General features: G+C 42.7%; 53 protein-coding genes, 2 tRNA genes, 3 rRNA genes and 5 riboswitches (2 of these 63 only partly in view). Of the genes, 6 read left to right on the forward strand and 52 right to left on the reverse strand.

The annotated features are described in order from the left end of the window. Positions 1-1,622, reverse strand: the 5' portion of a protein-coding gene (locus SJY16_RS19240; RefSeq protein ID WP_377891722.1) for an adenine deaminase C-terminal domain-containing protein. Its footprint begins 118 nt before the window's first position; 1,622 of the gene's 1,740 nt are visible here — the first part of the coding sequence; it begins with the start codon at positions 1,620-1,622; its stop codon lies beyond the left edge, outside the window. A 92-nt stretch (positions 1,623-1,714) separates the two neighbouring features. Here SJY16_RS19240 and SJY16_RS19245 point away from each other — a divergent pair, with 92 nt between their 5' ends. Beyond that, on the forward strand, positions 1,715-1,963 hold the full coding sequence (locus SJY16_RS19245) for a YgaP-like transmembrane domain (protein WP_377891725.1): 249 nt from the start codon (positions 1,715-1,717) through the stop codon (positions 1,961-1,963). Positions 1,964-2,434: 471 nt separating this feature from the next. After that, positions 2,435-2,536, forward strand: coding sequence for an EYxxD motif small membrane protein (locus SJY16_RS19250; protein WP_333489753.1), 102 nt, complete (start codon positions 2,435-2,437; stop codon positions 2,534-2,536). On the opposite strand, the gene purD is transcribed toward SJY16_RS19250, so the two are convergent. The 14 genes from purD to SJY16_RS19320 all read right to left on the reverse strand — a co-directional run bounded on the left by purD (position 2,514) and on the right by SJY16_RS19320 (position 16,207). After that, on the reverse strand, positions 2,514-3,782 hold the full coding sequence (purD, locus tag SJY16_RS19255; RefSeq protein ID WP_377891727.1) for a phosphoribosylamine--glycine ligase: 1,269 nt from the start codon (positions 3,780-3,782) through the stop codon (positions 2,514-2,516). The genes SJY16_RS19250 and purD overlap by 23 nt on opposite strands. 15 nt (positions 3,783-3,797) lie before the next feature. Continuing rightward, a complete protein-coding gene (gene purH, locus SJY16_RS19260) occupies positions 3,798-5,336 on the reverse strand; it encodes a bifunctional phosphoribosylaminoimidazolecarboxamide formyltransferase/IMP cyclohydrolase (RefSeq protein WP_377891730.1) in 1,539 nt (512 codons plus the stop codon). Between the two features lie 4 nt (positions 5,337-5,340). After that, complete coding sequence (purN, locus tag SJY16_RS19265) at positions 5,341-5,928, reverse strand: phosphoribosylglycinamide formyltransferase (protein ID WP_377891733.1); 588 nt, start codon at positions 5,926-5,928, stop codon at positions 5,341-5,343. Further along, entirely contained in the window at positions 5,925-6,962 is a 1,038-nt protein-coding gene (purM, locus tag SJY16_RS19270) for a phosphoribosylformylglycinamidine cyclo-ligase (protein ID WP_377891735.1), read from the reverse strand. Before purM ends, purN begins: the two co-directional genes overlap by 4 nt. 13 nt (positions 6,963-6,975) lie before the next feature. Continuing rightward, positions 6,976-8,388 (reverse strand): amidophosphoribosyltransferase, encoded by a 1,413-nt coding sequence (gene purF, locus SJY16_RS19275; RefSeq protein ID WP_377891737.1) that lies wholly within the window; start codon positions 8,386-8,388, stop codon positions 6,976-6,978. Beyond that, positions 8,364-10,589, reverse strand: a complete 2,226-nt coding sequence (gene purL / locus SJY16_RS19280; protein ID WP_377891739.1) for a phosphoribosylformylglycinamidine synthase subunit PurL — start codon at positions 10,587-10,589, stop codon at positions 8,364-8,366. Before purL ends, purF begins: the two co-directional genes overlap by 25 nt. Further along, positions 10,573-11,256, reverse strand: a complete 684-nt coding sequence (purQ, locus tag SJY16_RS19285; protein ID WP_377891742.1) for a phosphoribosylformylglycinamidine synthase subunit PurQ — start codon at positions 11,254-11,256, stop codon at positions 10,573-10,575. The genes purL and purQ overlap by 17 nt, the downstream gene beginning before the upstream one ends. Continuing rightward, entirely contained in the window at positions 11,253-11,504 is a 252-nt protein-coding gene (gene purS / locus SJY16_RS19290) for a phosphoribosylformylglycinamidine synthase subunit PurS (RefSeq protein WP_377891745.1), read from the reverse strand. Before purS ends, purQ begins: the two co-directional genes overlap by 4 nt. Then, positions 11,492-12,217, reverse strand: a complete 726-nt coding sequence (gene purC, locus SJY16_RS19295; protein WP_377891747.1) for a phosphoribosylaminoimidazolesuccinocarboxamide synthase — start codon at positions 12,215-12,217, stop codon at positions 11,492-11,494. The genes purS and purC overlap by 13 nt, the downstream gene beginning before the upstream one ends. A gap of 24 nt (positions 12,218-12,241) precedes the next feature. Next, positions 12,242-13,534 (reverse strand): adenylosuccinate lyase, encoded by a 1,293-nt coding sequence (gene purB / locus SJY16_RS19300; RefSeq protein WP_377891750.1) that lies wholly within the window; start codon positions 13,532-13,534, stop codon positions 12,242-12,244. Positions 13,535-13,558: 24 nt separating this feature from the next. Beyond that, positions 13,559-14,671: a 5-(carboxyamino)imidazole ribonucleotide synthase gene (purK, locus tag SJY16_RS19305; protein WP_377891751.1), complete on the reverse strand. Its 1,113-nt coding sequence runs from the start codon at positions 14,669-14,671 to the stop codon at positions 13,559-13,561. Beyond that, on the reverse strand, positions 14,668-15,153 hold the full coding sequence (gene purE / locus SJY16_RS19310) for a 5-(carboxyamino)imidazole ribonucleotide mutase (protein ID WP_377891753.1): 486 nt from the start codon (positions 15,151-15,153) through the stop codon (positions 14,668-14,670). The genes purK and purE overlap by 4 nt, the downstream gene beginning before the upstream one ends. 145 nt (positions 15,154-15,298) lie before the next feature. Continuing rightward, positions 15,299-15,400: riboswitch (purine riboswitch) on the reverse strand. Positions 15,401-15,481: 81 nt separating this feature from the next. Then, positions 15,482-15,676 carry an NETI motif-containing protein gene (locus SJY16_RS19315; RefSeq protein ID WP_377891756.1) on the reverse strand — a complete coding sequence of 65 codons (195 nt, stop codon included), beginning with the start codon at positions 15,674-15,676 and terminating at the stop codon, positions 15,482-15,484. Positions 15,677-15,679: 3 nt separating this feature from the next. After that, positions 15,680-16,207 (reverse strand): DUF2179 domain-containing protein, encoded by a 528-nt coding sequence (locus SJY16_RS19320; protein ID WP_377891758.1) that lies wholly within the window; start codon positions 16,205-16,207, stop codon positions 15,680-15,682. Between the two features lie 235 nt (positions 16,208-16,442). Between SJY16_RS19320 and SJY16_RS19325 the strand changes: the two genes are divergently transcribed. After that, entirely contained in the window at positions 16,443-16,886 is a 444-nt protein-coding gene (locus SJY16_RS19325) for an Hsp20/alpha crystallin family protein (RefSeq protein ID WP_377891760.1), read from the forward strand. Positions 16,887-17,920: 1,034 nt separating this feature from the next. On the opposite strand, the gene rrf is transcribed toward SJY16_RS19325, so the two are convergent. The 28 genes from rrf to SJY16_RS19465 all read right to left on the reverse strand — a co-directional run bounded on the left by rrf (position 17,921) and on the right by SJY16_RS19465 (position 45,312). Continuing rightward, positions 17,921-18,037, reverse strand: a 5S ribosomal RNA gene (gene rrf / locus SJY16_RS19330). A gap of 56 nt (positions 18,038-18,093) precedes the next feature. After that, a 23S ribosomal RNA gene (locus tag SJY16_RS19335) occupies positions 18,094-21,022 on the reverse strand. Positions 21,023-21,183: 161 nt separating this feature from the next. Then, a tRNA-Ala gene (locus SJY16_RS19340) sits at positions 21,184-21,259 on the reverse strand. A 13-nt stretch (positions 21,260-21,272) separates the two neighbouring features. Then, positions 21,273-21,349: transfer RNA gene (locus tag SJY16_RS19345), tRNA-Ile, on the reverse strand. A 170-nt stretch (positions 21,350-21,519) separates the two neighbouring features. Next, positions 21,520-23,070: ribosomal RNA gene (locus SJY16_RS19350) — 16S ribosomal RNA — on the reverse strand. Together the 16S, 23S and 5S rRNA genes with 2 tRNA genes alongside form the textbook arrangement of a ribosomal RNA operon. A gap of 418 nt (positions 23,071-23,488) precedes the next feature. After that, positions 23,489-24,793, reverse strand: coding sequence for a VWA domain-containing protein (locus tag SJY16_RS19355; protein ID WP_377891762.1), 1,305 nt, complete (start codon positions 24,791-24,793; stop codon positions 23,489-23,491). A gap of 113 nt (positions 24,794-24,906) precedes the next feature. Next, a complete protein-coding gene (locus SJY16_RS19360) occupies positions 24,907-25,188 on the reverse strand; it encodes a hypothetical protein (protein WP_377891763.1) in 282 nt (93 codons plus the stop codon). A gap of 85 nt (positions 25,189-25,273) precedes the next feature. Continuing rightward, positions 25,274-25,552 carry a hypothetical protein gene (locus tag SJY16_RS19365; RefSeq protein ID WP_377891765.1) on the reverse strand — a complete coding sequence of 93 codons (279 nt, stop codon included), beginning with the start codon at positions 25,550-25,552 and terminating at the stop codon, positions 25,274-25,276. A 1,035-nt stretch (positions 25,553-26,587) separates the two neighbouring features. Continuing rightward, entirely contained in the window at positions 26,588-26,884 is a 297-nt protein-coding gene (locus tag SJY16_RS19370; RefSeq protein WP_377891767.1) for a hypothetical protein, read from the reverse strand. A gap of 30 nt (positions 26,885-26,914) precedes the next feature. Further along, positions 26,915-27,196: a hypothetical protein gene (locus SJY16_RS19375; RefSeq protein WP_377891769.1), complete on the reverse strand. Its 282-nt coding sequence runs from the start codon at positions 27,194-27,196 to the stop codon at positions 26,915-26,917. Between the two features lie 156 nt (positions 27,197-27,352). Further along, complete coding sequence (locus SJY16_RS19380; protein ID WP_377891770.1) at positions 27,353-27,649, reverse strand: hypothetical protein; 297 nt, start codon at positions 27,647-27,649, stop codon at positions 27,353-27,355. An 80-nt stretch (positions 27,650-27,729) separates the two neighbouring features. Next, positions 27,730-28,026, reverse strand: coding sequence for a hypothetical protein (locus SJY16_RS19385; protein ID WP_377891773.1), 297 nt, complete (start codon positions 28,024-28,026; stop codon positions 27,730-27,732). A gap of 285 nt (positions 28,027-28,311) precedes the next feature. Next, positions 28,312-28,590: a hypothetical protein gene (locus tag SJY16_RS19390; protein ID WP_377891776.1), complete on the reverse strand. Its 279-nt coding sequence runs from the start codon at positions 28,588-28,590 to the stop codon at positions 28,312-28,314. A 24-nt stretch (positions 28,591-28,614) separates the two neighbouring features. Further along, positions 28,615-30,027 (reverse strand): hypothetical protein, encoded by a 1,413-nt coding sequence (locus SJY16_RS19395; RefSeq protein WP_377891778.1) that lies wholly within the window; start codon positions 30,025-30,027, stop codon positions 28,615-28,617. Positions 30,028-30,047: 20 nt separating this feature from the next. Then, positions 30,048-30,722, reverse strand: coding sequence for a pilus assembly protein TadG-related protein (locus SJY16_RS19400; protein WP_377891780.1), 675 nt, complete (start codon positions 30,720-30,722; stop codon positions 30,048-30,050). Beyond that, the gene (locus tag SJY16_RS19405; RefSeq protein WP_377891783.1) at positions 30,719-31,108 is read right to left on the reverse strand and encodes a TadE/TadG family type IV pilus assembly protein; all 390 of its coding nucleotides are present in this window, start codon (positions 31,106-31,108) and stop codon (positions 30,719-30,721) included. Before SJY16_RS19405 ends, SJY16_RS19400 begins: the two co-directional genes overlap by 4 nt. 6 nt (positions 31,109-31,114) lie before the next feature. Beyond that, on the reverse strand, positions 31,115-31,321 hold the full coding sequence (locus SJY16_RS19410; RefSeq protein WP_377891786.1) for a hypothetical protein: 207 nt from the start codon (positions 31,319-31,321) through the stop codon (positions 31,115-31,117). A gap of 43 nt (positions 31,322-31,364) precedes the next feature. Further along, the gene (locus SJY16_RS19415) at positions 31,365-32,306 is read right to left on the reverse strand and encodes a type II secretion system F family protein (protein WP_377891788.1); all 942 of its coding nucleotides are present in this window, start codon (positions 32,304-32,306) and stop codon (positions 31,365-31,367) included. A 3-nt stretch (positions 32,307-32,309) separates the two neighbouring features. Then, on the reverse strand, positions 32,310-33,239 hold the full coding sequence (locus SJY16_RS19420; protein ID WP_377891791.1) for a type II secretion system F family protein: 930 nt from the start codon (positions 33,237-33,239) through the stop codon (positions 32,310-32,312). After that, a complete protein-coding gene (locus SJY16_RS19425) occupies positions 33,236-34,567 on the reverse strand; it encodes a TadA family conjugal transfer-associated ATPase (RefSeq protein ID WP_377891794.1) in 1,332 nt (443 codons plus the stop codon). The genes SJY16_RS19420 and SJY16_RS19425 overlap by 4 nt, the downstream gene beginning before the upstream one ends. Before the next feature lie 13 nt (positions 34,568-34,580). Continuing rightward, complete coding sequence (locus tag SJY16_RS19430) at positions 34,581-35,699, reverse strand: CpaE/TadZ family protein (protein WP_377891797.1); 1,119 nt, start codon at positions 35,697-35,699, stop codon at positions 34,581-34,583. A gap of 18 nt (positions 35,700-35,717) precedes the next feature. Next, complete coding sequence (locus SJY16_RS19435) at positions 35,718-36,500, reverse strand: CpaB family protein (protein WP_377891799.1); 783 nt, start codon at positions 36,498-36,500, stop codon at positions 35,718-35,720. Beyond that, a complete protein-coding gene (locus tag SJY16_RS19440; RefSeq protein WP_377891801.1) occupies positions 36,493-37,248 on the reverse strand; it encodes a hypothetical protein in 756 nt (251 codons plus the stop codon). Before SJY16_RS19440 ends, SJY16_RS19435 begins: the two co-directional genes overlap by 8 nt. Positions 37,249-37,492: 244 nt before the next feature. After that, positions 37,493-38,788, reverse strand: coding sequence for an NCS2 family permease (locus SJY16_RS19445; protein WP_377891803.1), 1,296 nt, complete (start codon positions 38,786-38,788; stop codon positions 37,493-37,495). Positions 38,789-38,934: 146 nt separating this feature from the next. Further along, a riboswitch (purine riboswitch) is annotated at positions 38,935-39,036 on the reverse strand. A gap of 84 nt (positions 39,037-39,120) precedes the next feature. Continuing rightward, positions 39,121-40,659 (reverse strand): glutamine-hydrolyzing GMP synthase, encoded by a 1,539-nt coding sequence (gene guaA / locus SJY16_RS19450; RefSeq protein WP_377891805.1) that lies wholly within the window; start codon positions 40,657-40,659, stop codon positions 39,121-39,123. A gap of 132 nt (positions 40,660-40,791) precedes the next feature. After that, positions 40,792-40,893: riboswitch (purine riboswitch) on the reverse strand. A gap of 39 nt (positions 40,894-40,932) precedes the next feature. Continuing rightward, complete coding sequence (locus SJY16_RS19455; protein WP_377891808.1) at positions 40,933-43,104, reverse strand: transglutaminase TgpA family protein; 2,172 nt, start codon at positions 43,102-43,104, stop codon at positions 40,933-40,935. Continuing rightward, the gene (locus tag SJY16_RS19460) at positions 43,091-44,341 is read right to left on the reverse strand and encodes a DUF58 domain-containing protein (RefSeq protein ID WP_377891811.1); all 1,251 of its coding nucleotides are present in this window, start codon (positions 44,339-44,341) and stop codon (positions 43,091-43,093) included. Before SJY16_RS19460 ends, SJY16_RS19455 begins: the two co-directional genes overlap by 14 nt. Beyond that, positions 44,338-45,312 carry an AAA family ATPase gene (locus SJY16_RS19465; protein ID WP_377891813.1) on the reverse strand — a complete coding sequence of 325 codons (975 nt, stop codon included), beginning with the start codon at positions 45,310-45,312 and terminating at the stop codon, positions 44,338-44,340. Before SJY16_RS19465 ends, SJY16_RS19460 begins: the two co-directional genes overlap by 4 nt. Positions 45,313-45,585: 273 nt before the next feature. Between SJY16_RS19465 and SJY16_RS19470 the strand changes: the two genes are divergently transcribed. Continuing rightward, complete coding sequence (locus tag SJY16_RS19470) at positions 45,586-45,939, forward strand: DUF488 domain-containing protein (RefSeq protein ID WP_377891816.1); 354 nt, start codon at positions 45,586-45,588, stop codon at positions 45,937-45,939. Positions 45,940-46,027: 88 nt separating this feature from the next. Here SJY16_RS19470 and SJY16_RS19475 read toward each other — a convergent pair whose 3' ends face one another. The 4 genes from SJY16_RS19475 to SJY16_RS19490 are packed head-to-tail and all read right to left on the reverse strand — an operon-like array spanning position 46,028 to position 49,917. Further along, complete coding sequence (locus SJY16_RS19475) at positions 46,028-46,855, reverse strand: MetQ/NlpA family ABC transporter substrate-binding protein (RefSeq protein ID WP_377891818.1); 828 nt, start codon at positions 46,853-46,855, stop codon at positions 46,028-46,030. A 17-nt stretch (positions 46,856-46,872) separates the two neighbouring features. Next, on the reverse strand, positions 46,873-47,535 hold the full coding sequence (locus SJY16_RS19480) for a methionine ABC transporter permease (protein ID WP_377891821.1): 663 nt from the start codon (positions 47,533-47,535) through the stop codon (positions 46,873-46,875). Further along, positions 47,504-48,532 (reverse strand): methionine ABC transporter ATP-binding protein, encoded by a 1,029-nt coding sequence (locus tag SJY16_RS19485; RefSeq protein WP_377891824.1) that lies wholly within the window; start codon positions 48,530-48,532, stop codon positions 47,504-47,506. Before SJY16_RS19485 ends, SJY16_RS19480 begins: the two co-directional genes overlap by 32 nt. Continuing rightward, positions 48,529-49,917 (reverse strand): LLM class flavin-dependent oxidoreductase, encoded by a 1,389-nt coding sequence (locus SJY16_RS19490; RefSeq protein WP_377891826.1) that lies wholly within the window; start codon positions 49,915-49,917, stop codon positions 48,529-48,531. Before SJY16_RS19490 ends, SJY16_RS19485 begins: the two co-directional genes overlap by 4 nt. 83 nt (positions 49,918-50,000) lie before the next feature. Next, positions 50,001-50,102, reverse strand: a riboswitch (SAM riboswitch). A 141-nt stretch (positions 50,103-50,243) separates the two neighbouring features. Beyond that, a riboswitch (SAM riboswitch) is annotated at positions 50,244-50,349 on the forward strand. 84 nt (positions 50,350-50,433) lie between these two features. Here SJY16_RS19490 and SJY16_RS19495 point away from each other — a divergent pair. Continuing rightward, positions 50,434-51,576 carry an acyl-CoA dehydrogenase family protein gene (locus SJY16_RS19495; protein WP_377891828.1) on the forward strand — a complete coding sequence of 381 codons (1,143 nt, stop codon included), beginning with the start codon at positions 50,434-50,436 and terminating at the stop codon, positions 51,574-51,576. A 38-nt stretch (positions 51,577-51,614) separates the two neighbouring features. Continuing rightward, on the forward strand, positions 51,615-52,145 hold the full coding sequence (gene ssuE, locus SJY16_RS19500) for an NADPH-dependent FMN reductase (RefSeq protein ID WP_377891831.1): 531 nt from the start codon (positions 51,615-51,617) through the stop codon (positions 52,143-52,145). Between the two features lie 45 nt (positions 52,146-52,190). Here the strand turns inward: ssuE and SJY16_RS19505 are convergent, their stop codons facing one another. From SJY16_RS19505 to SJY16_RS19525, 5 genes are all read right to left on the reverse strand, one after another. After that, positions 52,191-53,621: a polysaccharide deacetylase family protein gene (locus SJY16_RS19505; protein ID WP_377891833.1), complete on the reverse strand. Its 1,431-nt coding sequence runs from the start codon at positions 53,619-53,621 to the stop codon at positions 52,191-52,193. A gap of 447 nt (positions 53,622-54,068) precedes the next feature. After that, positions 54,069-54,896: an ABC transporter permease gene (locus tag SJY16_RS19510; protein ID WP_377891835.1), complete on the reverse strand. Its 828-nt coding sequence runs from the start codon at positions 54,894-54,896 to the stop codon at positions 54,069-54,071. Further along, on the reverse strand, positions 54,893-55,894 hold the full coding sequence (locus SJY16_RS19515) for an ATP-binding cassette domain-containing protein (RefSeq protein ID WP_377891838.1): 1,002 nt from the start codon (positions 55,892-55,894) through the stop codon (positions 54,893-54,895). Before SJY16_RS19515 ends, SJY16_RS19510 begins: the two co-directional genes overlap by 4 nt. A 448-nt stretch (positions 55,895-56,342) precedes the next feature. Then, positions 56,343-57,254: a DUF4030 domain-containing protein gene (locus tag SJY16_RS19520; protein ID WP_377891839.1), complete on the reverse strand. Its 912-nt coding sequence runs from the start codon at positions 57,252-57,254 to the stop codon at positions 56,343-56,345. Positions 57,255-57,467: 213 nt separating this feature from the next. After that, positions 57,468-57,671: the 3' portion of a DUF3221 domain-containing protein gene (locus SJY16_RS19525; protein WP_377892350.1), read on the reverse strand. Its footprint extends 3 nt past the window's final position; only the last 204 of its 207 coding nucleotides appear in the window; its start codon lies off the right edge, out of view; its stop codon occupies positions 57,468-57,470.

The following is a 57,671-nucleotide window of genomic DNA, read 5'->3' on the forward strand; positions in this document are numbered from 1 at the left end:
TCTCCAAATGGATACCCCCGCTCTTTCAATTCCGTCACCATTTTCTTCTCTTGTTCGATCACTTCCTCGAGCGGTAATGGCGACATCTTGCCCATCAAAGGTAGGGGGATTTCAACAACGACCGCACCCTCTTCTACAAGGACAATACCCCCGCCGATCGACCGAACTCTTTCTAAAGCAGCGATCATATCCGCTTTTTTCTTACCTATCAAGATATAATCACCTGAATTTGAATAGCTACTTGCGAAGCCTTTGACCTTATTTGCAAAACCTTTCACGATGGTATTCACTCTCCACTTGCCTTCCTTACTAAGAAGCATCATGAAACTTTCATCATGATCTGAAGGTAGTTCGTCAATTGCCGTTTCATATGAAAGGTTATATGGCTTTGTGATCACAGCGTTTACCATTTCGATCCCAGCTGGTCCAGAGAACGTTAAATCATCCTTCTCTAATTCCCAATTCTCTTGATCTTGAACGAGACCTTGCTCCTCCCAATCAAACGACCAATCATTATATACTTCAACACCATCACGCTTAATCCATTCTCCACGTGCTAGAACGGAGACTGGTGTTGGATGATGCTTTGATTCCAAAAAGTTGATATGAGCAAGTCTTCCAGGTGCTATCATACCATGTGTATCCGTAATACCGTAGTGGTTTGCAACATTATATGACACCATCGCATACGCATCTTCCACAGGTACACCTTTATCCAAAGCGATCGATACAAGCTTATCTGTCAGCCCCTGTTCGAGAAATGAAGGTGTTGATCCATCTGTGTTCATCATCATTCGATCAAAACAGTCGACCCCTTTTTCAATTAACGACTCAAGAATAACGGGCAGATCTGGACGTATGGAGGAATAACGTAAAGACGTCATCATTCCCATCTCAACTCTGCGAAGAGCTTCTTCACCCGTCATCGCCTCATGATCACAAGAAACGCCGTAGAGTCCCATCTTCGTTAAAGTCTTTAAGGATGCTCCCGGTAAGTGTCCTTCAACCGGTTTCCCTAACCTATGCGTCTCCTGCATCCATTCAAGAATTTCATCATCTCCTGCTATAACATCAGGCCACGCAGTTAATTCTCCTCCCTGTATAACCAGCGGATGTGCTAGCCACTCTTTCATCTTCTTATTCGTGATGGTTTCTTCATTCAACAGCTGTGTTTGGGAATCATACCGTGCCCACCAGAACATCGAAACAGGGAATTGATCGAGCTCATCCAATATTGTAAGCGCTTTCTTTTGTGGTAATCCTAACAGGAAAAACAAGTTGTCATTAATCATCGTCGTCGTTCCCCTGTTCGATGCATAGCGTGCTAATGATAGGGGATTATAAAGTTGAAACGGATGGGCATGAGGTTCAATGTATCCAGGTACGAGATGTTTCCCCTCACAATCGATCCATTCTGTTGCAGGATTTTCTTTAGGCAATTCATCTCCAACGTATACAATCCGATCCTCATAGATCCATATATTTGAAGTGATCCATTTTTTTAAGGCGTTGTTTAAATACGTTGCATGATATAAGACGATTGATGGAGGCAGTTCGCCGGACACAACCTGTACATGCTGTCTCAATTGCTGCTTCGTCCATAAATACTTTCGCTTAGGCATGTCCATCCCTCGTTTCATTAAGTTTTCTCTATTTTAACATAATTTAGAAAAGTTGTTAGTGTTGATTTAAATCGTTGAAGGGAGTTTTCATTATGAAACCAAACATCAGTATGATGAATGCATTTATTCGTTTAACCGCAGGGTTTACGCTCCTTTCCTGGTCGACCGCAAAATTATGCAGAAACGAAAATATCTCTTCGTCCCTTTTACTAGCCGCTGCTGGTGCTCTGAAAATCGCTGAGGGGCATACTCGATATTGCCCAATCGTCGATTTCATGAACCAGGAAGAAAATCGAGACCCTGATGAAACAGCTCTCGAAAAAGTCATCAACCCCTCTTAAATACACGAAGTACGATCAAAAGAAAAAACTTCCCTGATTTCAGGGAAGTCAAATTGTCGAGAAAGTTTTAAGGACCATCTGCACGGATATGGAGGTGATTTCCGCTCCAATCAACATTATTATGTATGATATGAAAACAAGACAAAAGCAAAGCGAATTAAATAAGGCTAGATAAATAAACCAGATGATTACCTAATAATAAGCGGTTGGAAAGTTCGCTATGATTCACCTGAATCTAGTAGGTATGAATATCCCTTAACTCCCGTGATAAACGGGCTTTCATCTACAGAAAAGCAACTGTATTCAAACTTCAACGATATATGGATTACAATTATCAGGGCTTCTCTACAAAATGAAAAGAAGCGCCCTCATTGGGGCGCTTCAGCTTGTAGAGGAACCCCAGGTTCTTCTACAAGCTTACTTCCCTGATTTCAGGGAAGTTTTCGCAACATAACAAAAGGAGGTATCACCGTGCTTGAATATATTACAGACACGTGGGTAATTTATACATTATTAATCGGTAGTATTATTGCTATATCATTTGCTTACATCAAAAAGAAACGCGTGAAATAGCACGATGGCCAATGTCAGTTCTATAAAAGCCATCCTCGACATTTACGTGCTGAAGTTCCGAATAGACAGCTTCCTTTGCTTCTTGCAGGTTTCCCCCAGCTGCTGAAATGAGCAAAACTCGTCCACCGTTCGTTACGAATTGCTCACCTTTCATCTCAGTACCCGCATGGAACACAAGTGCTTCAGATGTCACATCAGTTAAACCTGTAATCGACTTTCCTTTTTCGTAATGCCCAGGATATCCTCCGGAGGCCACTACAATACCCATAACGGATTTCTCACTCCATGTGAGTTTCACTTCTTTATCGTCTAACACGTTTTGGATACCTTCTATAAAGTCAGAAGTGAGACGAGGGAGCACGACCTGCGTTTCAGGATCGCCAAACCTTGCATTAAATTCAATTACTTTAGGTCCATTCTTCGTCAGAATCAAACCAGCATAAAGAACGCCAGTAAATGATCTACCCGCTTTCTTCATTCCTTTTGCAGCAGGTAGTAAGACTGAGTGTATAGCCTCTTCAACAACACGTGGGGAGATTTGTGGAACCGGTGAATAAGCACCCATACCACCTGTGTTCGGTCCTTTATCTTCATTAAAGGCCCTCTTGTGATCCTGTGAAATAACGAGGGGATGGACGTTCTCACCATTCACCAACGCCATCAAAGAAAATTCTTCTCCCTCTAGAAATTCCTCGACTACAACCTGTTCACTCGCTTCTCCAAACTGATTGTTGACCATCATGTTATGAAGGCTTTCCAAAGCTTCATCCAACGTCATCGCAACGACGACACCTTTTCCTGCCGCAAGACCGTCTGCTTTCAGAACGATCGGAGCGCCGATCTTTTCAACATATTTTCTAGCTTCCTGGTAATTCGTGAAGGATTGCGAATCAGCGGTAGGTATACCGTTAGCGGCCATTAATTCTTTTGCAAACGTTTTGCTTCCTTCTATTAAGGCAGCTTCTTTCGTAGGCCCAAATACGCGAAGCCCCGCTTCTTCAAAACGATTGACGATTCCTTCTAACAACGGTTGTTCTGGCCCCACTAGCGTAAGAGAGATTCCCTCTTTCTTTGCAAAATCGATAAGACTTTCATGATCTCCTTCATCAATAGGGACGAGCTGACTAACGCTCGCCATGCCTGCATTTCCTGGTGCTACATATACCTGATCGACAAGAGCGCTCTCGGCAGCTTTCCACGCCATCGCATGCTCTCGCCCGCCGCGTCCAATTATCAATACCTTCATCGAATAACCTCCCTCTTAATGTTTGAAATGTCTGATGCCGGTAAAGACCATCGTGATCCCATATTCATTCGCTTTTTTGATAGAATCTTCATCACGAATTGACCCTCCCGGCTGTATAATCGCTGTTACACCGGCTTTTCCGGCAGCTTCAACCGTATCATCCATAGGGAAAAAGGCATCTGAACCCATAACGGAACCTTTGATTTTCTCACCTGCTTGCTCAATCGCGATCTTAGCAGCACCTACCCGATTCATCTGGCCTGCTCCTACTCCCACCGTTTGGTCTTTGTTAGTGAGTACAATCGCATTAGATTTCACATGTTTGACTACCTTCCAGGCAAGCTTCAAAGCTTCCCACTCTTCATCAGTTGGCTTTCGATCGGTTGGTACAGTTAATTCTGCTTCATCGAATCCATATTGATCTTGTTCCTGTAGCAACAATCCACCATTAACAGAAGTGAGCTGATGTTCGATACCACCAGATGCATGAACGTCTAGCGTCAATAATCTGAGGTTCTTCTTCTTAGTCAGAACAGCAAGGGCTTCTTCAGAAAAAGAAGGAGCGATGATGATTTCTAAGAAGATTTCTTTTAATTTCAAAGCCGTTTCCTCATCGACTTCTCGATTCAATGCGACGATGCCACCGAAGATTGATGTGGAATCTGCTTCATATGCTTTTTGATAGGCATCTACAATCGTTTCCCCAGTACCTACTCCACAAGGGTTCATATGTTTAACCGCAACGACCGCAGGCTTTTCAAATTCTTTTACGATGTTAAGGGCCGCATTTGCGTCATTAATATTGTTATAAGAAAGCTCCTTCCCGTTCAACTGCTTTGCGGATGCAATCGATGCATTTTTGGAAAGTGGCTTTTTATAAAATACAGCTTTCTGGTGTGGATTTTCTCCATACCTGAGCGTTTGGTTCCGTTCAAACGTTACGGTATAGGACTCTGGCTCTTCTTCACCAGATTTTTCTGTTAAGTACTCTGAAATAATCGCATCATATGAAGCTGTATGACGAAATACTTTCGCAGCAAGTTCCTGACGCAAGATCCCTGTGGTATCTCCATTCTCCTGTACTTGAAGAAGCACACGCTCATAGTCAGAAGGATGCACAACAACAGTTACGTCTTTATGATTTTTTGCAGCCGAACGTAACATCGTTGGTCCGCCGATATCGATATTCTCAATTGCTTCACTGTACGTCACGTCAGGTTTTGCGATCGTTTCTTGGAATGGATAAAGGTTCACAACGACGAGATCAATCGGTGTAATACGATGCTCATCCAGCTGCTTTTGGTGATCCTCATTGCCTCTAACAGCGAGAAGGCCACTGTGTACATTAGGGTGAAGGGTTTTAACACGGCCATCTAAAATTTCTGGAAACCCTGTTACATCAGAGATCCCAACTACGTTGATCCCAGCATCCTCAAGGGCACGCTTTGTACCACCAGTTGAAATAATCTCAATGCCTTTGTCTGCAAGTCCTTTAGCAAACTCGGTAATGTTTGTTTTATCTGATACGCTGATTAATGCACGTTTGATTGTCATCGTATTACCTCCTGGTACCAATTGATTTATCTTGAAGAAGAGAATGAATCACGGCTGGATATAGCCTGTGTTCGACAGCTTGTATCTTTCCCTCTACCTCTTCTCTCGTATCTTTTGTACTGATTCTAATCGTTTCTTGATCGATGATCGGGCCTGTATCCATCCCCTCATCAACATAATGTACCGTTACCCCGCTAATTTTCACTTTCGCCTTCATAGCCTGACCGATTGCATCTTTTCCAGGAAAAGACGGAAGAAGAGATGGGTGAATGTTAATGATTCTACCTTCAAACGCACGAAGGAGCGTTGGTCCGATCAACCTCATGTATCCAGCAAGAATAATTAACTCTACACCTGCATCGTTAAGTTGCTGAAGAATGAAATTTTCAAACTCTGCTTTTGAATCATACGATTTAGGATAAAAGGAAAGGACAGGAATGCCGAAGCGCTCTGCCCTTTTTTCTACTTTGGCACCAGGTCGATCACAGACCACTAATGCGATCTCGGCATCGAGTGATCCTTTCTCGATCGCGGATGCAATCGCTTCGAAATTCGAACCACTCCCTGACGCAAATACTGCTAGCTTGCTCACGTTAAATCACCACCGCCGAATATGAGTTGATCGCCTTTTGTAACGCGACCGATTACAAATGCCTGCTCGCCGTCTTTTTCGAGCTGTTTAATCACTTCCACAGCATCTGACCCAGGTACACTAAGCACCATACCAACGCCCATGTTGAACGTGGTGAACATCTCTCTTCGAGTAAGCTCCCCACTCTTCTCAATAAGCTCAAAGATTGGAGGGATTGGCCATGAACCGTAATCGATTTGAGCCGTAAGACCTTCTGGAAGCATACGAGGAATATTCTCTTCGAACCCGCCACCAGTAATATGCGCGATTCCATGGATCGTATGAGACTCTAATACGTTTAAGATCGGTTTCACATAAACACGAGTCGGTGCTAGCAACGCTTCTCCTAGTGTCGTTCCAAGTTGATCAAACGTTTGATTAAGATCCATGCTGCTCTGTTTAACGACCTTCCTGACAAGAGAAAAACCATTGCTGTGAATACCGTTTGAAGCAAGACCTACTAACACGTCTCCTTCCTTCACATCGGTAGGTTGAATAAGCTTAGACTTTTCAACCGCACCAACGGTAAATCCAGCAAGGTCATAGTCGTTTTCTTGGTACATATCAGGCATTTCTGCCGTTTCACCGCCGATTAAGGCACAGCCAGCAAGTGAACAGCCTTCCGCGACGCCCTTCACAATTTCTTCAACTCGTTCCGGTCTAAGTTTGCCAGTAGCAATATAATCTAGAAAATAAAGAGGTTCAGCTCCTTGCGCTACGACGTCGTTCACACACATTGCAACACAATCGATTCCAATCGTATCGTGCTTATCCATTTCAATCGCGAGCATGAGCTTCGTTCCAACACCGTCTGTTCCTGAGATAAGGACAGGCTTCTCGTAGGGAAGTTCAGATAGATCAAACATCCCACCGAATCCACCTAATCCTCCCATAACGCCAGGACGAATCGTTTTATTCACGTGTGTTTTCATTCGATTAACTGCTTCATAACCAGCTTCAATATCGACTCCAGCATTCCTATAAGCATCCGCCATAATAAACCCCCAGTTAGACTTTTTCGTATGGATGAACGGTATCAGGATAGATCTCTGTAGGATACGATCCAGTAAAACAGCCAAGGCACTGCCCACACGAGCTGCTTTCATCGTCTCTACCGATTGCATCTGTCATTCCATCTATCGATAAAAAGCTTAGCGTGTCAGCGCCAATTTCATCACACATCTCATCAACACTCATCTTCGCTGCAATTAGTTCACCCGAATTAGACGTATCGATCCCATAGTAGCAAGGGCTTATGATCGGTGGTGCACTAATTCGAACATGAACTTCTTTCGCACCCGCTTCTCTTAACATCTTCACGATTCTTCTACTAGTCGTACCGCGAACAATCGAATCATCTACAATGACCACTCGCTTTCCTTCAACGACTCCTCGAACAGGTGCAAGCTTCATTTTCACACCTTGTTCTCTTAGCTCCTGAGAAGGTTGGATAAACGTTCTTCCTACATACCTGTTTTTAATCAAGCCCATTTCATAAGGTATTCCTGATTCCTCTGCATACCCAATGGCTGCAGATATGCTTGAGTCCGGAACACCCGTCACGATATCAGCTTCGATCGGAGCTTCTTTTCCTAGCTTTTTACCAAGGTTTTTCCTTGATGTATGCACGTTAATATTCTCAATATTGCTATCTGGTCTGGAGAAGTAAATGTATTCCATACTACAGATTGCACGAGGCATAGGGGATGAGAAACGATCGGACTCAATTCCCTCATCATTGATTGTAAGAAGTTCACCAGGTTGAACGTCACGAATATACTCCGCCCCAATAAGGTCAAACGCACACGTTTCAGAGGCAACAACATATCCTTCACCAAGACGACCTAAAGAAAGAGGTCGTAATCCATTGGGATCGAGTGCAACCATCATCTCGTTTTCTGTCATCAAAAGAAACGCATAAGCGCCTTTTACCATCGTAAGTGCATTCTTCACCTTTTCTCTAAGGTTCAAATACCCGCTTCGTTTGATCAAATGAGCGACTACTTCCGTGTCAGAAGTAGTTTGGAAAATGCTCCCCTGACCTTCAAGCTGATGTTTCAACGCATTCGCGTTCACGAGATTCCCATTATGTGCGAGAGCTAATCCACCATTCTGTGAGCGAAATAAAAGAGGCTGAACGTTTTCGTAGCCTCCTCCTCCTGCTGTTGCGTACCGAACATGGCCAATAGCCGCATTTCCATCAAGTGCCTTTAAATCGTCTGCTCCATACACATCGTTCACAAGCCCAAGTCCTTTATGAAGGTTGAGTCGTTCACGATCTGTTGTCACGATTCCGGTGCCTTCCTGTCCGCGATGTTGAAGACTATGAAGCCCGTAATACGTGAGTGTAGCGGCATCTGCGTGACCCCAGATACCAAACACACCACATTCTTCGTTTAAGCCTTTGATTTCACCAAACATGGAATAGCTCCTTTCCAGGCTGCTTCGAGCTCACTAACTGGTGCATCGAATAGATGATTGTGTTCTTCGTGCATCATCGTTAAGATGCCAGTACCCGTTACTTCACCGATGAGCTTCGCTCCGGTTCTCTGCTCAAATACCTGCTGGTGTTCACCCTTGATTGTAATCAGAAAGCGAGACTGAGATTCACTAAACAACGCTGTCGTGATATCGTCCTCGATCCGAACGATCGCTCCGAGATCCGTTCCGATGAGAGATTCACTTAGAGCAACACTCAAGCCACCTTCAGAAACATCATGAGCGGATTGGACTAGTCCATCTTGAATCGCTGAAAGAACCTGTTGTTGAAGCTCTCTTTCAACTTCAAGATTCAGTGGTGGAGCTTGACCAGAAATCTTGCCGTCTACATATTTCTGTAGCTCGCTTCCACCGAAATCTTCTCCTGTATCACCAAGTAAGTAAATCAAGTTCCCTTCTTCTTTAAACTGCTGAGTCGTTACATGATCAAGATCATGTACAAGACCCACCATGCCAACAACTGGCGTAGGATAAACCGCCACACCATTCGTTTCATTGTAAAGTGACACGTTACCACCGATAACAGGAGCATGTAACATGCGACATGCTTCACTCATGCCATCTGTTGCTTTCTCGATCTGCCAGAAGATCTCTGGCTTTTCGGGATTACCGAAGTTTAAGCAATCCGTTATCGCAAGCGGCTCTCCACCTGAACATACGATGTTACGTGCAGCTTCTGCGACAGCGATCTTCCCTCCAATTTCAGGATCAAGGTAGATGTAACGGGAATTACAGTCTGTCGTCATTGCCAACGCTTTACGTGTTCCACGGACTCGAACAACTGCTGCATCCGAACCTGGAGAAACGACTGTATTCGTTCGAACCATATAATCGTACTGATCAAACACCCACTCTTTGCTTGAGATCGTCGGCTGACCTAGCAGTGTATAAAGCATTTCCTTCGGGTCTTCCACTTTTGGAATCGGCTTATGAAGCTGTTGGTTTTCAATGAAATACTCAGGAATACGCGATGGTTTATGGTAAACAGGCGCTTCTTCAGCAAGCGCATCAACAGGTACTTCAGCAACCATTTCACCTTTATGCAAAAGGCGAAATTTCTTATCGTCGGTTACGACACCGACTTCTTTCGATAAAAGACCCCAGCGATCTATTATTTCTTTAATTTCTGCTTCTCTACCTTTCTTCACAACAACAAGCATGCGTTCTTGTGATTCAGATAGCATCATTTCATACGGCGTCATGCCTTTTTCACGCTGTGGAACTTCATCAAGGTTCATTTCGATGCCCATACCTGCTTTACTCGCCATTTCTGAAGCGGAAGAAGTGAGGCCAGCTGCTCCCATATCTTGAATACCAACGAGTGCATCACTTTTGACGAGTTCAAGACACGCTTCAAGGAGAAGTTTTTCCATGAAAGGATCTCCTACCTGTACAGCAGGTCGCTTTTCGTCAGAAGCATCTGTCAATTCTTCAGATGCGAAGGTCGCACCGTGAATGCCATCTCGTCCTGTGCTCGCACCAACGTACATCACAGTATTTCCTGCGCCAGACGCAACTCCCTTCTGGATGTCTTTATGATCGATCAAACCAACACACATCGCATTCACAAGAGGGTTGCCGTCGTAAGAAGAGTCAAACTGAACTTCTCCTCCAACAGTAGGAATTCCGATACAGTTTCCATAACCAGCTATCCCTGCAACCACTTCTTCAAAAAGATATTTCACCTTCGGATTGCTAAGCTCTCCGAAGCGAAGAGAATTCAATAACGCGATCGGACGTGCGCCCATCGAGAACACGTCTCTAATGATTCCGCCCACTCCTGTTGCTGCTCCTTGATAAGGCTCGATTGCCGATGGGTGGTTGTGACTTTCAATCTTAAACACAACGGCCTGATCGTCTCCGATATCAACGATGCCTGCTCCCTCTCCAGGTCCTTGAAGAACACGATCACCCGTGACAGGGAATTTCTTCAGGACGGGCTTTGAATTCTTGTAGCTACAATGCTCAGACCACATTACTGAAAATAATCCAGTTTCAGTATAGTTAGGCGTACGACCGAGAATCGCTTCTACCATGCCGAACTCTTCATCTGTTAAACCCATCTGGCTATAAAGCTTCTGGTCTTTAATCATCTCAGGTGTTGGTTCATGCATGTGTGACATGGGATTCCCTCCAATTACGTAAAAGTGATTTGAACATCTTCAAGCCGTCTGCACTTCCTAGTAAGTGATCAACCGCCCGTTCTGGGTGAGGCATCATGCCGAGAACATTGCCTTGTTCGTTCACGATTCCTGCAATGTCTTCGATTGAGCCATTCGGATTCTCATTATATTTAAAAACAATTCTTCCTGACGATTTCAGTTCTTCTAAAGTAGCTTCGTCACAATAATAGTTTCCTTCTCCATGGGCGATTGGAATCTTAATATGCTCACCACTCTCATAGGAAGAAGTAAACATCGTTGTATTGTTTTCTACAACAAGCGTTAACGGTCGGCACATGAACTTTAAATTCTTATTCCGCTTCATCGCTCCAGGAAGAAGTCCTGCTTCTAATAAAATCTGAAATCCATTACACACTCCAAGCACTGGCTTGCCTTCTTCAGCAGCTTTTACAACCTCGGTCATAATTGGAGCAAAACGAGCAATCGAACCGCCTCTTAAATAGTCACCATATGAAAAACCGCCTGGTAATAGGATCGCATCATAGTTTGCTAGGCTCTGTTCGTCGTATCGGACATAGGTAGCTTCTTCGCCAAGTTCATCTTGAATCGCATGGTACATGTCCACATCACAATTCGAACCCGGAAACACGATTACCGCAAATTTCACTGCCCGACGACCTCCTCAACTTCATATGTGTAGTCCTCGATCACCGTATTCGCAAGGAGCTTCTCACACATTTCTTTAATGCGCTCATCGACATTTGCCGTATCTTTTACCGTAAGCTCCATATATTTTCCGATACGAACATCTTCCACTTCATCGTAAGAAAGACTATGAAGCGAATTTTTAACAGCACTACCTTGCGGGTCTAGCACACTCTCTTTTAACGTTACATATACTTTTACTTTGTACATGATGCGGATCCCCCTAAACGAGTTAAGATTTTTTCATAAGCTTCGGTCAAATTCCCTATATCTCTTCGAAACACATCTTTATCTAACTTTTCATTCGTTTTCCGGTCCCATAGTCTGCAAGTATCTGGTGATATTTCATCTGCAAGCATTAACTCGCCAGACGGTGTAACGCCAAACTCTAACTTGAAATCCACAAGCGTAACGTCCCGCTCAAGGAAATAGCTTTGGAGGCGGTCATTCACATGTAATGCACGTTCTTTCAAATCCTGTATCGTATCTTCATCTGCCAATTCAAGTTCTAACACGTGATCAATCGTAAGGAGAGGATCACCAAGGTCGTCGTTTTTGTAATAGAATTCAACGAGTGGCTGCTTTAACAGCTTACCTTCGTCTACTCCAGTTCTTCTAGAAAAGCTCCCTGCTGCGACATTTCGGACGACCACTTCAAGTGGAACGATGGTCACACGCTTTACAAGTTGTTCCGTTTCAGAAACCTTCTCGATGAAATGACTCTCGATTCCAGCTTCCTTCAAATGATCAAACAAGAGACTTGTGATTTCATTGTTCAGTCGCCCTTTTCCTGTAATGGTCGCTTTCTTCTCCCCGTTAAAAGCCGTTGCGGAATCTTTGTATTCCACATGAACGACCTCCGGATCTTCAGTCGCATAAATTTTCTTCGCTTTTCCTTCGTACAACATCTCTTGTTTCCCCATGGTGATCTCCTCCGATACGTTGATTTATAATCCTAGACGTTCGAAAATCATATCGACTGGCTTCAGGTGGTAATTGTAATCAAAACAATCCTCGATCTCTGAAGCAGACAGTTGGTTTGTAATGTTTGAATCAGCTTCAACCAGTTCCCTAAACTGGATGCCGCGTTCCCACGCGTCCATCGCTTTCGGTTGAACAAGATCATATGCTTCCTCACGAGTCATACCTTTATCGATAAGAGATAGTAAGACGCGCTGACTGTAAATCAATCCATATGTTCTCGTCATATTGCGTTTCATGTTCTCAGGGAATACCGTTAACTTCGATACGATTCCAGAGAAGCGATTGAGCATATAATTCAAGGCAATCGTTGCATCAGGAAGAATGACGCGCTCAGCTGAGGAGTGTGAAATATCTCGCTCATGCCAGAGAGGTACGTTTTCGTATGCAGTTGTCATGTAACCACGAATCACTCTCGCCATCCCAGTCATGTTCTCAGAGCCAATCGGGTTTCGCTTATGCGGCATAGCTGATGAACCTTTTTGACCTTTCGCAAAGAACTCTTCGACTTCACGCGTTTCGCTCTTTTGAAGCCCTCTTATTTCTACTGAGAACTTCTCGATAGAAGTTGCGATCAATGCAAGTGATGACATGTAGTGTGCGTGACGATCACGCTGAAGCGTTTGAGTTGAGATTGGTGCAGGTTGTAGACCCAACTTTTCACAAACATATTGTTCAATGAATGGATCGATATTCGCATATGTCCCAACAGCGCCAGAAAGCTTACCGAAACGAACACCGTCAGCAGCTTGTTTGAATCGTTCTAGGTTACGTTTCATCTCTTCATACCATAGAGCCATCTTCAAACCGAATGTTGTTGGCTCAGCGTGAACACCGTGCGTTCTACCCATCATGACCGTATATTTATGTTCTTGCGCTTTCTCCTTTAATACATCGATAAACTTCTCGATATCGTTCATCAAAAGATCGTTCGCCTGGTTCAACTGATATGAAAGAGCCGTATCGACAACGTCAGTTGACGTTAATCCGTAATGAACCCACTTACGCTCTTCACCTAGCGTTTCCGATACCGCTCTTGTGAACGCGACAACGTCATGACGAGTCTCTGCTTCGATCGCATGGATGCGCTCAACGTCGAATTCAGCATTCTCTCTAATTTTCTGTACATCTTCTTTAGGAATGATCCCAAGCTCTGCCCACGCTTCACATGCTAAGATTTCAACTTCAAGCCACGCTTTATATCTGTTTTCCTCTGTCCAAATCGCACCCATCTCAGGGCGAGTATAACGTTCAATCATGTTATGTCCTCCTAGTCAATTGTCCTACTGCCAAAGTTTCCATCGAGCCATTCTTTCTTCTGCTTCCTCAGTCGAAGAAGCTAGAAAATTAATATGACCCATTTTCCGATTATGTTTTGCTTCATCCTTGCCGTACAAATGAAGTTTAGCACTTCCTAGCTCACTTATGCTCTCCATGAGGGGGCCGACATGTTGGCCGAGTATGTTCCCCATCACGACAGGCTTCAATAACTCCGTCGCCCCTAGTGGTAGACCACAGATTGCTCGGATATGTTGCTCGAACTGTGATGTTTCACAGGCTTCCATTGTATAATGACCAGAGTTGTGAGGTCTCGGCGCAAGCTCATTCACAAACAATTCGTTTCCTTCAAGAAAAAGTTCGACCGCAAGTGTGCCAACGAGATCGATATCTTGAGCTAACTTCTTGCCAAGATCGCTCGCTTTTTCTTGAATCGATTCGTCTACACGAGCTGGGACGATTGTTTGATGAAGAATATTGTTCACATGAATATTCTCTCCAACCGGGAATGTGGTCATTTCACCCGTAACACTACGCGTTACGACAACGGATAGCTCCTTTTGAAATGGAACCCAACTTTCTACTATACAGGCTACGTCAGGAAACTCAATCCCTTTGATATCGCTGCGTTCCTTTATAACCCACTGACCTTTTCCATCATAGCCGCCAGTACGAGTTTTCAGTACAGCAGGAAAACCGATCTCCTCACATGCCCGTAAAAGCTCTTCCTTCGAATTCACCTTTTGAAAAGGAGCAACCTTAAGTCCAGCCTCTTGAATCGACGTCTTTTCTACAAAACGATCCTGCGTCGTTCGAAGCAACTCGCCACCTTGTGGCATATAAGCGTTCTCTTCAAGCCAACTAGCCGTTTCATGTGCAATGTTTTCAAACTCATACGTTATCACATCACTCACTTCCGCTAGCTTCTTCGCACCATCACGATCATCATATCCTGAGACGACTTCCACATCAGAAACCTGACCACATGGTGAGTCACTCTTCGGTTCAAGAACCGCAATACGATAGCCCATCTCTCTCGCTTTCAGTGCCATCATTCTTCCAAGCTGACCTCCACCAAGAATGCCAATCGTACTTCCAGGTAAAATCATTTTACTCATAGTGTTTCACTACTTTCGAGTACCGATTCTTTCATGTTCATTCGATAATCCTCCAAGCGTGAAGTGATGTCATCATCAAACGTACTCAGAATTTGAGCAGCTAGTAGACCCGCATTCTTTGCACCAGCTTTTCCAATTGCAACTGTCGCGACTGGTACACCACCTGGCATCTGTACGATTGAGAGAAGCGAATCTAATCCATTTAACGTTCTAGACTGAACTGGAACCCCAATGACTGGAAGCGTTGTTTTTGCTGCTACCATTCCTGGTAGATGAGCGGCGCCTCCTGCTCCAGCGATTATCACTCTTAGTCCTCTACTCCTCGCTCCTTCTGCATACTCGAACATTAACTCTGGCGTTCGATGAGCTGAAACCACTTTTTTCTCGTACGATAGTTGAAGTTCATCCAACACATCACATGTATGCTTCATTGTTTCCCAATCTGACGTGCTTCCCATAATAACACCAATTTGAGCCTGCATGCTTTTCCTCCTTAGTGGAAGATCTATTTTGCTAACCATGTATTTTAAACAAAAAGAAACCCGCATAGAATTCTCCTATAATCTTAGAAGAAGCTTCTACCCGGGCGAAAAATCATCATCCAATTCTGTAGACACAGAAATCCACAGAAAATGACTTCACCCTCATAGTCCAACGATTTAAGGTCGTCGGGTAGAAACTTATGGGCCATATTCCCAAGATTATATGAGGTATCGATTTGTTACTCCTCTTTAATAGTAACAAGAGGATTGTTCAGATGTCAACGAAAAATCGAACGATGAGTTTATATTCAATAACATCGTTCGTCTTTTACTTCAATTTACCTTCAAACACTGTTTTTCTTCCATATAATTCTGGTTCTTTAGCACCTTTGCGTTCAATAAAAACAGGCTCTTCCGTACGTCTTACAGGCATATAGCCTTCATCATCCAGCCTCTTTAAGCAATCCGATAAAGATTCGCCTTCCATAACTTCAAACTTCTTTTTCTTTGGCTTTTTCTCCATACACTACCTCCGAATTTTTCTAACCCAGAACCCTCCATGAAAGGTACGTGGCTCATACGAGATAACGAATGCTTTCGGGTCAAGTTCTTCGATGGCTTGATAAAGCTTTCGTTCCGATTTACGAGACGTAAGAATCTGCATCACGAGACGTTCACCTTGTCTACCGTGAGCAAGATAATGCGTAACGCCATACCCAACATCTCTCAGCTTATTTGGAATATCTTCTTCGAGCTTTGTTGTAATCGCATTAACGGTAATATATCCAAGAGCTAGATATTCCTCTATCTTCATTCCTACTATAATACCAACACCGAAACCTAGTGCGTATGCGATAATATTCTGTATTTCACCAAGGTTATCGAGTACGAGTCCAAGACCAATAACATAGACCCCAATCTCCATTGTCCCAGTGACTGCAGCTAAATAACGCTGTCCCTTTAACGTGAGTATTGTTCGCATCGTAAGAAACGATACATACACAATATTAATAAGAAAAATAATGGCTACCATCACTAACCCATTTTCTAACATACTGATCCCCTTTCATCATTCAATATCATAAAATCTTCAACTTTACCTAGCATAACACGCCGAATAATAAAACCGCATGCGTTCTTTATAGAATCAACCCGAAAAATTTCCAATCCTTGTATCGGCAGGTCATTCTATACCATTCACTTCTCCAAATATCTTAAACTGCCTTCTCTTGTTTTTAACAAAGTTTCTCATTGTGCATATACTGGCAAAAAGCCCAGGAGGGGACGTCATGGGAGATCACTGGAGTCAAATGTATGATTGGAAAAATAAGATGAACAAATTCATGGGAGACGATTTCTGGACGGATTTTCAGGATATGTTCGTATCGAATGGTCCACTCGTGAACCTGTATGAAGCAGGTAACGAATTGATCTGTACAGTCTACCTTCCAGGAATCACAAACATTAATGATGTGGATGTCTATATTCACTACCGAACCCTTAAAGTAAAAGGCCAGACGAAGATGGCACTCGAAGGGTACCGAAATGTTCAGGAAGAGTATAAACATGGTCCATTTGAACGGATTGTAGAGCTACCATTCCCAGTTAGAGAAAAACCAATTGATGCTACCTACAAACGAGGGATTCTCATGGTGCATCTCCATCGGTTGATCGATTCGAAGGAAGACAGGAAGCGGCTTAAGATTAAAGATGATGAGTCGAGGGAGGAATAGAGAGCGCGGCTATCGTTGTTGGGACGATAGCTGTTTTTTTGGTGCTTGTGGGTTTTTAGGGTGAGTTCGGGGTGCTAAGGATGCTTGAGGGGTGGGATATCGGCGAAATTGCTGATTTATCAGCGATTTTTGAGAATATATCAGCGGAATTGAGATTATATCAGCGAAAGAGGACTTTTATCGGCGATATGTCGTTTTTATCAGCGAAGCGTTAATTGTAACCAATGGTTAGTCAAAAACACATTCAGACAGTACACGGAAGAGAGTGAATCTGCAGGTTATCTGCGAAATTTTCATTTTATCCGCGAACCCAAACTCCAACCACTAATTACACAAACCCACATTCAGACAACACAAAAAAAGCCAGAGGTCACAATTACCTCTAACTCTCACTTGCCTAACGACGTCCTACTCTTGCAAGGGGAGAGCCCCCAACTACCATCGGCGCGCGAACTTAACTTCCGTGTTCTCATACGGGGCGCGATAAGCTACGAACTCGCCAGCTGCGCGATTCTGGATCCTCATAGATCTCCGACTATCTACTCCGGCCCAGTCTCACTTGCTTCCTCGAATTTTTTGCTTCTCCCACCCCTACGAAGCTTTCGAGGATGTTCTTGCATGACCTCTCAATGAAGATGCCAACCTTACGGTACAGCTCTACAAACCTTTTAAAAAACAAAAAAGCCAGAGCTCTATGCTCTGACTCCTTATTTGCCTAGCGACGTCCTACTCTTGCAGGGGGAGAGCCCCCAACTACCATCGGCGCAAGAGCTTAACTTCCGTGTTCTCATACGGGGCGCGATAAGCGGCGAACTTCTTCGTCAGCTGCGCGACCCTGGATCCTCATAGATCTCCGATTATCTACTCCGGTCCAGTCTCACTTGCTTCCTCGAATTTCTTGCTTCTCCCACCCCTACGAAGCTTTCGGGGATGTTCTTGGATGTAATTCAAGATGAAATACTACCTTACGGTACTACCCCAAAGAAATAAACCATACAAAAAAAGCCAGAGGCTTAACCTCCGGCTTCTCACTTGCCTAGCGACGTCCTACTCTTGCAGGGGGAGAGCCCCCAACTACCATCGGCGCTGAAGAGCTTAACTTCCGTGTTCGGCATGGGAACGGGTGTGACCTCTTCGCCTTCATCACTAGACTATTCAGGTATTCCCTGAAAACTAGATAGCACTCGCAACGTATTCCAATAAGTTTTAGGTTAAGCCCTCGATCGATTAGTATTCGTCAGCTCCACGTGTCGCCACGCTTCCACCCCGAACCTATCAACCTCATCATCTCTGAGGGATCTTACCAGCTTGACGCTGTGGGAAATCTCATCTCGAGGGGGGCTTCATGCTTAGATGCTTTCAGCACTTATCCCTTCCACACGTAGCTACCCAGCTATGCTCCTGGCGGAACAACTGGTACACCAGCGGTGTGTCCATCCCGGTCCTCTCGTACTAAGGACAGCTCCTCTCAAATTTCCTGCGCCCGCGACGGATAGGGACCGAACTGTCTCACGACGTTCTGAACCCAGCTCGCGTACCGCTTTAATGGGCGAACAGCCCAACCCTTGGGACCTACTTCAGCCCCAGGATGCGATGAGCCGACATCGAGGTGCCAAACCTCCCCGTCGATGTGGACTCTTGGGGGAGATAAGCCTGTTATCCCCAGGGTAGCTTTTATCCGTTGAGCGATGGCCCTTCCATGCGGAACCACCGGATCACTAAGCCCGACTTTCGTCCCTGCTCGACTTGTAGGTCTCGCAGTCAAGCTCCCTTGTGCCTTTACACTCTGCGAATGATTTCCAACCATTCTGAGGGAACCTTTGGGCGCCTCCGTTACTCTTTAGGAGGCGACCGCCCCAGTCAAACTGCCCACCTGACACTGTCTCCGCACCGGATCACGGTGCTGGGTTAGAATGTCAGTACAGCCAGGGTAGTATCCCACCGACGCCTCCACCGAACCTAGCGGTCCGGCTTCTATGGCTCCTACCTATCCTGTACAAGCTGTACCAAAATCCAATATCAGGCTACAGTAAAGCTCCATGGGGTCTTTCCGTCCTGTCGCGGGTAACCTGCATCTTCACAGGTACTATAATTTCACCGGGTCTCTCGTTGAGACAGTATCCAAGTCGTTGCACCTTTCGTGCGGGTCGGAACTTACCCGACAAGGAATTTCGCTACCTTAGGACCGTTATAGTTACGGCCGCCGTTTACTGGGGCTTCGATTCAGAGCTTCTCCCGTAAGGGATAACCCCTCCTCTTAACCTTCCAGCACCGGGCAGGTGTCAGCCCCTATACATCGCCTTGCGGCTTGGCAGAGACCTGTGTTTTTGCTAAACAGTCGCTTGGATCTTTTCACTGCGGCTCCCCTGGGCTATTCACCCGAGGAAGCACCCCTTCTCCCGAAGTTACGGGGTCATTTTGCCGAGTTCCTTAACGAGAGTTCTCCCGATCGTCTTAGGATTCTCTCCTCGCCTACCTGTGTCGGTTTGCGGTACGGGCACCTCTTTCCTCACTAGAGGCTTTTCTTGGCAGTGTAGAATCAGGGACTTCGGTACTTAATTCCCTCGCCATCACGACTCAGCCTTCGCGGTGAACGGATTTGCCTATTCACCAGCCTAATCGCTTGGACGCGCATTTCCAGCAGCGCGCTCTCCCTATCTTTCTGCGTCCCCCCGTCGTTCAAACGGAAAGGAGGTGGTACAGGAATATCAACCTGTTATCCATCGCCTACGCCTTTCGGCCTCGGCTTAGGTCCCGACTAACCCTGAGCGGACGAGCCTTCCTCAGGAAACCTTGGGCTTTCGACGGACAAGATTCTCACTTGTCTTTCGCTACTCATACCGGCATTCTCACTTCTAAGCGCTCCACCAGTCCTTTCGGTCTGACTTCGCAGCCCTTAGAACGCTCTCCTACCATTGTCGTAAGACAATCCACAGCTTCGGTGATACGTTTAGCCCCGGTACATTTTCGGCGCAGCGTCACTCGACCAGTGAGCTATTACGCACTCTTTAAATGATGGCTGCTTCTAAGCCAACATCCTGGTTGTCTAAGCAACGCCACATCCTTTTCCACTTAACGTATACTTTGGGACCTTAGCTGGTGGTCTGGGCTGTTTCCCTCTCGACTACGGATCTTATCACTCGCAGTCTGACTCCCGCGGATAAATCGTTGGCATTCGGAGTTTGACTGGATTCGGTAATCCGGTAGGGACCCCTAGTCCAATCAGTGCTCTACCTCCAAGATTCTTGCCGCGAGGCTAGCCCTAAAGCTATTTCGGAGAGAACCAGCTATCTCCGGGTTCGATTGGCATTTCACCGCTACCCACACCTCATCCCCGCATTTTTCAACATGCGTGGGTTCGGGCCTCCATTCAGTGTTACCTGAACTTCACCCTGGACATGGGTAGATCACCCGGTTTCGGGTCTACGACCACGTACTATTTCGCCCTATTCAGACTCGCTTTCGCTGCGGCTCCGCCTTCTCGGCTTAACCTTGCACGGGATCGTAACTCGCCGGTTCATTCTACAAAAGGCACGCTGTCACCCATTAACGGGCTCCAACTAGTTGTAGGCACACGGTTTCAGGTTCTCTTTCACTCCCCTTCCGGGGTGCTTTTCACCTTTCCCTCACGGTACTGGTTCACTATCGGTCACTAGAGAGTATTTAGCCTTGGGAGATGGTCCTCCCGGATTCCGACGGGGTTTCACGTGTCCCGCCGTACTCAGGATCCGTCTCGGAGGGCAGCGGATTTTGACTACAGGATTGTTACCTTCTCTGATGGACCTTTCCAGGTCGCTTCGTCTATCCGTGCCTTTGTAACTCCAATGAGACGTCCTACAACCCCAGAGGGCAAGCCCTCTGGTTTGGGCTGATTCCGTTTCGCTCGCCGCTACTCAGGAAATCGCGATTGCTTTCTCTTCCTCCGGGTACTGAGATGTTTCAGTTCCCCGGGTATGCCTTCTATCTCCTATGTATTCAGAAATAGATACCATCCCATTACGGATGGTGGGTTCCCCCATTCGGAAATCTCCGGATCAAAGCGTACTTACTGCTCCCCGAAGCATATCGGTGTTCGTCCCGTCCTTCATCGGCTTCTAGTGCCAAGGCATCCACCGTGCGCCCTTAGTAGCTTAACCTTAGATTTCATTAGAAACAATGTCTCTAACTCCATCGATGCACATCGTAAGATGTGACTAACTAAGAAATAACGCAAAAAATAATTCTTTATTGGATGTCGTTGTTTATGCTATCTAGTTTTCAAGGAACAATTTCTTCTATAACTAAGAGAAGAAATAATTGGTGGAGCCTAGCGGGATCGAACCGCTGACCTCCTGCGTGCAAGGCAGGCGCTCTCCCAGCTGAGCTAAGGCCCCAGGAATTCTTTTATGGTGGGCCTGAGTGGACTCGAACCACCGACCTCACGCTTATCAGGCGTGCGCTCTAACCAGCTGAGCTACAGGCCCACAAAAGAAAGGTAAATACTCCGACATAGCCATTAGCCGGAGGTGTTTATTAAAAGAGACTTGCTCTTCATCAAAACAAACCTTTTCAAGAAAGAACTATTGCTCTTTCAAAACTAAACGAAACGCTCATGCAAGTTTGGCAACCAATGTTGCCTCGTAATTCTCCATAGAAAGGAGGTGATCCAGCCGCACCTTCCGATACGGCTACCTTGTTACGACTTCACCCCAATCATTTGTCCCACCTTCGGCGGCTGGCTCCAAAAGGTTACCTCACCGACTTCGGGTGTTACAAACTCTCGTGGTGTGACGGGCGGTGTGTACAAGGCCCGGGAACGTATTCACCGCGGCATGCTGATCCGCGATTACTAGCAATTCCGGCTTCATGTAGGCGAGTTGCAGCCTACAATCCGAACTGAGAACGGCTTTATGGGATTCGCTTCACCTCGCGGTGTCGCAGCCCTTTGTACCGTCCATTGTAGCACGTGTGTAGCCCAGGTCATAAGGGGCATGATGATTTGACGTCGTCCCCACCTTCCTCCGGTTTGTCACCGGCAGTCACCTTAGAGTGCCCAACTGAATGCTGGCAACTAAGATCAAGGGTTGCGCTCGTTGCGGGACTTAACCCAACATCTCACGACACGAGCTGACGACAACCATGCACCACCTGTCACTCTGTCCCCCGAAGGGGAACGTCCTATCTCTAGGAGTGGCAGAGGATGTCAAGACCTGGTAAGGTTCTTCGCGTTGCTTCGAATTAAACCACATGCTCCACTGCTTGTGCGGGCCCCCGTCAATTCCTTTGAGTTTCAACCTTGCGGTCGTACTCCCCAGGCGGAGTGCTTAATGTGTTAACTTCAGCACTGAGGGTGGAACCCCCCAACACCTAGCACTCATCGTTTACGGCGTGGACTACCAGGGTATCTAATCCTGTTCGCTCCCCACGCTTTCGCGCCTCAGCGTCAGTTACAGACCAGAGAGCCGCCTTCGCCACTGGTGTTCCTCCACATATCTACGCATTTCACCGCTACACGTGGAATTCCACTCTCCTCTTCTGCACTCAAGTCCCCCAGTTTCCAATGGCCCTCCACGGTTGAGCCGTGGGCTTTCACATCAGACTTAAGAGACCGCCTGCGCGCGCTTTACGCCCAATAATTCCGGACAACGCTTGCCACCTACGTATTACCGCGGCTGCTGGCACGTAGTTAGCCGTGGCTTTCTGGTTAGGTACCGTCAAGGTACCGCCCTATTCGAACGGTACTTGTTCTTCCCTAACAACAGAGCTTTACGACCCGAAAGCCTTCGTCACTCACGCGGCGTTGCTCCGTCAGACTTTCGTCCATTGCGGAAGATTCCCTACTGCTGCCTCCCGTAGGAGTCTGGGCCGTGTCTCAGTCCCAGTGTGGCCGATCACCCTCTCAGGTCGGCTACGCATCGTTGCCTTGGTAAGCCATTACCTTACCAACTAGCTAATGCGCCGCGGGCCCATCCTACAGTGTTAGCTCGAAAGCCAACTTTCAACGTTGCATCATGCGATGCTATGTATTACCCGGTATTAGCTCCGGTTTCCCGGAGTTATCCCAGTCTGTAGGGCAGGTTGCCCACGTGTTACTCACCCGTCCGCCGCTGAGAAATAGGAGCAAGCTCCTATTTCTCCGCTCGACTTGCATGTATTAGGCACGCCGCCAGCGTTCGTCCTGAGCCAGGATCAAACTCTCCGATAGAAAGTCTAATCTAGCTTTAAAACTTGTTGTTTCCGTAGAAACAATTTCTTGCATGGCGTTTCGTTCAGTTTTCAAAGATCAATTGTTTCTTTCGTTTGTCGTTTTCAGCGACTCAACTAATATAACATTTCGTCGGAATCGATGTCAACAACTTTTTTTTGAGATTGTTTATCGTTATCTGCGTGCTCCGTAAGAAGCAACGTGATTAATAATACATGACTACCGAAGCAGTGTCAATCTCTTTTTTTATTTAATGATGTTGTCTTTGCAACAACGTTATCTACTATATCAGTTGATTCATGGTTGGTCAATACATAGAATGATATTTATTGAAAAACAAATAAAAAAGCCAGAGCACAGTTACGCCCTGACTTTAAATGTATTAATTCTTCTTAATTTAATTCAATCAAACGTTTGTTTAACTCGCTCTCTTCTCATCGATTAAATCAAACATTTCTTCTTTCTTTTCTTTAGTCACTTCACTTAATTCATCACGTTTCTTGTTACTGTAGTCCAGAAGGACATCTGATCGCTTGTCAATTTTCTCTTTGAGTAGTTCTTCTTGTTCTTTTGAAATCTTTTCTCTGTAATATAACTCCTGTGCAGCTTTATAGAGAAGATCCTCTTCTGTCTGAACGACATCATTAAAGGTTGATTGGATTTCATCTAGCTGTTTAATTTTTCGTAGATGCTCTTTGTTTACTGAGATGTCCGCCTTTGCTGAGGCAAGGTCTGCTTCAATTGATTCATGAGCTTCATCCACTAATTGATCGAGGGTGTTGTTTAGTTCAACTTTTGAATTAACCGTTTTATAAACACCGCCACCAGCATCCGCTGCATCCTCAAGCTGATTACGTCCTTCTGTATCTACGTTGAACCCAATAATGTTTACTGTTACATCTAGATCTGATTCATGAAGGTTTTTCGCTTCCTCTACAGGGTCTCCATCACACGTTTCAACACCATCACTTACGATATAAATGTTGTTCTTTACACCTTCTCCAGCTTTCCCTTTTAAATCAGACTGGACTGAGCTGATAGCATCACCTAAAGGAGTCCAGCCCGTAGGTTCGAATTGGCTCAAAGCTTCATTAAATGTATTTTCATTGTATGTATTCAGGTCATAAAACACCTCGTTACTACTACACGAAAGCTCCTTATCACTATCGTCATTGCTTCCTTTATGGCCATATGCTCTTAAGAGTACATTGGCATCCTCAGGTAAGCTACTAGAAAATCGCTTTAAAGCATCCTTTGCGAGATCCATCTTCGTTCCCCCGCTTACTTGCCCTGCCATACTTCCACTAGAATCCAAAAGAATGACGACATTCTCTTCATTGACCTCTTCTTCCTTGTTTAAAAGATTCATAAATTCAGGATTATAGTTTTCGTATGCTTCATTAACATTGCTAAAGTCAGCATGTAGCATAGAAACCAAACCGTTATAAACTTCATCCACATTTGCTGAAGAAGGAATTTTCTCTAGTACTTTATCAGGATTAATAGATTGCTTCCCACTTTTAATTAAGGAACCTGGATTTCCTTTTACAATACTCTCAGCATCTGATGCCGCTTCAGGAAAATCGGCTTTCACTTCCTGTTGCTGCTCCTCTTCTTTGCTTTCTTTCTTACTATTCTTATCATCACTTTCGCTATCACCATTGTTAGAACATGCTGCTAGTAATAAAGTTACTCCAATAAGAAAAACGAGATACTTTTTCAAATTCATACACCTCCAATAAAAACTGTTACTTAATCCGTCTCATAAAATAGCTATTAATTTATTAGGGCTAACCATAATTCGGAAAGATAAGACTCCTTTTTCAATCTAGATATTCATAACCAAAATTCTGCTACGACTTTAAAAAGAATAAGTAACAAGAACATTACTGTTCCCGTTACAATTGTTCTCGCCGTAACTTTCTTTCCATTTTTATTAATAAAATTTATATAAAAAACCGCCCCACAAAACGCCGAAACAGCAAGGATTCCTATAATAAATATTTTGTCGTTACCATCTAATTTTCCATTTTCAATAAAAAGTTGGTCATATACAAACAAACCAACAATCGCCACAAGCATAAGTATATTTGCTGCAATAGACACTTTCTTCCACATCTCAATTATTCTCCTCAATATCAGAATGTTTCTTTATCGAATAAGTCAACCGTTTACCAAAGTTAATACTTTAGATGGCTACTAATTATAACTGTATTGTCATTCTATATAGGGTAAAAATAATCAAAAACAATATTGCTCCAATCACACTCTTCACAGTTATTTTCTTTCCACTATCACTAGTCAGATTAATACTAGAAACAACACCCACATATGCCATGATAATTAAAGCAAATATGAATACAATCCTGTCATTTGAGTCAACAATACCATCCTTCATAAACAACGGAGGATAAGCAAATATAAAAACTATTGAAACAATCCATAGTACAGTAGAAAGCTTAGAAGCTTTTTTCCATTTCATTTTAATAACCCTCCGAGGTGTTGTTCCGGTCGTAACACAATGCACCTACTTTTACTTGTGGAATTACAACAATAAAAATAAAAAAGGTTTAGAGCACCGGTAGAATTATTATAAAGTAGTATATTGTCACGTTAGCTATAATCATTGCTCTTTAATGAAATGGAAAGTTAAAATTAAGACCCTTTTTCCATTCTTCTTCAGAAAAGCAATTGTATCTGTATCACCTAAAAAAGTTTAAAAGGCTTACTATCCCAACGAAGAAGAGTATCATCAACAAAGTTTGTATTATACGCATTGGTAGACTCTCACCAAAGTGAGTTCTACTTATATGAGCGAAGACACCAATGAACGCAAGAACAAATACAAATATTGAAGCATAAACTAACCATGGTGGACGTTCTGTCATTTTATAAACACCGCCACCTTGTGGTTCCGCTACTGAAAAGACTATTCCAGCTATGCTCCCCAGAACAATGACGCCGGAAATTGCTTTTCATATAACTTTCACCTTAAATCCCTTTATATATTTAAGCATTTAGAACTGAATTTTCATTCAATATAATGCGAAAAATCAAATGTAAAATTGCACCCATCACTCACAATTTTCTTTGATAACTTACTACAGCAAAACTACCCTAAGTTACATAGATAATTAATGGAAATGATTTAATAAGTATCTACTCAAACCCAAAATTCCAAAACTGCTCTATACATAAGAAAAAGTATGTATATAACAATCGCGCCTATTACAGAACCAAGAGTTATCTTCTTACCATTTTGTGTTGTAAGATTTAAACTTGATACAACTCCAATAAAAGTGAAAACAACTAGGACTCCAACGAAAAAGATTCTATCATTGAAATCTAACTTACCATTTTCTATAAACAATCGAGAATATATATAAATTAATACGATCATCACTATAAATAGAACTTTAGAACCTATAGATAGTTTCTTCCACTTTCTCATATGTTCACTCCAAAATATCAAAGTCACTCATTTTACAGTTACTCTTCGTACGTACTCTTTTACTTATTACCTGAACATATTTAGAAGACTTATTGCACCACCGAAAAATAATATAAGTAAAATAGTATTGAATAAACGAACCTTAACACTTACACCCTCGGACCTTCTGCTAATGTAAGCAAAAACCCCAACAACCATTGTTGTTCCAAGACCTATTCCAGCATAAATTAACCATGGTGGACGTTCTGTCATTTTATAGACACCGTCCCCCTGGGGTTCTCCTAATGAAAAGACTAATCCAGCTGTGCTTGCCAAAATGATTATTACACACACTACTTCAATGAAACCCCACACCTTATTCATTTAACGTTCACCTAAGTTTTCTTTTAATATTTAACTGAATTTAACCGTTATGCCATACAGAGTGAAAATTATTATGAGAACAATGGCACTAGCCACGGTTTTAGCCGTAATATTTTTTCCACCATCACTGGTTAGATTAACGCTAGATACAACCACAACAAATATCATCACAGCTGCAGCCACCAATATTACGAATTTATCTGTAGAATCTACTTTTCCGTTTTCTATAAAAATCGCTGTATAAATCAACATAAAAGCTATAGTTGAAATCCACAATATCTTTGAGAGTCTTGATATACCCTTCCATTTCAATTTCAAAATCCTCCATCTACATGTCATATCAACGAACCCTAAACCCCAGAATTATCAATACTCTACACAAATTTTAAAGATGAACGTAAAGACAGCTCTAGCTAACAAACTCATAAAAGAAAAGAAGTGCAACTGTTTTTAATAACTTCTCGAATATTATCTAAAAAGATTTACTAGAGTCAAAATTCCACCGACGAAAATAATATAAAAAGCAGTTTGGATCGCGCGAAACTTTACGCTTTCACCTTCACTCTTCCTACTTACATGGGCAAAGAGAGCAATAATCATCGTTAAAACTACTGCTACGCCTGCATAGTTTAACCAAGGTGGACGTTCTGTCATCTTATAAACACCATCACCTTGATTTTCAGCAACAGTTAGGATGATTCCAATTATACTTACGATTACAATGACGCCTGCAATAGTTTCTATGAATCCCCATACTTTTTTCAAATAACTATCACCTGCATTCCATTTGAGGGTTTAACGATAACTGAACTTTCACTCGATACAAGGTATAAATAATCAAATTATCATCTAAAAAGGTTCAATAGACTAATGATGACACCAAAGAAAACAAAGATAAGGACTGTTTGAATAATTCGTTCCCAGACACTTTTACCTTCGTTCACCCTACTCATGTGAGCAAATACACCCACTCCACCTACTAAGAATAAACCGATTATTGCATAAATCAACCAAGGTGGACGTTCGGTTAATTTAAAAACTCCTCCACCTTGCGATTCACCTACTGAAAAGACTATTCCAAAAGAGCTCACAAGGACAATTATCACTACAATAGCTTCTATGAATCCCCATATTCTGCTCAAATAACATTTCCCTGTATTACAAATGATTAATTAAAACTGAACTTTCATTCCATATAATGTGAAAAACCAAATAGGAGTTTGCCCCACATCAAAATTTTCTTTGACAACTTACTACAGCAAAACTACCCTACATTGATAATTAATAGAAATAAAAAAGTGGGTGCTTTAGATAAGTATTTCCACAATGCATTCTCACTCCATAAATTAAAGATGATTGGGATACCGGCAATAACTTAGTGACTTAACTGTGAATTTGTTGAAATCAATGGATCAACATAATCTTATTTATAAAAACTCCACTGCTGCTCGATACATAATAAAGAGCAAAAATATAACAATGCCTCCGATAACAGAACGAAATGTGATATTTTTTCCATGCTGTGAAGTGAGGTTAATGCTTGATATAACTCCTACAAAAATAAATACAACGATCACCATTAGTAAAAAAATTCTATCATTGAAGTCTAACCTACCATTTTCTATAAATAATTTAGAATAGATAAAAACTATACCTATTGTCACTACAAAAAAGATTTTCGATGCTAGTGAAATTTTTTTCCACATTTGAACACCCCCTTTTTTTGATAACTAATTTTTCATGTTTGAGGTTTTCAGGTTATACGTTTTTGAGTTGTTTATATCTCTCATTTTATTTAAATCCCTTGCTATATCCGAGTTATCTGTTTTTCCATTGTTTTGGTTTTGATCTTGTAACCTATCATCAAGGTTCGGTTTTTCTGAATCACCCATATTGTTATTTACATTATCCTTAATAATATCTTCAGTTCCCTTATTAAAAATTTCTTCATAAACATCTGTAGAAGCAGGGTTTCTAAGAAGATTACTCACCCTTTGATTATTGAAGACCCACTTACTTACATGAGAAATTAATCCGTAACCTGCGATAGCCGCAATAGAGCCAGATACAAAGTTATCTACAAAATCCCAATCACCTTTCAGACCTTCAACTATAAAGTTCTCTAACCCTCCGATCGTTGCAATCGGGAGCCCCCATGAAGCATATTGGACGAATTTCCCAGCTAAAAGTAGGCTTCCAGCGAAAACGGACATAGGCGCTAATAAACTACCCATCGCAGCCCCTGAAACAATATCGATTATGAAGTTTCCAAAGGTGAAATCACCAGTTATAAAACTTTTTACGCCTGAAATGACACCAGATCCTGCGCCACCTATTATTGCACCCTCAGCCATAGTTGAAAGTACACCACTGGCTCCATATGCTAATCGCAAATGTCCCCAAGCACTCTTCCCTAAACTCAACAACCCTCTCCCAGCAGCAGCCAACGCCCCAGTAGCCTGTCCTATCCCACCTAACAGGGCACCACCAGCTGTCCAGCCTAATGAGCCTAGGAAACTATAATCGCTTGAGTTTCGATTCATAAGGTAATAAGCGCCACCGGCGATGCCAGCTCCTATTCCTGCTGCAATCGCAACTGGAGCGCTAATAATCCCAAGAGCGACTCCACCTACGATCCCTGCGCCAACGCCTACAAAACTTATTGTTGATTTAACCCAGTTCGGCGTAGCATCCCAGAGGTTAGATGTGAAATTCGTTAATGCATTCCATCCATTAACTGCGCCATCAATAAATCCGTCCCAGAGGTTTGCGGACCAATCTGTAAATGATGCCCACAATTCTTGTGACAAACTACTAAGCTCGCCCCATTTGTCACTTGCAAAATTCATTAGTTTGTTCCATCTATCAGAGATGACATCCCCCATATCACCGACAGTATCGAAAAGTGGGGCTAGAAACTCTCTTCCTTTGTTAAAAGCGTCTCCGATATAGTTTCCGATTTCTTCCCACCAATGGCTATCTTTCTTACTGTCATTTACAGTGGCCTCTCCGTCACTTTCGGTTTTTTGAAAGTGATCGTTCTTATAGTCAACGTCTCCAACCTCAGCTAAAGCAATAGGAGATATGCTAGTAGCGAGCATTAATATGAGAAAAACCAGAGATATCAGACGTTTATACGCCACTATGCACCCTCTCCCCTCTGTTATTTACAACTTATATCGACTCCCACTGGTGTCCCAATCCCAGCAGCAGCATCCGCTTTGATGCCTTCGAACTGTGAATCTTCAACAGTAACGTATGAACCTTTGCGTTCAGATTGTACGTAAATGCTGAAGGTCTCTTCTTCAAATTCAACCCTTACATTTCGATCAGCACCATTTTTCTTGGCATAGCGATTTGCTGCATCTTCAATTTCAGACATGTTTCCTCGCACGGCTTCACAGGCAATCTCGCTAATTTCCTCGTCTTCATAAAAATAGAGTAGTAGCTTATTCGCATCCAGGTCGACGCCATCGCCTTCTTTGATCCATTTCTCAACTTCTGAACGATAGGAATCGTCTCCGCCTTCGATTTCACTCTCAAGCCATCCACCAATGTCAGCATCTTCGAGTTCCTCATTTGCGACATTTTGCTTTATATCTTCAAGGCGATTTTCGAGCTTGTCTTTAATCACCTCGTCATAAGACTTTCTTGCCTCTCTTGATGCAGCTAGAACTGCTGAATCTGCACTTGTTTGACTGACGCGTTTTGAGATGAACACATTAAAGAAATCAAAGAATGCGAAGCTAATAAAAATTGACGTGACTAGTAATCCAACCATAATCAAGAGCATACTGTTGCCTTGTTCATTTTTTAGATAAGAACGTAGTTTTGTCATGGCAAACTTCCTTCGTCGTCATCCTCTTCCATCGGCATCGTCGCATCAGCATCAAAATCAAGTTCAATTTGACCGACAAGCGGAATTGATACAGTCGGAATTCTTGAAACGACCGTTACAGTTATGTCCTCTCCCGATTCAACTGAACTGACGGATTGAATCTGTAAGCCACCTGCCGATCGCTCCGCTACTTGTTCTGCATTCCCACCTACCGATGCCGCTCTGGCACCATCTCTGGCAGCTGACTCTGTGACAACAACCGCATATGCTACTAACGCCATCTGCCAGATGATCATAAATGCCACGATCACAAGCGGGAATACAGCTAGAAATTCAATCGTTTGTGACCCTTTCTCATTTTTGAGGTAAGAAGTAAGCTTTCTCATAGCGAATTAAATGTCACTGATCATTTGAGAAATACGATCAACGATAGCGGATGCTATTCCATCCCCATTTCCTTCTACCGCCGTTGCAACGGCTGCCATCACTGCTAGAACAACAAGACCAAGTGCTACCCACTCAAGAGCTTGAGCTCCATCTTCATTATTTACGTACTGATTCATCGTTTCCTTAGATTTAATCATTAATTTGTTCAACATTGTAATCTCTCCCTTTATTTAATAGTTTTATTATTTGAACCTTCTAATTGAAGAAGGTATCAAGACCAAATGCACCAGGGTTGTAAATCACGTTCAGAGCTAGTAATCCGATGATCAAGATGAACACACCCGGCAAAACGAAAAATGTTGTTACTAACGTAATTTGAGGACTTGCCTTCGCTGCTTTCTCCTTAGCTTTAAAGCTTCTAGTTGCGCGAAGGTCATCCGCTTGAATGGCGAATGTTTTAGATACAGGAACACCTAGAGTAGATCCCTGAATAAGAGAGTTGACAAGCATCTCTAGCTCTCTAGATGAATTTCGGTTGATTAAGTTTGCATAAGCTGTTTTTCTCGGAACGCCAAGATCAATTTCGCGATTAAAGCGTTCGATTTCTTCACTCAGCGGTCCATCGAACTGCCTTGTAACTTGATGGAGAGCACCATCTAATCCAACACCAGCTTGAAGTGTGACGCTGACGGTATCGAGAAAGTCTGGCATCATCATGCTGATCGTTTCTTGTCGTTCTCGAGCTTTTAATAGTAGCCATAGATTCGGCCCTAAATAGCCCCCAAGAGGTAGTAGGAGAAACATCGCAAATGCAAGCGGAAGTCCTAGAAGAAGGTAGAACATCCCGGCGACGATTCCGCATAGTCCAAGGAAGAACCGTAGACCATAAAAGCTTTCAAGCCTAAGGCCCATCGGATTACCAGCCTGGATCAGGTTGTTTTCATCCTTTTCTCGATCTGAGAAGAACGCGTATTTAACGCCTGTTGGCCCTGCATATTCAGCTGCTTTTATCAGGCGATCACTCACTTTTTTCTTGAAACTTACTCGCCTCTGTCGAACAGATTCCTCTACCTTCAGTTGGTTCACTAGCTTATGTTTCTTGCTGATATACAAGTAGATATAGATAAAACCGATTAGTAGTATTAATAAAATGGCAGTAAATAAGAAACCCGCGTAAACACTTAATAATGAACTCATAGGTTACACCCTTATCCTTGAAATCCGTTTGATCAGAATGAAAGCCGCGAACATGATAAGGGAAAATATCGCGAATAGGAGCAGCCCCCATGTTGTGAATAGAACGTTTAGAAAGCCTTCGATGAACAGGTTCATCATGATCGCCATCATGAATGGCATGATCACTAGAATGTATGCGATCGACCGTGATTCTGCTGTCGCGGTTTGGATCTCTTTCTGAACACGACCTCTTTCCTCTATCGTTCCTGCCATTAAATCCAACACTTCAGCAAGGTTTCCCCCTACGCGCCTTTGGATCAAAATCGTACTTACGAATATCGAAATCTCCTTACTCGAGTATCTCTCTCGAAACCGTCCCATCACCTGTTCAACGTCATCCCCAAGCTTTATTTGTTGGTCCATTATTTTAAATTGCGGCCCAGCTGGTTCTGACACCTCTGTCCCTACCATTTCAATTCCTTGTGGGATTGTCTGACCAGCCTTAATCGAATTAGACATCATCCTACAGATTTCAGGAAGTTGTTTGTTGAAGCTTTCATTCAACTTATCTTGTCTTGCATTTAATAGAAGTCTAGATCCAATCCATACAGAGAAGTACGCGATCAATAGCGCGATGAGTGGGAGTAAGCCTAATAAGAAAAACCCCACGAACCATAGCACTGCAAGAGTAAGTAAATAGATTCCCATATACTCAGAGGGCTTTAGGCGAATGTTCGCTTTGACAAGCTTCTTCCCTAAGTCCTGTGACAACTCAGATTCATCGTATTTATCGCCTATCAAAATCACGAAACTCTTTCTGGTCTGTTCACCTGTTTCAAACCATTCATCGATCTTCTTAACTGACTGTTTCGCTCGACGACTTTCCATGACGTAATAAATAAATAAGAAGAATGATAGAAATGCAGCGGTAAGTGCCAGGAGGGCAGTAGTCATACGATCGCCCCCTCAAGGAACAGAGAGTCTGGTAGTTCAACACCATAAGCTTTGAAGCGATCAACAAGATTCGGTCGATACCCAGTAGCTTCAAAATGCCCTTTCACTTTGCCATCAGCTGTAACACCTTCACGCACATAACGGAAAATGTCATGAATTTCAATTTCCCCGTTCACTTCAGCGATTTCAGCTATGCTAACTATCTTACGTCCCCCATCCGGTTGTCTTGAAGTTTGGACGATGAGATCGAGAGCCCCGACAAAATAGCCACGAATGATATCAACTGTTATCGGCAAACCAGACATCACGACCATAGCCTCCAAACGACCAAGGGCATCCTTTGGCGAGTTGGCGTGCACGGTTGTGAGAGAACCTTCGTGCCCCGTATTCATGGCTTGGAGCATATCGATCGCTTCAGAACCACGCACCTCTCCGACAATAATTCGATCAGGACGCATTCTTAGAGCATTCTTTACAAGCTGACGAATCGTGACCTCACCTTTGCCTTCCATATTGGGTGGCCTCGCCTCTAGACGAACAAGGTTTTCATACGTAAAGCGAAGTTCAGCCATATCCTCAATCGTTACCACCCGCTCTCCGAGTGGAATCGAATCTGAGAGAACATTGAGTAGGGTCGTCTTCCCGCTTCCCGTGCCTCCAGATACGAGGATATTCGTTTTTGCTTTAACGGCCGCTTGTAGAAAGCGTCCCATTTCATCCGTAAACGTCCCGAAACCTTGAAGGTCCTCAAGCGTAAACGGTGTTTTATTAAATTTACGAATTGAGATAGAAGGCCCATCTAATGAAATAGGAGGAATGACTGCATTCACACGGCTTCCATCCGGGAGTCTCGCATCTACCATTGGCGAACTTTCATCGATCCGTCTTCCAAGTGGAGCGATAATGCGATCGATGATATGACGGATATGTTGATCATCTTTGAACTGAATGTCTGTTTCCTGCATTTTCCCGCCACGTTCGATATACACTTCGTTCGCACCGTTCACCATAATTTCTGTGATGCCATCATCCTGAAGCAACGCCTCAAGCGGGCCATATCCAACAGATTCATTGATGATCTGTCGAATGATCCTCTCCATTTCCTGACTAGGAATGATGACTTTTTCTTCATCGATCATCTGTTTAACAAGCCGTTCGATTGTTTGCTTACGTTCATGAGGTGGAAGAGTTGTGATACTCTCAAGATTCGCTTCTTTGATCAACCGATTCTTGTAGTGCCTCACCCACTTTTCTTCAGGGCTGTTTGTAACGTCCCATTCTCTAGCCTGTGGAGTACTTTGATTCGATGCTCGCTGTAACCAAGACATAAACTCACCTCCTCTACATCAACACTTTGTCAACAAAGAGCTTCATATCCTTCGTTGCTTTTGACTGACCACGATCATTTTTCTTTTTATAAAATGGTTCACCCATGTTCAGAACCGGTTGTAAGCCGAAGTAATCGGATCGAACCGAAGCGGTAACTTCTTTTGAAAGGAGTCTCGCAATATCCTTTTCCGCTAACTCACCTTTTGGGTGTGTTCTGTTTAATAGAAGTGACACTGGGTGATTGCGTCCGCTCAGCTGAAAACGTTCGAATAAATCCATCGCATTTTTGAAAGCCCGCAGCCCCAAACTATCCGGGGTCAGAATATAGTGAATCGCCGTCGACTCTGTTAATCCAGTAAAACTAATCGTACTGATGGCTGAAGGCAAATCAAGAATCACATAGTCATAGTGCGCTCGACACGTACGTATCACCTTTGAGATCAGCTCTTCGTTTATCTCTTCTGCCTTAGCTGGATTTGCAGGCCCAGGCAATACATCGATACCTGTTCGCTCATCTTTGATCGAAATGTTCTCAATATGGTGTAAAGATAGCTCCTGAAGAACAGGTTGTAGATCATAATAGGATCTTGAGAATTCAAGCCCAAGAGCCGGCTCAACGCCTCCGAACTGCGCATTTAAATCAATGAGCATGACCCGTTTATGATGGTGAATTCGAAGTGACTGAGCTGTTAGGATCGATAATAATGTCGTTCCACTGCCACCCTTTGCACTATAAAAGGCATGAACAACACCGTTCCCTGAATCGCGGTTGAACGATTGTTCTGTTAGTTCAAGACTTTGCTGGACTTCCATAATCAGTTGACCTAGTCGGTCCATCTCATCAGGGAACACCAATACATCATAAGCCCCAGCTTTCACCCATCGTCTCCCTTCATCAAACGAACGATCATCCGTTAACCCGATCACGAAGCTCGAGGTAGGAACTGTAATCGCTTGAAGAGCATCAAGCTCATCACTATCTACAAAGTAAAATTGAAAGGTTTCAGAGAAAGAAGGTTTCCATTCTTCCTGAGTAACTACCTCAACTCCACCCTCTACGAGCTCATTTCTTACCGATTCAATAACATCTTTTCTCTTTGATAAAATTAATGATTTATATGACGAACTCATATAAGCCGCCCCCTTTTCTTACTCGTCATCAGAATCGTCCTTTTCGGCAGCTTTCTGCTTAGCTTCTTCTTTCTTTTTCTGAGCGGCTTTTGCTTTTGCTTCTTCCTCTTTTTTCTTTGCTAATTCAGCCGCCTTCTTAGCTTCTGCCTCTTTCTTCGCTTTCTCTGCTTCTGCTGCAATTTGATTCACTCGTAGAATACGAATTTGCTTCGCAGCGTTTTGAGCATGAATAAGCTTTTCTGCCTCTTCTAAATTTAACGACACTCTGATTGCCGGACCGAATGATTCATCCTCTTTGTTATCTGACTGAATCTCTTCTTGCTGAACGACCGGTACCGTTTCAAGCAAACGCTCTGTTGTCACGCCACTTTTTGTTTCCATGACAGAATACACATCGACGAGGTCACCCTCTGTTATCGCTTGATCAATCAATACATTAGTAGTTGGGTTTAACCACACGACTCGATTTTCAGCGGGAATATCAAGCTTCTTTCGAACAACATTTTTCGTCAGAATATCACCATCATTCAATTTAACGACTGCGATCGCTTCATCTAGCTCCTTCTCATCTTGAATGAAGGAAGATACCTGGCTGCTTCTTGGCATCTCGACCCACTCGATATCACTTTTATCAAGTGACGTGTACGAACGGATATCAGAACCTGCAGCTGCTACCTTTACCGTCTCACCCAATGACTCTTGAGCCATTCGAATTTGATTTAGAATAAAGCCAGCCGCAACGACGGCAAGGATAAAGGCAAGTGTAAGAAAAATAAGTGCTTTTCGTTTTGCATCAATCATCAGATTCACCCCAACGCTTAGTATTAGGTATCCGAGCGACATGGATAAATGGAATATTAACTGGAAGGTGGGGGGTTGCTATCTTAATCTCGCGTTCTTCCTGTAATGAGATCGACAAGCCTTTTTTCACAACCCAATACTCTGAATCGTCATTCGAAGTAGTCACAGCTTTCACGACTTCCAATAGATTTCCAGATTCTTCAACAATTATTTTTTCGTTTTTCCAATTAGCTCGTTTGTAGATTTCATTTTTTGGCTCTCGATATGTACGAAGCATTCTTTCATTCGAGAATACAGTTGGCTTTTGAGAGATGATCGTTCCTGATACAGTTCTAGTCACCGACTCAACCCAACGCATCACTTCTTGTTTAGTAGGATTTGTTAACGATTGAATCTTCTCAATAAGCATATACAATAGCGCTCGATTATTTGGAGCTGCAATCGCGATCACATGTCTTTCATTCATAAGCCAGTTTGTTAATTTTCTAAGTTCATCATGTGGTTGAACATAAGGATCATAGAAATAAATGATCCGACTGCCAGATGGAAACCGATCAATAAAATAGGCAATCTCATCCTCTAGCTGCCAGTTAGCAATTGGAATCTTCTTTGATAATAGGATTTTCGAATCATGCTTATCGAGAAAGTCTCCTAAATCATCAGCACGCTTGATACGAATTGGTTTTATGCTTATATTCTCGCTTTTAAGTGAGTGAAGTCCGAGCGATTCATCAAGTACGATTTTCATATAATCTCCTTGCCTTTAATGTTTTTTTCTCATTGCTATATTCGCATAAATGTGTAAAAAATTGTGTGAGAAATGGCCATAATATGGATTTTCCATAAAATGACGAAAAAAGTCACCTTTATTCCATTCTTGAATTCAACAGGTATATAACTTAATACCCAACTAACAGGAAAAATTAACCTTATATTTCGACAAAAAAACCCAGACAGCAGTTGACTGCTATCTGGGCTTTTTGTTGAAACATTTAAGCTAAAAATGCAAAGTATGCAACGAATACAAAGAACAATGCATACATAATCGGATGAATGTTCTTTCCTTCGCCTTTCACCAACATTGTGATTGGATACATGACAAATCCTAGTGCAATACCAGTTGCGATACTGTACGTCAGCGGCATCGCAATAATCGTTAAGAATGCTGGCACAGCGATTTCAAATCGATGCCACTCGATCTTACCGAGCACACCTACCATTAGAACTCCCACGATAATTAAGACTGGTGCCGTAACGGCTGGTGTAACAACAGCTAATAATGGTGAGAAGAATAAAGCTAGCAAGAATAGTCCAGCAGTGACAACGGAAGTGAAACCTGTTCGACCTCCCGCCGCTACACCTGATGAAGACTCGATATACGCTGTTGTTGTAGATGTACCTAGAACAGCGCCAAGTACCGTTGCAGATGAGTCAGCAAACAACGCTTTACCTGCACGAGGTAGCTTATTGTCTTTCATGATTCCAGCTTGCGTAGCAACAGCAATTAACGTCCCGGCAGTATCAAAGAAATCAACGAATAAGAACGTAAGAACGACAACTAGCATATCGATCGTCATTAAATCCCCAAGGTGACCGAGTGCTACACCGAACGTTGGCTCAAGACTTGGAATACTTCCAACAACGTTATTCGGAATCGGAACCTGGTTAAAGATCATTCCAACGATGGCTGTGATCAGCATCCCGTAGAAGATGCCTCCGTTTACGTTTCGAACCATGAGGATGACAGTAATAATAAGTCCAAAAACAGCTAGCAAGGTTGAACCTGATAGAAGGTCCCCTAACTGAACAAGGGTAGAGTCGTTATTTTCAACGATTCCAGCACTCTTTAGACCGATGAATGCGATGAAAAGTCCGATCCCGCTCGCTGCCGCGTATTTCAATTCCATCGGTATGGCATTGATAATCATTTCTCGTATTTTGAAAATCGTAATGATAATAAAGATAAGTCCTGATACTAATACGCCCGCAAGCGCTGTTTCCCAAGGTACACCCATGACAGTGACAACGGAATAGGTGAAGAACGCATTTAATCCCATTCCAGGTGCTAGCGCAATTGGATATCCTGCGAGCACACCCATGATCAACGTACCGAGTGCCGCTGCCAGAGCAGTCGCAGTGAAAACGGCTCCCTGGTCCATCCCAGCATCAGCTAGGATAGAAGGATTAACAAATAGGATGTATGCCATCGAAAGGAACGTTGTTAACCCCGCAATCGATTCCTTTTTGTATGTTGTGTTGTGTTCTTGAAAGCGAAAAAATCGATTCATCTGTAAATCCCCCTTATTTTTGCATCCATCCTTCTATTTATCTTGCCCAAAAAAGAATAAAAAAAGCTCCGGGTTCTCTACCCGGAGCGGACTAATAGGAAAAGAAAGATCGCAAACCGTCATGCTTCAAGAGCCAAACGATTCACTTCCCTCTCTGTTTCCTTCGTAGTCAGGTTATTTACGGTAACCTGGTAGAGACTTTCGGGCCTTATTCCCGATGTTATACGATGGACTTTCGTTCTTTTATTTACGTTTGTAGTGTATCAATTACTTTCATTCGCGTCAACAGCAAATCCGAACATTATCTGTAAATTAATACTATTTGTTCGTATTTACTCCCACTCAATCGTAGCAGGTGGCTTAGAAGTAATATCGTACACGACGCGGTTCACATGATCCACTTCATTCACGATACGAGTTGAAATGATTTCAAGGATATCGAATGGAATGCGTGCCCAATCGGACGTCATCCCATCAATCGATGTTACGGCACGAACACCAATCGTGTAATCATACGTTCTCGCGTCTCCCATAACACCAACACTACGGAAATCAGGAAGGGCCGTGAAGTATTGCCAGATATCACGATCAAGTCCTGCTTTTTTGATTTCTTCACGAAGGATCGCATCTGATTCACGAACGACCTTCAACTTCTCTTCTGTTACTTCTCCGATAACACGGATACCAAGCCCTGGTCCTGGGAACGGTTGTCTCCATACAATTTCATCTGGTAGACCAAGCTCTGTACCCACTTTACGAACCTCATCCTTAAATAGCATGTTCAATGGTTCGATCAGATCAAGCTTCATATCTTCAGGAAGACCACCTACGTTATGGTGGGATTTAATCGTTTGGGCAGTGGCAGTTCCACTTTCCACAATATCTGTATAAAGCGTTCCTTGAGCAAGGAATGACATATCTTTAAGCTTTTCGGACTCTTCTTCAAACACATAGATAAACTCATTTCCAATGATCTTACGCTTCTTCTCAGGATCCGTTACCCCTTTAAGCTTTGATAGGAAACGATCAGCAGCATCGATTTTGATAAGGTTCATTTCAAACCCTTCACCAAACGTTTTCATCACACTGTCTGCTTCGTTTTTACGAAGAAGGCCATGATCAACAAACATACATGTTAACTGATCGCCGATCGCTCGGTGAACAAGAGCAGCTACGACAGAAGAATCAACTCCGCCGCTTAGTGCACATAGTACATTCTTGTTTCCAACAGATTCGCGGATTGTCTCAATCTGCTCATCGATGAAGTTCTCCATCGACCAGTTCCCTTCACATTCACACACTTTATAAACAAAGTTCTTCAATAGTTCATTCCCGTGCTCTGTGTGACGAACTTCAGGGTGGAACTGAACACCATAAAGATTGCGAGAAGAATCGCTCATTGCAGCCACAGGACATGATGGGTTCGTTGCTGCAACATCAAATCCTTCTGGTGGAGCTTTAACAAGATCTCCGTGGCTCATCCATACCGATTGTTCTTCAGGAAGGCCGTCATATAATGGCGATTGGTGAGTAATATTCAACATTGCTTTACCGTACTCACGGTGTGTTGCTGCTTCAACACTTCCACCAAAGTGATGAGTCATAAGCTGCATACCATAACAAATGCCAAGAACCGGAATGCCAAGCTCAAAAATTTCCTCATCACAGCGAGGTGCTCCTTCACCGTATACGCTGTTTGGGCCACCTGAGAAGATGATTCCCTTAGGGTTAATCTTCTTGACCTCTTCTGCAGTAATGGTATTTGGATGCAATTCACTGAATACACCAAGGTCACGAATACGTCTTGCGATTAGCTGATTGTACTGCCCACCAAAGTCGAGGACAATAATGGATTCCTGTTCTTCTAACATCTAATTCCCTCACTTCTATTTAGTCTTCTGTAGTTTTGTCTACTATAGCTATAACTACGCTAATAAACAACCCGGTAACATATAAAAAAAGCCAGAACTCTGCCATGGTACAAAGGCAGAATCCTGGCTTTAACTAGGAAAATCTGCCTTCATAGTCAGATCATTTACGGTGATCCGGTAGAGACTTCTGGGCCATATTCCCAGGGATATACGAAGGTGACTCTTATTCTCGCTAAAACTATGGATTCATTCTATCAACCGTCTATACAGCGGTCAAGATTGCATCTTTTTAATTAAATTTTCCCATAATTCCTTCATTTCGTTCCACCCAGATTCTGAAGGTTTACCACGATAATGATTTTCCTCATAACGCCTTGTTAAAGCCTTCATATCCTGCGTTCCAAGTTGATGGTCGACTTTCACCGCGTACTCCCGTAAAGTCTGACCTTCCCCTCGCTTAATACCATGTAGTTCTAACAACCATAGTAGTCTAAAGTAAGCTTCTGAAAGTGCTTTGCTGTCATCTCGTCGTTGATATTTACGAAGGAAGAACCGCTTGACCCACTTCTTGTAATTTTTAAAAGCATAGATAATAAATGCTACCAATACAATAAGTAGACCAATCGTATGCCAAACTGTCCATTTCAATGATAATGAAAATCCTTCAGAAGAACCTTGCTGCTCATTCTCTTGCTGTTGACTTTGAGGCTGTTCTTCCTCAGGAGTAGTTGGTTCAGCAGCTTCTTCTTCTGCTCCACCCTCTTCATTATAATCGGAAACAAAATCAGCTAAGCTTGAAAAGCCCCGGGTTGGCTCAAACGGCACCCAACCTACACCAGAAAAGTAAGCTTCTACCCAGGAATGGGCGTTGTTGTTCGTAACTTCATATTCACCGTAGTCACCATTCGTGCTTACGTAGTCTCCTTCAGTAAAACCCTTTACCCAACGAGCCGGTATATCAAGACTTCTCAATAGGACCGTCATAGAGCTTGAGAAATTATCGCAATATCCCTTTTTACTTTCAAAAAGAAATTGATCAACATAGTCTTCATCTTGATCAGGGACCGATACATCTTTCGTTTCATAGACAAATCCATTACCAACAAAGTAATTTTCGATTGCTCTTGCTTTATCGTATGGATTGTCTTCTTCGGCGACGATTTGTTCGGCAAGTTCAGAAACACGATCTGGCAGCGTTTCTGGTAACTGGAGATACTGATCCCGTAATTGTTCTGGATACTCTACAGGTGCTTCCTTAAGAAGTTTCTCTGAAAAAGTTGGTCTCTCATAAGACAAGGAGTAGTTATCGAGTACAAATGGGTCAGCTAACTTTTGGGTAAATACTTTACCAGAAACAATGTTCGACAATAATTGAACATCTTCTGGTGCTTCGATATCTGTCACTTGTCCAGGATGAATGATAAAATCATACTCCACATTACCACTCATCGACAGTCTTGCATCTAATCCTTCGACCTCAACGCTTTCTTCGTAAAGACGGTCAGTTCTACCCTCAAAATTCCTTCGATCAGGGAGAGAGACGTCCCACCCTTTACCTGTGTACACATCTTTTGTTTCTACGCGCCAATACCCTCTTGCTTGAGTTTCCGCACTAAAAACAGGTGTATCATCTTCAATGAAAGGACCGCCTAGTCTAGAATCATCTTCATCATATCCAATCTTACTAATGCCATTTCCTTTCGCATCGCTGCCCTCTTCATATTCTGTTGATTTCTTAATAAAAGGCACAGGATCCGGCCACTGCGGTTCTGCCTTCGGTGCGATATAACCAAATAGAGAAGAGAACGTAATGATCAAGACCAGAGGCATAAGCCAGAAGACAGGAAATCTACCTTTAGAGAAGGTAACGCCCTCTTGCTCTTGGATTCTTAGAATCTGTAGTAACCCTAACAAGACAAACCCAATCATAATGATGCGAATAATCGCGATATCTGCGTTATATGCAGTGAAGGTATCGATAACGGATATATAAACAATCGTAACGACTAGAAAGAGAAAAATCCTTCTTGTTTGAATAAGCCAGTACTGCATGAGATAACTGATCAACCATAATAAAATAAAGAATAAGAGTGTTCGAAATAGATTGGATAACTCTCCCCAACTTGTATCGAACATCAAGCTTATATTTTGGCCGACATCCGAAAGAAAATAATCGAACCACATCATCTCAAAAAAAGCACCAGGGAAGAATAGCGAATGAAGCGCATAGATCATCGCAATCGCTTTAATAGGAAACGACAGCCAGAACGGAATTTGAAAATAGGACATCAGAAACAAAAATGCTGTAAATAGAATAAACACTTCTGTTTCCCCAGTATTTGAAATCACAGCAAGCGGTCTTAACCATTCCCAAAACAAGAGAAAACCTAGGCCATAAAGGAGAAGGGAGTACATCCAGTCTAATTTCTGATCAGCTTGTTGCACGTTTCCCACCTCCCTTTAACTCCTCGTTAAAAACCTCACCTGATATAGCATGAACCTTCACTCCGAATTGGATGAGTTTGTTCAGTTCAGCCTGCTCAGCGAGTTTAATATTTTCTGTAACGTAGAAGAATTCTACTTGTACTTTTCTCGAAACGACTTCTTTCAGTGTAGAAAGAAACGCACCATCAAGAGAAGGACTCACGATAAACACACCTGTCCCTGCAGGAAAATGATGCGCTTCTCTTTTGATAACGGTATCGAACGATGTCGTTCCGTTCGGACTCACTCTAGCAAGATGGTGAAAAATTCTTCTACGCTGGGCCTTTCCACCGTTCACACTTAAAACCGTATGATCTTTCCCTGAGGAAACGATCCCCATCATCGCATTTTGTTTCAATGCAGCATGCGTGATCGAAGCAGCAAGTCGAACTGCCTTCTCAAACAGTGGTGAGTAATCACGTCCGAAGTGCGTTTCCTCGCGATCTAGAAACAGCATGAAGTCCCTACTAACCTGTTGTTCAAACTGCTTGGTTAATAGTTTCGAGCTTTTTGCAGTTGCTTTCCAATCGATCCAAGACAACTTGTCTCCAGGTACATAATCCCTAACGCTTACGGCTGTTGAATAGTCAAAATCCGCTTTTCTTGGAGAAGGCCTTGTCCCTGAAAGTTGTTGGCGATATGGCGTCCACGTAATCGATTGGTAGCTTGGAAGAACATAAACAGATTGCTCTGCTTTTAAACGTTTTTCATGTTGAACAAATCCAAACATATCCCCCGCTTTGCACCGCAATGAATGAAACCGATATTCTCCTCTTGGAATAGGGTTGATGACATAAGAATACGTCAATTCCTTCCGAAACATGGGGAAAAGAAGTGCGAGCGACCCTCTCTGATACCGAGACGAATCTTCTGAAGCAAGCGGAAACAAACGCTCAGGTAAGAGATCTTCTACGATTAAATAAAAGAGGGGAAAGCGGTTTGCACGCTTAACCTCAACAGTTACTTTAAGTTCTTGACCATCTATCAATTCTGTTTTATTGACTGTTCTCGTCATCCGTATGCCATCCAGCGGATAGAAAAGCAATGTGAGGGAGTAAATGACGAAGGGAATAAACGTATAGAAGAGAAACCAGCTAACAAATCCACCTTGAAACATCGCATAGGAAAAGGTGATAAGAAGAAGAAAAATTAAAAAGAAGAATTTCAAAACTCGATTTTGTGAAAGCTTCTCTCTCATTTCACTTTCTCTTCCCGGATGATCGGAACTTTTACTCGTTGAACGATCTCTTTTATGATTTGCTCAGACTGCTGACCTTCAAAAGCAGCTTCTGACTTTAACAGCACACGATGTGATAACACATAAGGTGCTAAATATTTGATATCATCTGGAAGTACATAATCACGATTACGCATGAAAGCATAAGCCTGGGCTGCTTTCATCAATGAAAGAGACCCACGAGGACTAGCCCCTAAATAGATAGACGTATTATGTCTCGTTCTACTTACGATATCGATGATGTACTGTTTAACAGATTGCTCAACGAACACCTCTCGTACTTTCTTCTGCATACTGATCAACTCATCAATTTCGAGAGCAGACTCGATCGAGTCAATTGGATGACCATGCTCTGTTCTATTCAACACTTCGAGCTCTTCTTCAGGTGATGGATAGCCCATCTTCAACTTTAATAGAAAACGATCGAGCTGCGCTTCAGGTAGCGGATATGTCCCCTCATACTCGATTGGGTTTTGTGTTGCCATAACAAAGAAAGGTTGAGGAAGGATATGCGTTTCACCATCTACCGTCACACTGCCCTCTTCCATTCCTTCTAAAAGCGCGGATTGGGTTTTCGGCGACGTACGATTGATCTCGTCCGCAAGAATAATGTTTCCTAGAAGTGGTCCTTTTCGAAACTCAAACATCATTTCCCTCTGATTAAATACAGAGACCCCCGTTAAATCAGATGGCAACAAGTCAGGTGTGAATTGAATCCGATTAAATCCAGCACCTACCGACTTCGCAAGCGCTCGAACCATCATCGTTTTTCCTACACCTGGAACGTCTTCTAAAAGAACATGGCTACCGGCTAACAGTGCAACTAAACTTAGCTCGGTTACCTCCCTTTTTCCTACCATTACATTTTCAATATTTTCTATGACTTTTTTCACAGATGGTTGGTACGTATCGTACTGGTACTCTGAGCTCATGAACGATTCCTCCATTAACCTCTATCAAGGTAGTTGTATTCAATATAGGTATCTTTTCCTATTACATGCAATGTCTAAATACTCATACCCTTATTGTAACAAAAATAGGAAACGACACGTTAATAAGTTCCTCTATTTTCACACAATTACAAAAACAATATATGGTAGTTCCTGTAACTTACACCCGTTTTCTCTACGTATAATAGGGAATAGTAAGCCTATACATTCTTTATTTGATATCACAATCATGTTTTTAGAAGAAAGGTGATCCATGTGTCGATTGTATTGAAACGGATCTATGAAGAGGAAAAACCTCTAGGAGGTCATCGTGTGCTAATAGACCGAGTTTGGCCGAGGGGGATTTCCAAAGAAAATGCTAACCTAGATGAATGGATGAAAGACATTGCCCCAAGCTCTTCGTTACGTAAATGGTTTTCTCATGACCCTGATAAATTCGAATCATTTAAAGAAGCATACATAAAAGAAATTAATGAAAGCTCAAATGCAATGTCAAAACTAAATGAGTTGAAGAACATAGCGATTGATAGAAGGGTTGTCTTGCTTTACGGAGCTAAAGATACGGTACACAACCATGCTGTTGTTTTGAAGGAAATGATTGAGAAGTAGAGTTCTATTTGGAATTACGAACTACAACAATAGGCTCCGAGGTTACTCGGAGCCTAAATGGATAGCATCTATCTTCTAGCACCATACGCTACTTTTGTCTAAACCACTCTGGCTGATGAAATCCTTTAAAATCTTCTTCAATTACCTTTCTAAACTCATCAGATCTTACTGCTTCTTCAATATCCTTAACGTATTGCGCATCTTTATCTTCCGTGTTGACCACCACCTGATTAATAATATCTTCAGGTAACTTATCTTTTACAATCGCTTCGTTTAGATCCATTCCTGCTGCAATCGCGAAGTTTCCGTTCACAGCTGATACATCGACGGCATCTAGTGTCCTCGGTAACTGTGCTGCTTCAACAGGTTTAAAGACGAGCTCTTTCGGATTTTTCGTAATATCTTTTACAGAAGCGCGAAGAGGATCAACATCCTCATCAAATTCGATCACCCCATTATCTCTTAGCACTGTTAACCCTCGTGCTAGATTCGTAGGATCATTTGCGATCGCTACCGTACTACCCTTCTCGATCTCATCTAACGAATCATAGTTGTTCGAGTAGATGCCGATCGGAGCAGTAGGCACCCTAATCACGCCGCTTAGCTTCATATTGTTTTCTTTCGCAAATGCGTTCATATACACTTCGTGCTGATATAAATTTGCATCGATCGAGCCGCTTTTGAGTGCTAGATTCGGCTGAACATAATCATTAAATTCCTTAATCGTGACCGAGTACCCTTTCTTCTCCAGGTAAGGTTTGACGCCTTTTTCTAGCATATCGCTATAAGGAATCGTTCCTCCGAGAACTAACTCTTCTTTCTCTACATTACTCGCTTTACTTCCCTGACCTCCACATGCTGACAACAATCCGACCGTCACGAGAAGAACGATCATCGTTAACACATTTTTCTTCATTTAAATGACTCCTCACTCTATTTTTTATCTACTGTTTTGGCGATAAAATCACCGAAATATTGAACGAGCTGAACAATGACGATCAATAGGATAACGGTTGTGAACATGACCGTATCGTCATAACGGTAATACCCATAGCGAATCGCTAAGTCACCGATACCTCCACCGCCGATCGTCCCAGCCATAGCTGAATAGCCTATCAAACTGATGGCAGTTATCGTAAGTCCTGTAATCAAACCAGGTTTCGCCTCTGGCAAGACGATGTGCCGAATGATCATCCACGGAGAAGCACCCGCTGCGACAGCAGCTTCGATGACGCCTTTGTCAATTTCACGCGCAGCCGATTCTACGATTCTTGCATAAAACGGGATTGCCGCTACGGAAAGCGAAACAGAGGCTGCCATAGGACCAATTGTGGTACCTAATAGGAGACTCGTTACCGGTAGTAAGAATACGAGCAAGATGATGAAAGGGACTGAACGAATCAAATTGATGATGATGCCAACCGCTTGCTTCACCCATTTATTCTCTAGAAACAACCCTTCATCCGTAATAAACAAGATGACACCTAGCGGGAGACCGATGACCACCGCGAACAACAATGCGATCCCTACCATAATCAACGTTTCAAAGAACGCGACATTTAGTTCAGGCAAGAGCTTGATAATGTGGTCCATCATTAATCACCTCCACGTTGTTTACTCGCTTCTCTAAATAAGAAATCGCTTGATATACTTCAGTGTCATCGCCACTGACATCCATAATGAACACACCGAGTGGCGTATCTTGGATGTATTCAACTTTTCCATGCAGAATATTGCCTTTCACTTTGAATCTCTGTAACATATCAGAAACGACCGCATCGGTTGCTAGATCTCGGAGAAACATGAGTTTAACAAGCTTGCCTTGGACTTGTTCCATCAACGAATCTGGAAGACGAAATTCAAGCACGTTTTGGATGAATGTCTTTGTTAATTCATCTTTTGGATTAGAAAAGATATCGAACGTCGTACCAGATTCAACCACTCTCCCTTCTCGCATCACCGCACACCGATGACAGATTTCCTTCACCACTTCCATTTCATGAGTAATGATCACGATCGTTATTCCTAGCTTCTTATTGATATCCTTCAGCAATGAAAGAATGGATTTCGTCGTATTTGGATCAAGTGCGGACGTCGCTTCATCGCAAAGCAACACCTTCGGATCGTTTGCTAACGCTCGAGCAATACTCACCCTCTGTTTTTGTCCACCGCTCAATTGTGATGGGTATTTCCTTTTCTGATCAGTGAGCTCCACCACACTCAACAAATGATCCACCTTTTCCTCAATTTGTTTTTTACTCACACCGGCAGCCAGAAGCGCGAATGCTACATTCTCATAGACGGTTTTTGAAGTAACCAAATAGAACCCTTGAAATATCATGCCGATCGATTGCCTTGCTTTTCGAAGGTCTTTACTCGATAGCGAAAGTAAATCGACATCATCGACATGAACGGATCCTGTTGTAGGTCTTTCCAACACATTTATAAAACGAAGGAGCGTACTCTTCCCTGCACCGCTATACCCAACGATCCCAAAGATTTCTCCCTGGCTAACGTTAAGTGACACGTTATCGACAGCGACAATCTTCTCTTTATTCCCGTACTCTTTCGTAATATCTTTTAGTTCAATCATCGTACGACTTCCTTACGAAAAGCATAGGCTTTCCCTGGATGATCATCTGGCAGTCTCGCTTCTCCGTCGAACAGTTTTTCACGAAGGGTGCCTTCTTCATACTCCTCTTTATATAACCCGCGTTTCTGTAATTCTGGAACAACTAACTCTACGAACGCCTCTAAATCTCCTGGTGATACAAGATGATTTAAATTAAATCCATCCACCCCTGAAGCTTCGAATTGAAACTGGATCGCATCTGCTACCTCAGCAGGATTGCCGACGATCACACTATTTCGGTCGATCGATTCAAAACGATTTAACACTTCTCTAACGGTCAGCTTCTTCGGGGCATCCTTCGTCAACGTCGCTGCTTTATACTGACCACCTTCTGTTGTTTTCTTATATTCAAACGGTTCATCTGGGTCCATTTCTTCAAATTCTGCTACATCATACCCACTTGCGCCGTATTGTGCTTTGGCAGCGTCAGCACTCCAAACTTTGTTGTATTCCTCAAACTTCTGCTCAGCTTCCTCCGTTGTTTCACCGACAATTACGCTTAAAAATGAGAAGATCTTTACGTTATCAGGATTTCTTCCATGCTTAACGGCACGCTCACGAATATCCTCGGCATAATACCGGATTCGCTCTGGTGTAGGACCGCCAACAAAAACACACTCCGCATGCTTTGAAGCAAATTCGCGTCCCTTCTCGGATGTTCCAGCTTGATAGATGACAGGCGTTCGTTGTGGCGATGGTTCACTAAGATGAGGCCCTTCTACACTAAAATAGTGACCTTCATGATCGATTTCATGAACTTTGTATGGATCAACAAGCGTATCTGTTTGATGATCTTCAACAACCGCTCCATCCTCCCAACTGCTCTCCCACAATTTGTAGGACACGTCCATATACTCATGAGCGATATCATACCGTTCATCATGACGAATCATCTTATCGAGACCAAAGTTACGTGCTGCATTCGGTAAATAAGACGTCACAACATTCCAGGCAACTCGCCCTTTCGTTAGATGATCAAGCGTCGAAAACCTACGGGCATTTCCAAACGGTGCTTCGTATGTCGTACTCACCGTTACAGCGAATGAGAGATGATTCGTGACACTTGCCATCGCTGGAACAAGAAGAGCAGGATCGTTGATTGGAACTTGCAACCCGTCACGAATCGAAGGATCTTTACTTTTTTGATAAACATCATACACACCGAGAACATCCGCAAAGAAAATCGCATCGAATTTCCCTTTCTCTAACGTCTTAGCAAGATCGATCCAGTAGTCTAAGTCTTTGTATCTCTGATGACGCTTGCTCTCTGCATGTTTCCATAGCCCGTGTGAATTGTGCATCGAACTGTTCATGTCAAACGCATTTAAAATAATTTGTTTACTCATCTCTCCATACCTCCACTCTTTTTTTAAGACGCAAAAAGGCCTCTTCATAAGAAAAGAAGAGGCCTTGAAAAAGCAACTGTCTTTTCTTATCCTTCAAGCATTGCTTGCTGGAATTGGCACAGTACTCATGCGAGTCTGTTGCCGAGGCTTCAAAGGGCCAGTCCCTCCACCTCTCTTGATAAGAAAGTTTGTTTTATGGAATTTAACGATGAATATACAGCACCGATTCATGACCTGTCAACAAGATATCAAAAAATTATTTCTTTTCTAATTACTTGTTGACATTGGATTAATTTGTCTTTATTCTATTCTTTAACGCGCTAATACATTTATCTAGAGTCAGGGGAGGAATCTGGTCCAACGATCCTGCAGCAACCGCTTATCTTAAGCAAGGTGCTCATTCCAGCAGACTTTTTGTCTGAAAGATGAAGCTTGTATGGTTCGAATCATGGAGAGCCTAAGTCTACTTTCAGCTGAAAGTAGACTTTTTTTGTATAGAAAAAAAGGAGGATACTGATGCCACTCGTAACTGAAAAACAGCCAAACTTAGAAGAAGACGTCAAAGAACTTGTAGAACGGTTTAAAACAAGAGCCGCCAAATACGATGAAGAGGAAAGGTTTCCTTACGAGAATTTCGAAGACTTAAAGGAGAAGAATTTTCTATCTCTCACTGTGCCAAAAGAATACGGAGGCTACGGTCTTAACCTGTACGAGTTCTTGAAAGTTCAAGAACAGCTAGCATCAGGTGATGGTCCTACGGCTCTATCGCTCGGCTGGCAGCTTGGCGTCATATTAGAAATCGCTGAATTAAGAGCGTGGGATGAAGCTGTATTCTCTAAAGTGTGCGAGTTGATCGTAAACGAAAAAGCACTCTTAAACCTCGCGCAAACAGAAAAAGCGACCGGCAGTCCTTCACGCGGAGGCATTCCTCTTACGACTGCTACCAGAACGACAAACGGCTGGTTGATCAATGGACGGAAATCGTTTACGTCGATGGCGGTGGCTCTGGATTATTCGATCGTGACCGCCGATGTGGACCAAACCGGTAAGAAAGGGTATTTGCTGATCGACCATAAGCTAAAAGGTGTTCAGGTCGAGGAAACGTGGGATAGTATCTCGATGAAAGGTACGAAGAGTGATGATCTCGTTCTACATAACGTCCATGTTAAACCTGAAGATCTATTGGTAATCGAGGAGAATCACAAGGCATCCCCGAAAGGATGGTATCTTCAGATTCCCGCAGTGTACCTTGGCATCGCAACGTCAGCCATGGACTACACGGTAGAATTCGCCTCCTCCTTCTCTCCTTCCACTCTTCCTGGACCTATTAAAGATGTCTCGGAAGTACGTAGGAAGATTGGGGAAATGCAGTTAGAGATATTCAACGCGAGAGAAGTTCTTTACTCTGTCGCAAAGCGATGGAGCGAAAACCCTGATAAACGTCATAATATGGGGTCTGATTTAGCAGCAGTGAAGCATATCGTAACAAATAGCGCAAACCGGGTCGTAGACTTAGCGATGCGTGTGGTCGGTGCTAGAAGTCTCTCTGCCAGCAACCCATTACAGCGGCACTTTCGAAATGTGCGAGCAGGGCTTCATAACCCGCCGACGGACGATGCGATTGTGTATAGTCTTGCAAACAGCGTGTTTGATGACTAAGTACGTGTTATAACACTAGTTTAGGAGCGTGAAAAAAGATGAGCAACGTTGTACTTATTTACGGAGGAAATTCCCTGCAATCGAGATTGAAAGGTATCAAAGATTATGCAGAAAGTTATTTAGATGAGAAGTCGATCTCCTATGAATCAATCAATGTAATCGACTTACCCGCTACCGATTTAATCACCGCTAACTTTAATAGTCCTGAAATTTTAGAAGCAAATGAAAAAGTAGAGAAAGCGGATGCTGTGATTATTTTGACCCCTGTTTATAAGGCATCGTATACAGGGATATTGAAGACCTATCTTGATCTTCTCCCACAAAAAGCTTTGAAAGGAAAAGCTGTTTTGCCATTGATGATTGGTGGTTCGTTCGGGCATTTACTCGCGATCGATTATGCCCTCAAGCCTGTTCTCTCTTCACTTGGAGCGACGAATCTACTTAGCGGTGCGTATGTGATCGACCAGCACGTTCAGCGTGTTGAGGGGAATATGTATGTGTTGGATGAGGAAGCGAAGGAACGGATGAGGGTTAATTTGGAGACGCTAGTGGAAGAATTGAAGAAATAAGGAAAATAAAAAGTAAGAGCTCAACATATCAGTTGAGCTCTTACTTTATTTAAGTTTCCCATAGTATGGCACGATACTTGTTTTATTTTGAATCTCAAGTAATTGCGAGACAGTCACAAATTGGTATCCTCTTTGTTCTAATTGAGTGAGTAGTTCAGGAAGAGCTTCGGCTGTACTCGGATGAATGTCATGCAACAGAACAATCGCTCCGCTAGTCGCATTTTCTCCTACTTCTTTAATAACCGCAGATGCCTGTAACGTTTGCCAATCCAATGAATCGACTGACCAATTGATGATAGGAGTACCCATTTGTTTCGAAACCGCTTCGACATGCTTATTCAACGCTCCATAAGGAGGACGAACTAATTGAGGCTCCTGTCCAGTTGCTTTCTCGATTTCATCACTGGATTGTTGAATTTCCCTTCGGATGCTCTCTGGACCTAAATTGGAAAGGTCCATGTGATTCTCCGTGTGGTTCCCTATTTCATGCCCTTCTTCCGCAACCTGGCGAGCGATCGTGGGATAGTACTCCACCTGGCTACCAAGCATAAAGAAGGTGGCTTTGGCGTTGTGTTTTTCAAGGATATCCAATACTTTTGGCGTTACGGTTTGGTGTGGGCCGTCATCAAAAGTTAATGCAATGTATTTTCCATCCTCATCTAATTGGACCTGATCCGGTTTATTCTCGGTTTCAGGCTCTTCAGGTTCTTGTAGGATGTCCATTTCATTAATGATATCCTCTTTCAAATATGAAGTGACTTTATCTAATGGAATGTTCACCTGGACATTTCCAGCGACCCCGGCTGCAACCTCATATTTATTAAAATGGATGACTAAGCATTCTTTTGATAAAGACCATTTCCAACTGCCTGGATCTGATAAAGCTTTCTTCATATCTTCTTCAAGAATATAACCTTGAAGATTTTCATTATCTTCCAATCGTTTTTTCACTTCAGTTTGAAGCTTTTTCATAGCCCCAGTATCTTCTTTTAGAACGTCTTCAATCTTTAAAACTCGGTCTTTCTCAAGATCAATCACCAAGGGCATAACCGTCTCATTCCCATTTGCACCCCCTACGTATTCATAAGAAGTGAATATCAAGCTATACTTATTTTTTGACCACGGTTTGGTTTCCACCTGAATGTTTAAGTGACCACGTGCCCTTTCCTCGAAGTCCCTTTCTTCAACGGTTCTATAAAAAGAGTCTTTCTTTTCCTTAATCCATTGTTGGATCGATTGATTCACCTTTTGACTAGTGGTTTCCAAGTCACTGATTGACGTTGTATAAGTTTCTGATTCTGTCGTACGCGTTTGGAGATTAAGACCTGGATAGTTACTCATATCTTCTTGATCGACTTCTACTTTTACTTCTTCCTTACTCGGAAATAATTGCGTTACACCTCCCCATACTGCTGCAATGAGCAATAGAAAGAGAATAACCCAAGCTGGCCATTTCAAACGTCTACGATGTTTCATATATCATTTCCGCCTTTTGTTAGGAATTTAAACACTAGTTAGTATAACTTGTATGTTATCCAGAAAAAATGATTGAATCTTTACGCAAATGAAAGTCTTAGCAACACTCTCAAAGAAAGAAGCGGTTTTTAATAAAAGAAAGAGCCTCCCAGAAGTATAAAACTAATGAGAGACTCTCTTACTTAGACAAGAATTTTTAGTATTACAATCAAAATCCAGTCAATATTCAGTTTCAAATCCATTTAAGGGTGAGGACAGCCTTACATCATGCCGCCCATGGTTTCGCTTCATTAAATAAAGTAATATATTGGGCTTATTAAAGCAAAGCCCCCGGTACAGGAAATAACTTAAAAAACAGCGTTTCCTTTTACAGGAAACGCTGCTTTTACTTTTGCTTTAATTTTCATCATTTTAAAATGGGATAGACTAATGCAATAAACTGGGAAACTACTTCTTATTTCTATATAGATACATCGTAAGCGGAGCAAAAATAATCAGAAATACAGCCGAAGAGAGGAATACCCAGCCGATAGCTTCAGCCGTTACATTTCCGTGCATAAAGCCTCTTACGGCATCAACCAGCAGGGAAATAGGGTTCACATCGACAAATCCCTCCAGCCAGGAGGGTAACGTCTGCGGATCGACAAATACATTACTGACAAAAGTGAGTGGAAAGAGCACCATAAAGCTGACCATCATCAAAGACTTCTCAGACCTCATAATGATCCCAAGCGTTGTCCAAACCCACGATAAGCAGAAACAAAAAATCAAAATCATGCCTATTGCCCCGATGACACCAAGAAAGCCTCCTTCAGGGCGAAAACCCAGGATAAAACCGAGCGTAAGCATAATAATTGAGGCGCCGGAATAACGGATCATATCTACTAATAAGGCCCCAACAAGGGCAGAAGGAAGCCATATCGGAAGCGTTCGAAAACGGTCGAAAATCCCTTTACGTATATCATTATTCAAATCTATCCCCGTATACATTGTGATTTGAGAGACCGTCATCACGAGAATACCCGGCAGGAGAAATTGTAAGTATTCACTCGTAGAACCGGCGATGGCCCCGCCAAAAAGGTAGGTAAACATAAGTAGAAAAATGATAGGGAACACCGTCACATCAAACAGCTGCTCTGGCACATGTTTTATCCTAAGTAACGCTCTTGATGAAAAGGTTAAAGAAGTAGTCAGTGCGGACGGACGTTTAGGACGCTTCCGAGAGGTAATAGCTTGGCGCAATTGCTCTTCCTTAATGACATTTGGCTGGCTCATTTCGTCTCCTCCTTCTCTTCTGTTTTCTCTCCTGTTAAAGTTAGGAAAACTTCATCAAGACTCGGTTTTGCTAAGGAAAAATCACTGACTGGTATATTTTCATTTGTTAGGTCCCCTAAAGCTTTAGCAACAAGAGAAGCATCCCCTACTTGAGCAGACAAGGAGCCTCCCTCAGGCAATGAATGTATAGAGGTCTGAAGCTTCTCCTGAAGAATGGCCATCGCTTTCTCTTCATGATCTGAATTCTCCAACTGCACGTGCAGCGTTCCAGCCCCGACCGAAGCTTTCAGTTCTCTGCTCGTACCCTCTGCAATAATTTTCCCGTGGTTGATTACCGCAATTCTATCCGCCAGCTGGTCAGCTTCTTCCAAGTATTGCGTTGTTAATAAAACGGTTGTTCCTGCCTTAACAAGAGTTCTGACAATTTCCCAAACCTGGTTTCGGCTGCGGGGATCAAGGCCTGTTGTAGGTTCATCCAGAAAAAGAAGATCCGGGGTAGAAATAAGGCTTGCCGCTATATCAATCCGGCGCCGCATTCCTCCAGAATAGTTTTTCACTTGTTTTTTAGCTGCTTCCCCGAGACCAAAAGCAACAAGCAGTTCTTTGGCCCGCTCTTTTGCTTCCTTGCGGGAATAGCCGGCCAGCTTTGAAAGAATAACGAGGTTTTCCACACCGGTTAAATCCTCATCTATGGAAGCATACTGCCCTGTTAAACTAATGTGCTCCCGGACCTTCCCTGCCTCTGAAACAATATCATGACCGAAAATGTGAGCTTCTCCTCCATCCGGCTGCAGCAATGTGGCAAGCATACGAATCGTTGTCGTCTTACCTGCTCCATTAGGCCCCAGAAACCCGTAGACCATCCCTTTTGGAATCGAAAGATCGACACCGTCCACCGCACGTTGATCCCCGAACACTTTGACAAGTCCTTTAGCTTCTATAGCATATTCATTCGTCACTTTGTTCACCCTCTGCTTTTTTTTATAAACAAATTTCAAGTGAAATTATGTACACCTTAATGATAGTATTCCCATTAATTTAAGAGTTCTTAAAATACATTTCGGTTGCCAAAGGGACCTCCTACTCTTACCTCTAGAGAATCCCAAGGGGTGAATTCAATGCCGGGATAGAGTTTGCGAAGTTATTAGAGCAAGCTTTGTATTTTGATTATAATTCATTTCGTGGCCACCTGGTATATGAATATGTCCTTAGTGCAGACCAGCTAAAGGACATATCTATCATACCAAAAGTTCATTTTTTGGTGAAATACGATATTTCTTCATAATCGGAATGCTGCCAGATAGTAAAAAAGCGATTGCTCTTATTGAAAAATTGCTCCCTTTAATTGAATAGTATTATTTATTTGAAGTGGACCTTTTATAACTATTTTCTGTATGTAACCAAGTACCTATTCAAAAGAGAATAACGATTCCCGAATGGGTCAAATTAATTTATAATTTTCTCGTCCTTACTATAGATCGTAATTTGGTATGGATCATTATTAACTATTGGTTTCATTTTTTCTGATTTCAGGAAATCATCAATCACTTTTTCAAGTTGTTGAGCGAAGTTCTTTGAATTTTCACCTGTACTAGGTAAATCGATATACATTTGGAGTTTAGGTTCAGGGTTAACAGAATATCCTACCTTTTTAACTTTGTAATCCTTTTTCCCTAATAAATCTTCACTAACTATGCTTAATATCTCTGCCCACCTCTCATCTAGATCTTTACTGTTTATGTCAACTTTCGTTATTTTCAACGAAATGGAGTCTAGATTATTTACTTTAAGAATATTACTAATTACTTGCTTTATCTCATCGATTCTATCCTCGCTATTAGGGATTTCTAATTCGATAGTTTTTGGATCATAGCTCATCCCTAATGATTCTATGGTGTAATCTAATTTTCTTAGCTCTTCAGTAATTGCAGTAGAGATAATATTAAATTCATTCAGATCCTTCTCTACTTTCCCATCCATTTCAAACTTATGTTCCTTATCCCTACTCACCTTGAATGTATAGGCATCATAATTTTTGGACTGTAAAATGTCTTTAACTATTTTTTCAATATCACCTTTAACGGAATCAACATACTTTTGTGAACCTCCGATACGTATATCAATTATCTTATCAGGGAATGAAACACCCAATCCAGTTGTGTTGAAACCTTTTGCTCTTAGTTCTTCTGAAATAACATCAACCACATTATCTTTATCTTCAGAAATCCGTTCTAGGGAATCTAGGCTTTGTTCATTTTCATACAAACTTGTTTTTTTATCAGAATTGTAATTAAAAACAAGATATGCACAAACAGCAATACAGACAATTACAATAAGACCAGTAAGTCTTTTTTTCAAATTGAACACCTCCTATTAGAGGGTATGTCCAAATTCAAGCACTATGTTAATTTTTGTTGTTTCATTATTTTTCCCGGGTTTTTCCATTAAACCACCCTGATATTAACTTAAACAAAAAAAGCGTAATCTTTTTTTAGATCAACGCTCCCCATATTCTGGAGTAAGTATTTGAATATATAAACGGCATTTTTTAGTTCTTAACCTTTTATTTCTTTATTGAACTTTACGAATTATTTCATAATCACCTAACTCTGCTTGAGCAGGATTCGAAAAGAAAACAACCCCATCGTAATTAACTTTGATTTCTTGACCAATTCTAATTTCTTCTGGTGCACCCGAAAGCCAAATAGATGTATTTTTGTTTTCTGCTTCAATAATAAGGACTTTATTACCTTCACGTTCTACTACATAGCCAAT

The sequence above is a fragment of the Alkalihalobacillus sp. R86527 genome (assembly GCF_042466185.1).
GTDB lineage: Bacteria > Bacillota > Bacilli > Bacillales > Guptibacillaceae > Guptibacillus.

Bases quoted from the DNA above. Each gene is read 5' to 3' on its own strand.
- SJY16_RS19245 (WP_377891725.1), top strand. From the start codon at position 1,715: ATGAAACCAAACATCAGTATGATGAATGCATTTATTCGTTTAACCGCA.
- purD (WP_377891727.1), bottom strand. From the start codon at position 3,782: ATGAAGGTATTGATAATTGGACGCGGCGGGCGAGAGCATGCGATGGCG.
- purH (WP_377891730.1), bottom strand. From the start codon at position 5,336: ATGACAATCAAACGTGCATTAATCAGCGTATCAGATAAAACAAACATT.
- purM (WP_377891735.1), bottom strand. From the start codon at position 6,962: ATGGCGGATGCTTATAGGAATGCTGGAGTCGATATTGAAGCTGGTTAT.
- purF (WP_377891737.1), bottom strand. From the start codon at position 8,388: ATGTTTGGTGAAATCAAAGGCTTAAACGAAGAATGTGGTGTGTTTGGT.
- purL (WP_377891739.1), bottom strand. From the start codon at position 10,589: ATGTCACACATGCATGAACCAACACCTGAGATGATTAAAGACCAGAAG.
- purS (WP_377891745.1), bottom strand. From the start codon at position 11,504: ATGTACAAAGTAAAAGTATATGTAACGTTAAAAGAGAGTGTGCTAGAC.
- purC (WP_377891747.1), bottom strand. From the start codon at position 12,217: ATGGGGAAACAAGAGATGTTGTACGAAGGAAAAGCGAAGAAAATTTAT.
- purB (WP_377891750.1), bottom strand. From the start codon at position 13,534: ATGATTGAACGTTATACTCGCCCTGAGATGGGTGCGATTTGGACAGAG.
- purK (WP_377891751.1), bottom strand. From the start codon at position 14,671: ATGAGTAAAATGATTTTACCTGGAAGTACGATTGGCATTCTTGGTGGA.
- purE (WP_377891753.1), bottom strand. From the start codon at position 15,153: ATGCAGGCTCAAATTGGTGTTATTATGGGAAGCACGTCAGATTGGGAA.
- SJY16_RS19315 (WP_377891756.1), bottom strand. From the start codon at position 15,676: ATGGAGAAAAAGCCAAAGAAAAAGAAGTTTGAAGTTATGGAAGGCGAA.
- SJY16_RS19320 (WP_377891758.1), bottom strand. From the start codon at position 16,207: ATGTTAGAAAATGGGTTAGTGATGGTAGCCATTATTTTTCTTATTAAT.
- SJY16_RS19325 (WP_377891760.1), top strand. From the start codon at position 16,443: ATGGGAGATCACTGGAGTCAAATGTATGATTGGAAAAATAAGATGAAC.
- SJY16_RS19360 (WP_377891763.1), bottom strand. From the start codon at position 25,188: ATGTGGAAGAAAGTGTCTATTGCAGCAAATATACTTATGCTTGTGGCG.
- SJY16_RS19365 (WP_377891765.1), bottom strand. From the start codon at position 25,552: ATGAAATGGAAAAAAGCTTCTAAGCTTTCTACTGTACTATGGATTGTT.
- SJY16_RS19370 (WP_377891767.1), bottom strand. From the start codon at position 26,884: ATGAATAAGGTGTGGGGTTTCATTGAAGTAGTGTGTGTAATAATCATT.
- SJY16_RS19390 (WP_377891776.1), bottom strand. From the start codon at position 28,590: ATGTGGAAAAAAATTTCACTAGCATCGAAAATCTTTTTTGTAGTGACA.
- SJY16_RS19400 (WP_377891780.1), bottom strand. From the start codon at position 30,722: ATGACAAAACTACGTTCTTATCTAAAAAATGAACAAGGCAACAGTATG.
- SJY16_RS19405 (WP_377891783.1), bottom strand. From the start codon at position 31,108: ATGAGAAAGCTTACTTCTTACCTCAAAAATGAGAAAGGGTCACAAACG.
- SJY16_RS19410 (WP_377891786.1), bottom strand. From the start codon at position 31,321: ATGTTGAACAAATTAATGATTAAATCTAAGGAAACGATGAATCAGTAC.
- SJY16_RS19415 (WP_377891788.1), bottom strand. From the start codon at position 32,306: ATGAGTTCATTATTAAGTGTTTACGCGGGTTTCTTATTTACTGCCATT.
- SJY16_RS19420 (WP_377891791.1), bottom strand. From the start codon at position 33,239: ATGACTACTGCCCTCCTGGCACTTACCGCTGCATTTCTATCATTCTTC.
- SJY16_RS19425 (WP_377891794.1), bottom strand. From the start codon at position 34,567: ATGTCTTGGTTACAGCGAGCATCGAATCAAAGTACTCCACAGGCTAGA.
- SJY16_RS19430 (WP_377891797.1), bottom strand. From the start codon at position 35,699: ATGAGTTCGTCATATAAATCATTAATTTTATCAAAGAGAAAAGATGTT.
- SJY16_RS19435 (WP_377891799.1), bottom strand. From the start codon at position 36,500: ATGATTGATGCAAAACGAAAAGCACTTATTTTTCTTACACTTGCCTTT.
- SJY16_RS19440 (WP_377891801.1), bottom strand. From the start codon at position 37,248: ATGAAAATCGTACTTGATGAATCGCTCGGACTTCACTCACTTAAAAGC.
- SJY16_RS19445 (WP_377891803.1), bottom strand. From the start codon at position 38,788: ATGAATCGATTTTTTCGCTTTCAAGAACACAACACAACATACAAAAAG.
- guaA (WP_377891805.1), bottom strand. From the start codon at position 40,659: ATGTTAGAAGAACAGGAATCCATTATTGTCCTCGACTTTGGTGGGCAG.
- SJY16_RS19460 (WP_377891811.1), bottom strand. From the start codon at position 44,341: ATGAGAGAGAAGCTTTCACAAAATCGAGTTTTGAAATTCTTCTTTTTA.
- SJY16_RS19465 (WP_377891813.1), bottom strand. From the start codon at position 45,312: ATGAGCTCAGAGTACCAGTACGATACGTACCAACCATCTGTGAAAAAA.
- SJY16_RS19475 (WP_377891818.1), bottom strand. From the start codon at position 46,855: ATGAAGAAAAATGTGTTAACGATGATCGTTCTTCTCGTGACGGTCGGA.
- SJY16_RS19480 (WP_377891821.1), bottom strand. From the start codon at position 47,535: ATGATGGACCACATTATCAAGCTCTTGCCTGAACTAAATGTCGCGTTC.
- SJY16_RS19485 (WP_377891824.1), bottom strand. From the start codon at position 48,532: ATGATTGAACTAAAAGATATTACGAAAGAGTACGGGAATAAAGAGAAG.
- SJY16_RS19490 (WP_377891826.1), bottom strand. From the start codon at position 49,917: ATGAGTAAACAAATTATTTTAAATGCGTTTGACATGAACAGTTCGATG.
- SJY16_RS19495 (WP_377891828.1), top strand. From the start codon at position 50,434: ATGCCACTCGTAACTGAAAAACAGCCAAACTTAGAAGAAGACGTCAAA.
- ssuE (WP_377891831.1), top strand. From the start codon at position 51,615: ATGAGCAACGTTGTACTTATTTACGGAGGAAATTCCCTGCAATCGAGA.
- SJY16_RS19505 (WP_377891833.1), bottom strand. From the start codon at position 53,621: ATGAAACATCGTAGACGTTTGAAATGGCCAGCTTGGGTTATTCTCTTT.
- SJY16_RS19510 (WP_377891835.1), bottom strand. From the start codon at position 54,896: ATGAGCCAGCCAAATGTCATTAAGGAAGAGCAATTGCGCCAAGCTATT.